The sequence below is a fragment of the Candidatus Spechtbacteria bacterium genome (genome assembly GCA_016188605.1).
GTDB lineage: Bacteria > Patescibacteriota > Minisyncoccia > Spechtbacterales > JACPHP01 > JACPHP01.
In genome coordinates this window covers 1-56643 of the sequence record JACPHP010000016.1, presented here as the reverse complement: position 1 = coordinate 56643, position 56643 = coordinate 1, and the positions used below count along the sequence as shown (strand labels likewise).

65 protein-coding genes and 2 tRNA genes (1 of these 67 only partly in view) are annotated in these 56643 nt (G+C 44.6%); 11 read left to right on the top strand and 56 right to left on the bottom strand.

What is annotated here, in order from left to right; genetic code table 11:
* The 30 genes from HYV65_03720 to HYV65_03575 form a co-directional block, all read right to left on the bottom strand.
* A protein-coding gene (locus tag HYV65_03720; protein ID MBI2463311.1) for an O-acetylhomoserine aminocarboxypropyltransferase/cysteine synthase crosses the window boundary here: on the bottom strand, positions 1-170 show its start. The gene continues 1051 nt to the left of window position 1, outside the view; 170 of the gene's 1221 nt are visible here — the first part of the coding sequence; it begins with the start codon at positions 168-170; its stop codon lies off the left edge, out of view.
* A 105-nt stretch (positions 171-275) separates the two neighbouring features.
* Positions 276-1550 carry a preprotein translocase subunit SecY gene (gene secY / locus HYV65_03715; GenBank protein MBI2463310.1) on the bottom strand — a complete coding sequence of 425 codons (1275 nt, stop codon included), beginning with the start codon at positions 1548-1550 and terminating at the stop codon, positions 276-278.
* Between the two features lie 124 nt (positions 1551-1674).
* Positions 1675-2118, bottom strand: a complete 444-nt coding sequence (locus tag HYV65_03710) for an uL15 family ribosomal protein (protein ID MBI2463309.1) — start codon at positions 2116-2118, stop codon at positions 1675-1677.
* A 92-nt stretch (positions 2119-2210) separates the two neighbouring features.
* Positions 2211-2825, bottom strand: a complete 615-nt coding sequence (rpsE, locus tag HYV65_03705) for a 30S ribosomal protein S5 (protein MBI2463308.1) — start codon at positions 2823-2825, stop codon at positions 2211-2213.
* A 62-nt stretch (positions 2826-2887) separates the two neighbouring features.
* Positions 2888-3280, bottom strand: coding sequence for a 30S ribosomal protein S8 (gene rpsH / locus HYV65_03700; GenBank protein ID MBI2463307.1), 393 nt, complete (start codon positions 3278-3280; stop codon positions 2888-2890).
* Between the two features lie 118 nt (positions 3281-3398).
* A complete protein-coding gene (locus HYV65_03695) occupies positions 3399-3764 on the bottom strand; it encodes a 50S ribosomal protein L18 (GenBank protein ID MBI2463306.1) in 366 nt (121 codons plus the stop codon).
* 28 nt (positions 3765-3792) lie between these two features.
* Complete coding sequence (rplF, locus tag HYV65_03690; GenBank protein ID MBI2463305.1) at positions 3793-4335, bottom strand: 50S ribosomal protein L6; 543 nt, start codon at positions 4333-4335, stop codon at positions 3793-3795.
* Positions 4336-4462: 127 nt separating this feature from the next.
* Positions 4463-4876, bottom strand: coding sequence for a 50S ribosomal protein L16 (gene rplP, locus HYV65_03685; GenBank protein ID MBI2463304.1), 414 nt, complete (start codon positions 4874-4876; stop codon positions 4463-4465).
* A gap of 122 nt (positions 4877-4998) precedes the next feature.
* Positions 4999-5724, bottom strand: coding sequence for a 30S ribosomal protein S3 (gene rpsC / locus HYV65_03680; GenBank protein MBI2463303.1), 726 nt, complete (start codon positions 5722-5724; stop codon positions 4999-5001).
* Positions 5725-5842: 118 nt separating this feature from the next.
* Positions 5843-6193, bottom strand: coding sequence for a 50S ribosomal protein L22 (gene rplV, locus HYV65_03675; GenBank protein MBI2463302.1), 351 nt, complete (start codon positions 6191-6193; stop codon positions 5843-5845).
* 108 nt (positions 6194-6301) lie between these two features.
* Positions 6302-6610 carry a 30S ribosomal protein S19 gene (gene rpsS, locus HYV65_03670; protein ID MBI2463301.1) on the bottom strand — a complete coding sequence of 103 codons (309 nt, stop codon included), beginning with the start codon at positions 6608-6610 and terminating at the stop codon, positions 6302-6304.
* A gap of 128 nt (positions 6611-6738) precedes the next feature.
* The gene (gene rplB / locus HYV65_03665) at positions 6739-7572 is read right to left on the bottom strand and encodes a 50S ribosomal protein L2 (GenBank protein ID MBI2463300.1); all 834 of its coding nucleotides are present in this window, start codon (positions 7570-7572) and stop codon (positions 6739-6741) included.
* The gene (gene rpsQ, locus HYV65_03660; protein MBI2463299.1) at positions 7563-7865 is read right to left on the bottom strand and encodes a 30S ribosomal protein S17; all 303 of its coding nucleotides are present in this window, start codon (positions 7863-7865) and stop codon (positions 7563-7565) included. The genes rplB and rpsQ overlap by 10 nt, the downstream gene beginning before the upstream one ends.
* 125 nt (positions 7866-7990) lie before the next feature.
* Complete coding sequence (rpmC, locus tag HYV65_03655) at positions 7991-8185, bottom strand: 50S ribosomal protein L29 (GenBank protein ID MBI2463298.1); 195 nt, start codon at positions 8183-8185, stop codon at positions 7991-7993.
* A gap of 65 nt (positions 8186-8250) precedes the next feature.
* On the bottom strand, positions 8251-8436 hold the full coding sequence (locus HYV65_03650; protein ID MBI2463297.1) for a type Z 30S ribosomal protein S14: 186 nt from the start codon (positions 8434-8436) through the stop codon (positions 8251-8253).
* 155 nt (positions 8437-8591) lie between these two features.
* The gene (gene rplE, locus HYV65_03645) at positions 8592-9167 is read right to left on the bottom strand and encodes a 50S ribosomal protein L5 (protein ID MBI2463296.1); all 576 of its coding nucleotides are present in this window, start codon (positions 9165-9167) and stop codon (positions 8592-8594) included.
* Complete coding sequence (gene rplX, locus HYV65_03640; protein ID MBI2463295.1) at positions 9164-9469, bottom strand: 50S ribosomal protein L24; 306 nt, start codon at positions 9467-9469, stop codon at positions 9164-9166. The genes rplE and rplX overlap by 4 nt, the downstream gene beginning before the upstream one ends.
* An 88-nt stretch (positions 9470-9557) precedes the next feature.
* Positions 9558-9923, bottom strand: coding sequence for a 50S ribosomal protein L14 (rplN, locus tag HYV65_03635; GenBank protein MBI2463294.1), 366 nt, complete (start codon positions 9921-9923; stop codon positions 9558-9560).
* A 128-nt stretch (positions 9924-10051) separates the two neighbouring features.
* The gene (locus HYV65_03630; GenBank protein ID MBI2463293.1) at positions 10052-10540 is read right to left on the bottom strand and encodes a 50S ribosomal protein L23; all 489 of its coding nucleotides are present in this window, start codon (positions 10538-10540) and stop codon (positions 10052-10054) included.
* Positions 10485-11177 (bottom strand): 50S ribosomal protein L4, encoded by a 693-nt coding sequence (gene rplD / locus HYV65_03625; protein ID MBI2463292.1) that lies wholly within the window; start codon positions 11175-11177, stop codon positions 10485-10487. The genes HYV65_03630 and rplD overlap by 56 nt, the downstream gene beginning before the upstream one ends.
* Before the next feature lie 101 nt (positions 11178-11278).
* Positions 11279-11890 carry a 50S ribosomal protein L3 gene (rplC, locus tag HYV65_03620; protein ID MBI2463291.1) on the bottom strand — a complete coding sequence of 204 codons (612 nt, stop codon included), beginning with the start codon at positions 11888-11890 and terminating at the stop codon, positions 11279-11281.
* A 158-nt stretch (positions 11891-12048) separates the two neighbouring features.
* Positions 12049-12447 carry a 30S ribosomal protein S10 gene (gene rpsJ, locus HYV65_03615; protein MBI2463290.1) on the bottom strand — a complete coding sequence of 133 codons (399 nt, stop codon included), beginning with the start codon at positions 12445-12447 and terminating at the stop codon, positions 12049-12051.
* A 43-nt stretch (positions 12448-12490) separates the two neighbouring features.
* Positions 12491-13684, bottom strand: coding sequence for an elongation factor Tu (gene tuf / locus HYV65_03610; GenBank protein MBI2463289.1), 1194 nt, complete (start codon positions 13682-13684; stop codon positions 12491-12493).
* 411 nt (positions 13685-14095) lie between these two features.
* Positions 14096-14431: a hypothetical protein gene (locus HYV65_03605; protein ID MBI2463288.1), complete on the bottom strand. Its 336-nt coding sequence runs from the start codon at positions 14429-14431 to the stop codon at positions 14096-14098.
* An 84-nt stretch (positions 14432-14515) separates the two neighbouring features.
* Complete coding sequence (fusA, locus tag HYV65_03600; protein MBI2463287.1) at positions 14516-16624, bottom strand: elongation factor G; 2109 nt, start codon at positions 16622-16624, stop codon at positions 14516-14518.
* A 138-nt stretch (positions 16625-16762) separates the two neighbouring features.
* The gene (gene rpsG, locus HYV65_03595) at positions 16763-17227 is read right to left on the bottom strand and encodes a 30S ribosomal protein S7 (protein MBI2463286.1); all 465 of its coding nucleotides are present in this window, start codon (positions 17225-17227) and stop codon (positions 16763-16765) included.
* A gap of 122 nt (positions 17228-17349) precedes the next feature.
* Positions 17350-17778: a 30S ribosomal protein S12 gene (gene rpsL, locus HYV65_03590; protein ID MBI2463285.1), complete on the bottom strand. Its 429-nt coding sequence runs from the start codon at positions 17776-17778 to the stop codon at positions 17350-17352.
* A 40-nt stretch (positions 17779-17818) separates the two neighbouring features.
* Positions 17819-18469 (bottom strand): site-2 protease family protein, encoded by a 651-nt coding sequence (locus HYV65_03585; GenBank protein ID MBI2463284.1) that lies wholly within the window; start codon positions 18467-18469, stop codon positions 17819-17821.
* A 1-nt stretch (position 18470) separates the two neighbouring features.
* Positions 18471-18755 carry a helix-turn-helix transcriptional regulator gene (locus tag HYV65_03580; protein MBI2463283.1) on the bottom strand — a complete coding sequence of 95 codons (285 nt, stop codon included), beginning with the start codon at positions 18753-18755 and terminating at the stop codon, positions 18471-18473.
* Positions 18756-18777: 22 nt separating this feature from the next.
* The gene (locus HYV65_03575; protein MBI2463282.1) at positions 18778-19092 is read right to left on the bottom strand and encodes a type II toxin-antitoxin system RelE/ParE family toxin; all 315 of its coding nucleotides are present in this window, start codon (positions 19090-19092) and stop codon (positions 18778-18780) included.
* Positions 19093-19474: 382 nt separating this feature from the next.
* On the opposite strand from HYV65_03575, the gene HYV65_03570 reads away from it, so the two are divergent.
* Together HYV65_03570 and HYV65_03565 are read left to right on the top strand one after the other, a co-directional pair.
* Positions 19475-19666: a hypothetical protein gene (locus HYV65_03570; protein MBI2463281.1), complete on the top strand. Its 192-nt coding sequence runs from the start codon at positions 19475-19477 to the stop codon at positions 19664-19666.
* 464 nt (positions 19667-20130) lie between these two features.
* Positions 20131-20201, top strand: a tRNA-Pro gene (locus tag HYV65_03565).
* A 56-nt stretch (positions 20202-20257) separates the two neighbouring features.
* On the opposite strand, the gene HYV65_03560 is transcribed toward HYV65_03565, so the two are convergent.
* Genes HYV65_03560 through HYV65_03550 form a run of 3 tightly spaced genes read right to left on the bottom strand, consistent with a single transcriptional unit; the run spans position 20258 to position 21693 of the window.
* Positions 20258-20707: a hypothetical protein gene (locus HYV65_03560; protein MBI2463280.1), complete on the bottom strand. Its 450-nt coding sequence runs from the start codon at positions 20705-20707 to the stop codon at positions 20258-20260.
* A 25-nt stretch (positions 20708-20732) separates the two neighbouring features.
* Complete coding sequence (locus HYV65_03555) at positions 20733-21188, bottom strand: hypothetical protein (GenBank protein MBI2463279.1); 456 nt, start codon at positions 21186-21188, stop codon at positions 20733-20735.
* A gap of 1 nt (position 21189) precedes the next feature.
* A complete protein-coding gene (locus HYV65_03550) occupies positions 21190-21693 on the bottom strand; it encodes a hypothetical protein (protein ID MBI2463278.1) in 504 nt (167 codons plus the stop codon).
* A gap of 244 nt (positions 21694-21937) precedes the next feature.
* Here HYV65_03550 and HYV65_03545 point away from each other — a divergent pair, with 244 nt between their 5' ends.
* The gene (locus tag HYV65_03545; protein MBI2463277.1) at positions 21938-22183 is read left to right on the top strand and encodes a hypothetical protein; all 246 of its coding nucleotides are present in this window, start codon (positions 21938-21940) and stop codon (positions 22181-22183) included.
* An 80-nt stretch (positions 22184-22263) separates the two neighbouring features.
* Here the strand turns inward: HYV65_03545 and HYV65_03540 are convergent, their stop codons facing one another.
* The 14 genes from HYV65_03540 to lepB form a co-directional block, all read right to left on the bottom strand.
* On the bottom strand, positions 22264-22971 hold the full coding sequence (locus tag HYV65_03540; protein ID MBI2463276.1) for a UMP kinase: 708 nt from the start codon (positions 22969-22971) through the stop codon (positions 22264-22266).
* A gap of 275 nt (positions 22972-23246) precedes the next feature.
* Positions 23247-23708, bottom strand: coding sequence for a hypothetical protein (locus tag HYV65_03535; GenBank protein MBI2463275.1), 462 nt, complete (start codon positions 23706-23708; stop codon positions 23247-23249).
* Positions 23709-23925: 217 nt separating this feature from the next.
* Positions 23926-24522 (bottom strand): nucleoside-diphosphate kinase, encoded by a 597-nt coding sequence (locus HYV65_03530; GenBank protein MBI2463274.1) that lies wholly within the window; start codon positions 24520-24522, stop codon positions 23926-23928.
* A gap of 139 nt (positions 24523-24661) precedes the next feature.
* Positions 24662-25507 carry an MBL fold metallo-hydrolase gene (locus HYV65_03525; protein MBI2463273.1) on the bottom strand — a complete coding sequence of 282 codons (846 nt, stop codon included), beginning with the start codon at positions 25505-25507 and terminating at the stop codon, positions 24662-24664.
* Positions 25508-25551: 44 nt separating this feature from the next.
* A complete protein-coding gene (locus tag HYV65_03520) occupies positions 25552-26946 on the bottom strand; it encodes a ComEC/Rec2 family competence protein (protein ID MBI2463272.1) in 1395 nt (464 codons plus the stop codon).
* 705 nt (positions 26947-27651) lie between these two features.
* Positions 27652-30447, bottom strand: coding sequence for a LysM peptidoglycan-binding domain-containing protein (locus HYV65_03515; GenBank protein MBI2463271.1), 2796 nt, complete (start codon positions 30445-30447; stop codon positions 27652-27654).
* A gap of 207 nt (positions 30448-30654) precedes the next feature.
* Positions 30655-31863, bottom strand: coding sequence for a cell division protein FtsZ (gene ftsZ, locus HYV65_03510; protein ID MBI2463270.1), 1209 nt, complete (start codon positions 31861-31863; stop codon positions 30655-30657).
* A 148-nt stretch (positions 31864-32011) separates the two neighbouring features.
* On the bottom strand, positions 32012-33277 hold the full coding sequence (gene ftsA, locus HYV65_03505; protein MBI2463269.1) for a cell division protein FtsA: 1266 nt from the start codon (positions 33275-33277) through the stop codon (positions 32012-32014).
* Positions 33278-33464: 187 nt separating this feature from the next.
* Complete coding sequence (ybeY, locus tag HYV65_03500; protein ID MBI2463268.1) at positions 33465-33968, bottom strand: rRNA maturation RNase YbeY; 504 nt, start codon at positions 33966-33968, stop codon at positions 33465-33467.
* Between the two features lies 1 nt (position 33969).
* Entirely contained in the window at positions 33970-34428 is a 459-nt protein-coding gene (locus HYV65_03495; GenBank protein MBI2463267.1) for a GatB/YqeY domain-containing protein, read from the bottom strand.
* A 16-nt stretch (positions 34429-34444) separates the two neighbouring features.
* A complete protein-coding gene (gene rpsU / locus HYV65_03490) occupies positions 34445-34705 on the bottom strand; it encodes a 30S ribosomal protein S21 (protein ID MBI2463266.1) in 261 nt (86 codons plus the stop codon).
* Positions 34706-34845: 140 nt separating this feature from the next.
* Complete coding sequence (locus tag HYV65_03485) at positions 34846-35178, bottom strand: histidine triad nucleotide-binding protein (GenBank protein ID MBI2463265.1); 333 nt, start codon at positions 35176-35178, stop codon at positions 34846-34848.
* Positions 35179-35260: 82 nt separating this feature from the next.
* Positions 35261-36547 carry a histidine--tRNA ligase gene (locus HYV65_03480; GenBank protein ID MBI2463264.1) on the bottom strand — a complete coding sequence of 429 codons (1287 nt, stop codon included), beginning with the start codon at positions 36545-36547 and terminating at the stop codon, positions 35261-35263.
* A 23-nt stretch (positions 36548-36570) separates the two neighbouring features.
* The gene (gene lepB, locus HYV65_03475; GenBank protein ID MBI2463263.1) at positions 36571-37140 is read right to left on the bottom strand and encodes a signal peptidase I; all 570 of its coding nucleotides are present in this window, start codon (positions 37138-37140) and stop codon (positions 36571-36573) included.
* Between the two features lie 125 nt (positions 37141-37265).
* On the opposite strand from lepB, the gene HYV65_03470 reads away from it, so the two are divergent.
* The 6 genes from HYV65_03470 (at position 37266) to HYV65_03445 (ending at position 46910) form a co-directional block, all read left to right on the top strand.
* Positions 37266-38327 (top strand): LCP family protein, encoded by a 1062-nt coding sequence (locus tag HYV65_03470; protein ID MBI2463262.1) that lies wholly within the window; start codon positions 37266-37268, stop codon positions 38325-38327.
* A 39-nt stretch (positions 38328-38366) separates the two neighbouring features.
* Positions 38367-38960 carry an aminoacyl-tRNA hydrolase gene (locus tag HYV65_03465; GenBank protein MBI2463261.1) on the top strand — a complete coding sequence of 198 codons (594 nt, stop codon included), beginning with the start codon at positions 38367-38369 and terminating at the stop codon, positions 38958-38960.
* A 161-nt stretch (positions 38961-39121) separates the two neighbouring features.
* Positions 39122-41086 (top strand): DEAD/DEAH box helicase, encoded by a 1965-nt coding sequence (locus tag HYV65_03460; protein ID MBI2463260.1) that lies wholly within the window; start codon positions 39122-39124, stop codon positions 41084-41086.
* A 116-nt stretch (positions 41087-41202) separates the two neighbouring features.
* Entirely contained in the window at positions 41203-42099 is an 897-nt protein-coding gene (gene dprA, locus HYV65_03455) for a DNA-protecting protein DprA (GenBank protein ID MBI2463259.1), read from the top strand.
* A complete protein-coding gene (gene topA, locus HYV65_03450) occupies positions 42087-44291 on the top strand; it encodes a type I DNA topoisomerase (protein ID MBI2463258.1) in 2205 nt (734 codons plus the stop codon). Before dprA ends, topA begins: the two co-directional genes overlap by 13 nt.
* A 447-nt stretch (positions 44292-44738) precedes the next feature.
* Entirely contained in the window at positions 44739-46910 is a 2172-nt protein-coding gene (locus HYV65_03445; GenBank protein ID MBI2463257.1) for a bifunctional (p)ppGpp synthetase/guanosine-3',5'-bis(diphosphate) 3'-pyrophosphohydrolase, read from the top strand.
* A 59-nt stretch (positions 46911-46969) separates the two neighbouring features.
* Here HYV65_03445 and HYV65_03440 read toward each other — a convergent pair whose 3' ends face one another.
* Both HYV65_03440 and HYV65_03435 read right to left on the bottom strand, forming a co-directional pair.
* The gene (locus HYV65_03440; GenBank protein ID MBI2463256.1) at positions 46970-47848 is read right to left on the bottom strand and encodes a ParB/RepB/Spo0J family partition protein; all 879 of its coding nucleotides are present in this window, start codon (positions 47846-47848) and stop codon (positions 46970-46972) included.
* A 151-nt stretch (positions 47849-47999) separates the two neighbouring features.
* Positions 48000-48785, bottom strand: coding sequence for a ParA family protein (locus HYV65_03435; GenBank protein MBI2463255.1), 786 nt, complete (start codon positions 48783-48785; stop codon positions 48000-48002).
* Between the two features lie 377 nt (positions 48786-49162).
* Here HYV65_03435 and HYV65_03430 point away from each other — a divergent pair.
* Positions 49163-49248: transfer RNA gene (locus tag HYV65_03430), tRNA-Leu, on the top strand.
* Positions 49249-49349: 101 nt separating this feature from the next.
* On the opposite strand, the gene HYV65_03425 is transcribed toward HYV65_03430, so the two are convergent.
* Genes HYV65_03425 through HYV65_03415 form a run of 3 tightly spaced genes read right to left on the bottom strand, consistent with a single transcriptional unit; the run spans position 49350 to position 51675 of the window.
* Positions 49350-49970 carry a threonylcarbamoyl-AMP synthase gene (locus HYV65_03425; GenBank protein ID MBI2463254.1) on the bottom strand — a complete coding sequence of 207 codons (621 nt, stop codon included), beginning with the start codon at positions 49968-49970 and terminating at the stop codon, positions 49350-49352.
* Positions 49943-50668 carry a hypothetical protein gene (locus HYV65_03420; GenBank protein MBI2463253.1) on the bottom strand — a complete coding sequence of 242 codons (726 nt, stop codon included), beginning with the start codon at positions 50666-50668 and terminating at the stop codon, positions 49943-49945. Before HYV65_03420 ends, HYV65_03425 begins: the two co-directional genes overlap by 28 nt.
* On the bottom strand, positions 50656-51675 hold the full coding sequence (locus HYV65_03415; GenBank protein MBI2463252.1) for a YvcK family protein: 1020 nt from the start codon (positions 51673-51675) through the stop codon (positions 50656-50658). Before HYV65_03415 ends, HYV65_03420 begins: the two co-directional genes overlap by 13 nt.
* A 79-nt stretch (positions 51676-51754) precedes the next feature.
* Here HYV65_03415 and HYV65_03410 point away from each other — a divergent pair, with 79 nt between their 5' ends.
* Complete coding sequence (locus tag HYV65_03410) at positions 51755-52537, top strand: hypothetical protein (GenBank protein ID MBI2463251.1); 783 nt, start codon at positions 51755-51757, stop codon at positions 52535-52537.
* Positions 52538-52552: 15 nt separating this feature from the next.
* Here the strand turns inward: HYV65_03410 and HYV65_03405 are convergent, their stop codons facing one another.
* From HYV65_03405 to HYV65_03390, 4 genes are all read right to left on the bottom strand, one after another.
* Positions 52553-53203 carry an HAD family hydrolase gene (locus HYV65_03405; protein MBI2463250.1) on the bottom strand — a complete coding sequence of 217 codons (651 nt, stop codon included), beginning with the start codon at positions 53201-53203 and terminating at the stop codon, positions 52553-52555.
* 163 nt (positions 53204-53366) lie between these two features.
* Positions 53367-53687, bottom strand: coding sequence for a hypothetical protein (locus tag HYV65_03400; protein MBI2463249.1), 321 nt, complete (start codon positions 53685-53687; stop codon positions 53367-53369).
* 55 nt (positions 53688-53742) lie between these two features.
* Positions 53743-55575 carry a glutamine--fructose-6-phosphate transaminase (isomerizing) gene (gene glmS / locus HYV65_03395; GenBank protein ID MBI2463248.1) on the bottom strand — a complete coding sequence of 611 codons (1833 nt, stop codon included), beginning with the start codon at positions 55573-55575 and terminating at the stop codon, positions 53743-53745.
* 402 nt (positions 55576-55977) lie between these two features.
* Positions 55978-56643: hypothetical protein (locus HYV65_03390; GenBank protein MBI2463247.1), on the bottom strand; the 666-nt coding region annotated here is incomplete at its 5' end.

The following is a 56643-nucleotide window of genomic DNA, read 5'->3' as shown; positions in this document are numbered from 1 at the left end:
ACATCGTTGGCAAATTTAGTGCTTTCAAACTCATGCGCCACGCCCAAATACAAAGGCGGTACTAAAGAAGCGTCCCAGACGCCCGCCTTGTAGCCGCTGTGAAGGGCTTTGGTGGCAAAAGAGTATTTTTTCTTGCTTCTTAATTTTGGAACAAATTTTTTTACCGGCATGAAACAATAAGAAATTATATCCGCATAATATCATATCTTCTTATAAAATAAAGCTTTTGTAAAATTAAAATAACCCCGCCATGGCGGGGTTATTTTAATTTTACCTTAAAATTCTTCATATTGGCGCATCGCCAATTGGCCGCGAATCTGCCGCACTGTTTCAAGCACTACGGAAACAACAATCAGTACGGCTGTACCGCCAACAAGAAATCGAAAGGCCTGAATATTAACTGCGCCTTGAATTATTGAAGGAAAAACAGCAATCGTCCCTAAAAATAACGCGCCAACGAAAAGAGTGCGATTCAAAATGTAGGAAAGATACTCCGAAGTTGGATTCCCTGGACGAATGCCCGGAATGAAGCCCCCTTGCTTCTGAAGATTTGTCGCAATATTGTGCGGCTCAAAAGTTACAGCGGTATAAAAATAAGTAAATAGCACCACTAAAATAAAATATATTAGATTATATTCCCAGCTTCCTTGCGAGAATTTTGTTATATATTCAGAAATTCTAATCACCAAATGATTCGTAGAGGCCGCCGCAAAACTAGCTATCATGGTTGGAAGCAGTAAGATGGAAAGCGCAAAAATGATAGGAATAACACCTGCCGGATTCAAATTAATCGGTAAAAAAGTAGAAACGCCGCCGTACATCTTATTTCCACGAACTCGTTTAGCATAGGTCACGGGAATATTCCTTCGCGCCTCATTAACTACCACAACACTTGCCACAATAATTACAGAAAGCGCGGCGAAAATGATATATCCGGGAATATCTTCTTGCGTGCCTGATGCAATAAGTTGCTGAATAGAACTAGGCGCGTCAGCAATAATACCGGCAAAAATTAATAGCGAGATGCCATTACCAATTCCTTTTTCAGAAATAAGTTCGCCAATCCACATAAGCAACAATGATCCGGCGGTGACAGTAAGCAAAGCCGCTGCTAAAGCAAGCGGTTTTAATGGATCTATGAGCCCCTGACGCGTAAAAAGAGTAATAAGACCATACCCCTGCAATAATGACAGCGGTACGGTAAGCATGCGCGAATATTGATTGAATTTTTGCCTGCCCATCTCGCCCTCCTCTTGATACATCTCTTTGAGGCGAGGAAATATCATTGTAAAAAGCTGCAAAATAATCGTTGCGGTAATGTACGGACCAAGACCGAGCATCATAAGCGAGAGGTTGCTAAGCGCTCCGCCTGAAAATAGATTAAGAAGACCGAAGAATTGATTGCCCGCAAAGAAGGCGGCGAGGCGCTCGGGATTAATGCCCGGAATAGGAATGTTAGCAAACACGCGAAACAGGGCTAAAGCGCCGAGAACGAAAAATATCTTATTGCGAAGTTCGGATGTATAGAATAGTTGACGTAGAACGGACATAGGTTTCAATCTCAAAACTTAAAGCTCAAAATGCAAAGTTGTGGTATCCCGCCTCTGGCGGGATTTATATAGTGCCGCTTCGCGGCACACCATAATTTTGAGATTTGAGATTTGCATTTTGAGTTTAGTTTTTAACGCTTCCTCCTGCACTCACAATCTGCTTACGTGCTGATGCTGAAAGGGAACATCCTTCCACATTCACTCCTTTAGAAATTGTACCTTTAGAGAGAATCTTTACAAGTGACAAGCGGCCGTTAAGCTTAACGGCAACCTTGTGCTCAACCAGTGTCTTTGGCGATACAACATCTCCTTTTTCAAAATATTTATCAAGCGCCTGGAGGGAAACCACCTCTACATTATTTTTTTTGAATGCAAAAGTTGGGCCGTTTGAGCCGCGGAGCTTCGGAACGCGCTTAAAAAATTCACGGAATTCCGGGCGTATCTTTGCGCCCGCGCGCGCTTTTTGCCCTTTCATGCCACGACCAGAATAAGTACCGCGCTTTCCGCCGCGTCCCACGCGTCGAGATTTTCTCTGAGTCTTCGGTTTTTGTAATTCGTGCATCTGCATAACTTTGAATACAGAATACAGAATCAAGAATACGGGGAGTTGCGGTTAGTTTTTCCTGCATTCTGTATTCTAGATTCTGTATTCTAGATATTTTATTTTACTAGTTGAACCTCATCCTCACTCACGACCGTTTCGTTTGAGATTACTTCGTTTTGCGTAACCTTTCCTCGCTTCATCATCTTAATTGATTGCAATGCTTTAATGGTTGCAAGCGCGTTATTTAATTTATTACTCGTGCGTCCTAAAATTTTTGCTGAAATATCACGATATCCTGCCAGGTCGCACACTGCGCGCACAGCGCCTCCAGCAATAATTCCACGCCCGCCGAATGCCGGTGCCAAAAATACTCGGGCGCTAGTCTGCTTGCCGATGACTTCATAAGGAACAGTCTTATTTTTTGTCATTGGGACAATAATCAAAGCGCGCTTAGCATTACGCACGGCTTTTTCAACTGCCGCGGAAACGTCAGTTCCCTTTGCAACCCCCACCCCGACACGACCATTGCGATCACCAATAACTACTGTCGCGCGGAAACTAAATCGTCGTCCGCCTTTCGTGACACGAGCAACGCGAGCAAGCTGTAAAAGTTTTTGCTCAAATTCTTGTGACGCAAAACGCGATCCCTCTCTTTGAGTTTGCGGACCTCGTTCTCTCCTTTGCTGTATCCCACCCCTTCGCTCGCCCCCCCTTCCTCCTCCAGGCCCCATACGACGATGGTCTTGTGAATTTCTTGATTGTGATAATTGTGGTGTTGGCATAATGTACCTTTTTACCAAACTTTACAAAAAAACTCTCCGCCAAGCCCTTTCTCGCGGGCGCGCTTATCCGTCATGAGACCTTTGGACGTTGATATAACCGCGCAACCATAGCCATGCTTAACCGGCTTAACTTCCGCCGCCTTAACATACATACGGCGCCCAGGCTTACTGATTCGCGCAACTCCATTAACTGCCGACGCACCCCCTTCATAGCGCAAATTAATAACAAGATATTTTCGCACGCCGTCTTTCTTGCGATCCACTCCTGCCAAAAAACCTTCTTCCAATAGCAAATCGGCGAGTTGCCCTTTTACTTTGGAATACGGAATCTTCACCACCTCGTGGTGGAGTATAGAAGCGTTCTTTATTCGATTAAGCATGTCTGCTATTGGATCGGAATGCATAAAATATAAATTCAAAATTTAAAGTCAAAAGTTAAAAGTGTCGGTATCCCCTTTGGGGATGTATATATTGCCGCGAAGCGACATACTATAATTTTTAACTTGTGACTTTTAACTTTAGTTAGAATATCAACCCTCCTTTCCTTGCGCCATCGGCAAGCGCTTTTATACGACCGTGATATCTATATCCTCCGCGATCAAATTTCACTTTTTTAATACCCGCATTCTTGGCAAGTTCAGCGATTTGCTCTCCTACTCGCTCCGCGCGGCCAACCTTACCTTCTTTCTTTTTATCATTCAACTTACGATCTGTTGCAAAAGCCAATACCATACCCTTCTCATCATCAATAATTTGCGCGTATATTGATGTATTTGAACGAAATACGCAAAGCCGCGGGTGCTGTTTGGTCCCCTGCATCGTACTGCGAATTCGCTTGTGACGACGATTTCTTAATATTCTTTTTTTTGTAGAGACGCGACTTTCCATAAATCTTTGTTCAAATAATTAAAATCAATTACGCAGCCGCTTTCTTACCAGCCTTGCGACGAACGCGTTCGCCCTCATAACGAATACCCTTTCCTTTATATGGTTCTGGCTTTCGATACACGCGGATATTTGCCGCAACCTGCCCAACTAGATATTTATCGTTCCCCGAAACAGTAAGTGTGTTTTTATCAACATTGAATTGTATTCCTTCTGGAGCAGAAATGCGAACCGGATGAGAGAATCCCAAACTCAACACTAAATCTTTCCCCTGTATTTCTGCCCGGTAGCCAACACCTTCAATAAACATTTTCTTACTAAACCCTTCACTTACTCCTTTCGCGGCATTTTCAATTAAGCGTTTTGTAAGCCCCCATAAAGATACGCTTTTTTTATTTAGTTCATTGCTAGAAAGCCCAACAATATATACGCCATTCTCATTTCTTACTTCAACCTCATTGGTTAGTATTATGGAAAGCGCGCCCCGCGGCCCGCTTATATTCAAAACACGGTCGTTTTGTTCGATCGTGACATTTTTTGGTAACGTAATATGTTGTTTGCCAATTCGTGACATAATTAAATAAGTGTAAAATTTAAAGTCAAAAGTTAAAAGTGTCGGTATCCCCTTTGGGGATGTATATATTGCCGCGAAGCGACATACTATAATTTTTAACTTGTGACTTTTAACTTTTAACTAACTTTTACTCTCTAGTAATCATCCGTGTCCGCACCGACAGCTTGAATCCTGCAAGCCGCATTGTTTCTTTTGCGACATCGGGAGTTATTCCATCAATCTCAAACAAAATGCGTCCCGGACCAACGTCCGCCACATAATGCTCTACCGAACCCTTTCCTCCGCCCATCGGAACCTCCACTCCTTTCTTAGTTATTGGCCGATCTGGGAAAATACGGATCCACACTTTTCCTCCTTTTTTCATCGCGCGTGTAAACACGCGGCGCACAGCTTCAATCTGACGGCTCGTAACACGCCCATGGCCTTCCTTGACTTGCAGACCGTAAGAACCAAAACTAAGCGTCGTGCCACGCGAATCTATCGCCGTACGATGATGGCCCTTTGTCCATTTACGATGTTTTACCTTCTTTGGGACTAACATATTTCAATCTCAAAACTTAAATCTCAAAATGCAAAACTTTGGTATCCCCTTTGGGGAATGTATATAGTGCCGCTCCGCGGCACACCATAATTTTGAGATTTAAGATTTGCATTTTGAATTTATTATTTCTCCAGCTTATCTCCTCGATAAATCCACACTGTCACGCCAATAACACCGTACGTAGTATACGCAATGGTGTGAGCATAATCTATATCAGCGCGGAGCTTTTGTAAAGGGAGACGGCCAGCTCTAACCAACTCTCTGCGCGCCATTTCAGAACCATCAAGACGACCCTTAACCATAATCTTCGCGCCTTGTACGGCTTTATTCATCATCACGCGATCCAATGTTCGCTTAATTACACGTCGGAAAGGCATGCGTTTTTCTAGCTGCTCTGCGATACCTTGACCAACAAGGGCCGCGTAAAGTTCGGGTTGTCGTACTTCGCGAATCTCAACGCGAACTTCGGGTAGACGCTTCGGCTGCTCTACTTCTTTTTTGTCTTCGCGATGATGTGTAGATTTATTTATACCTTTTTCCGGCTTATTAACCAAGCGAGTGGCGCGTATCATCTTCACTATTGATGCGCGTAAATCATCCGCGCCAGCGCCCCCGCGACCAATAATAAGCCCTGGGCGAGCCGTATGTATAATAACAGAAAGTTTGTTTCCAGACCGTTCAAATTCAATCTTATCTATGCTGGCACTGCGCAATTGTTTCACTAATTTCTCACGAATGTATATTTCTTCTTGCAAATTATCTTGATATCCGCGCGCGCTAAACCAACGTGACTTCCATTCCGTTAAAATACCGAGTCTAAATGATGTGGGGTGAACTTTGTGTGCCATAAGTTTACTGCGAGTGTAAAATTTAAAGTCAAAAGTTAAAAGTGTCGGTATCCCCTTTGGGGATGTATATATTGCCGCGAAGAGGCATACTATAATTTTTAACTTGTGACTTTTAACTTTATTTAGTTTCCTTTTCAGCCAATTCAATTTTCACATGGCTGGTTATCTTTTTAATCAATGCCGCGCGGCCTCGCGATTGCGGATGATAACGCTTGTATGCCGGACCCTGTTCAACAACAATACTTCGCACATACAGGGGTGCGGGATTTTTTACATCTTTTTCCGATCCCCTTGCGTTTGCCTGGGCAGACTTCAAAAGCTTCAAAATATCGTGGGCCGCGCGTTTACGTGAAAAACGTAACTGCTCTTCCGCTCGATCAACACGCATGCCACGAATAACATCAGCAACAAGCCGCACCTTGCGAGGCGCGATGTGCATATAAGAAAGTTTTGCTGTTGCTGTTGGCATAAATCCAATTAATTGACTACCGTCAACCGCTGACCGCTAACTGCCCATTACTCGTCTGATGGCTGTGAGCTGTAGTCGGTAAGCGGTCGTCGGTAGACATTTTTAATATTATTTTTTGGCTACTGGCTGTGCCACTCCTTTACCCTCAATCTCTTTCTGCATTTTTCCTCCGTGACGCGCAAACTTTCGTGTTGGGGAAAATTCACCTAACTTATGTCCGACCATGTCTTCTGTAACATACACTGGAATATGATCTTTGCCATTATGCACTCCAAAAGTCAATCCAATCATCTCAGGAGTAATAGTTGAGGAGCGCGACCACGTCTTGATTACGGTTTTATCGCCAACTCTAAGCTTGCCGATTTTTTTCATCAGCTTCTCATTTACGTATGCTCCTTTTTTCAGTGATCGTGACATAATTAAAAAAATACAAAGTGTAAAGTCAAAAGTTAAAAGTGTCGGTATCCCCTTTGGGGATGTATATATTGCCGCGAAGCGGCATACTATAATTTTTAACTTGTGACTTTTAACTTTTAACTTTAGTTCTATTTCTTCCTTCTTCGTTGAACAATAAGCCTGTTAGAATATCGCCGTCTGTCTCGCGTCTTCACGCCAAGCGCGGGCTTGCCCCACGGTGTCTTTGGATGAGGCATGCCAATCGGCGCTCTGCCCTCACCTCCTCCGTGCGGATGATCAACCGGGTTCATTGCTGTACCACGAACAGTCGGACGAATTCCCTTGTGGCGATTACGACCTGCTTTTCCTATTACTTCTTCGCTATGCGAAGCGTTGGACGCCACGCCAACTGTTGCCAAACAGTCATTTTGAATTATACGCACTTCAGATGAAGGCATTATAATATGCGTTGATGCCCCTTCCTGTGCCGCAACTTTGCCATACGCTCCCGCAGAACGCGCAAGCATACCTCCACGATTATGTCCCAACTCAATGTTGTGCACAAACGTTCCAATGGTGATATGTTTAAGTGGCATACGATTGCCGTTTATAAGCGCGATCTTCTTTTCTGATGACATTATTTCATCACCCGGCTTTGTGTCTTGCGTGGCAAGCACATATCTTTTTTCGCCGTCTTTGTATTGAACAAATGCGATGCGCGCGCTTCTATTGGGGTCATATTCCAAATGCAAAACTGTCGCGGAAATATCAAATTTATCTTGCTTGAAATCAACGAGACGATATAAACGCTTTGCGCCACTACCTTTATGGCGCACTGTTATCTTTCCTCTGCTGCGACCAACAAAACGATGATGCGCAACAACAAGCCGTTTTTTTCTTTTCGGCTTGATTAGGTCGGAAAAGTCTGAAACGACCATCCCGCGTTGTCCTGGTGACGTTGGTTTGCGGTATTTCATAATGATGCAATCTCTTCATTAACTTCTCCGATCTCCTCTGCTATTTCTTTAACATCTGACAGAAGCTCTTGGACTTTCCATTTCTTATCTTTAGATATTGGCCGCACCTCAACAATAGAAACACGCTGGCCTACTTTATATATATTCCCATCATCGTGCGCCTTATAGCGTTTGCTCAGCTTCATGAACTTTTTGTATTTAGGATGCTGCTTCAACATTCGCACTTCCACGACAACAGTCTTATCCATTGAGTTGGACACCACGGTTCCTTCAAATTTTTTGGGGAATGTTGCTGTCATATGATAGAATTTGCCAGAGCGAAGCGATGTTGCAAATTCATCACTCAGTATACAGTTACAACTGTATACTGAGCTTCAAATTATTTTACTTTTTAAGTATTAGAATATACATTTTACAATCTAAATTATTTCTTTAGAGTAGCTTGGCGCAGAAGAGTAAATAATCGCGCGATATCCTTGCGCGCGCGCTGCATCTCGTTAACGTTCTTCACTCGTCCTCCTTGCACGCGAAATCGCAAATCAAGATAATGCGCCTGATTTTCTCTCAAAAGCGATTCTAGTTCGGGTATTGATTTTTGTCTCGTTTCACGAATATCCATAAATTTAATTTTTCTGCGTATTTCTGCGTTAAGTCCGCGTTGTCCGCGAGTGCCGTTTTGTGGCACTACCAAGAAGCTTTTTTAACACCCGGGAGCTCTCCTCTATTTGCAAGCTCTCTGAAACAAATTCTGCACAATCTAAAATCTCTCATATATGAATTTTTTCTTCCGCAACGGAAACATCGTCGAACAAGCCGAGTTGAAAATTTTGGCGTCCTTTGCGCTTTGTTGATGAGGGCTTTTCTAGCCATAGAAAAAGTTTTACAGAAAATTACATTTAAGTCAACCCCGTTAGAGATAAATGTGGAAAATAGGTTTAGGATAAAAATTTAAATGGATTCTATAAAGTACTTTATTTTGTTTTATGCCTGCATCTCTAACGGGGTCAACCCCACCCTAATAAAGATTAATTATCTTTTTCTTTTTGGAATGGAATGCCTAACTTTTCAAATAAAAGGAAGGCTTCATCGCGTGTCTTTGCCGTAGAAACAAATGTTACCTCAAGACCAAAATGGCTAGTAAGTTCTGCGAGTTCTGGAAAAATAATACTTTCTTTGATGCCGATTGTAAGGTTGCCGTATGGATCAACGGTCGATCGACGAATGCCGCGGAAATCGCGCGTTCTGGGCAAAGCGACGTGCGCCAATCTCCCCAAGAACTCCTCGGCGCGAGATCTGCGTAGTGTTACCTTGACACCGCTAATCATTCCCGCGCGAAGTTTAAATCCTGCAATTGATTTTTTTGAGCGCACTATAATCGGCTTCTGCCCGCTAATTAACGCAAGCGCTTTAACAATATCTTTTATCGCATCCTCGTTTTTAACTCCGGCTTGGCTGCGTTGATTAAGCATTCTTCCGACGCCGACATTAATCACCGCGCGATCCAGACGAGGAATGCTCTGAATATTTTTGTATCCGAAAGCTTCCTTTAATACAGGAATAACGACATCTTTATACTGTTTTTGGAATGAATAATTTATCATAGTTTTTCACTGCAAGATGAGCATATCCGGACTTTTTCTTTCCCGTGTCCTTGGTACTGTACGCGCGCCGCCCGATTACACTTGCCGCATACAATTTTTACATTGGATACAGAAAATGGCACGGGCATAGAAATAATTTGCCCTTTTTCTCTCTGTGAACGTCGGCGGCGATGTCGCTTGTGGATATTAACGCCCTCAACCATAATCTTTTCAACAGAAGGAAAAGCGCGAAGTATCTTCGCTTTTTTGCCACGATCCTTTCCTTTCGTGATTACGACTATGTCTCCCTTTTTTAGTTTCATAGGTTAAATGAATACTGAATAGTGAATCACGAATCATGAATACCTACACCTGCATGATTCACTATTCATGATTCACTATTCATAGTTGTTATATCAATTCCGGCGCCAGCGATGCTATCTTATCAAAACCACGCTCCTTTAATTCCCTTGGAATAGGACCGAATATACGGCCTCCCTTAGGCTCTTTTCCGTCTAGGATAACTGCCGCATTCTCGTCAAAACGAATATACGAACCATCCTTGCGGCGGAATGGGGTGCGCTGACGCACAATAACAGCCTTTACCACTTCGTGCAACTTCACGATTCGGCGCGGCTCCGCGACTTTTACTGCGGCAACGATAATATCGCCTATCTGCGCGTAGCGGCGTCGAGTACCTCCCAGTACCTTAAAACACTGGATTTCTTTAGCTCCGGTATTATCTGCTACATTAAGTTTTGTTTCTGCCTGAATCATAAATTTAACTTTTTATCTCAAATCTCAAATGGCAAATCTCAAAACTGAATCTAAAATCTCAAAACTTCTTACGTAGATTTAAGATTTGAGTTGTAGATTTGAGGTTTGAGATTTAAGATTTTAGTTTTTTAATTTGGTACTACTTCAATCGTTTCGCCCTGCTTCAATGTCACGATTGCCTTCGGATAGCGCGTGCGCGTCGCAGTGTATCGTCCTCTTCTCACCCTCTTTTCGGGAAGAGTTATAATATGCACGTTACGCACATGGACTTTATAAATCGCCTTGATAGCATTTGCAACTTGCGTGGAATTTGCTGTGGGGAAAATACGAAATACATACTTACCCATCGGCTGCATATTCGTAGTCTTTTCAGTAATGTATGCGGAATGAATAATATGTTGGAACCCTGCGGTTAACGTGTTCTTTACGCCAACAACTTCTTCCCCCAATTTTAGGGGCTTTTTTATCTCTTCTTTATTTTCAGCGACTTCCGTCTGCTGCGCAGTTTGCTTCTTGGGCTGCCTTGCCTTTGAGGATTTTGTCCTTTCGGATTGTACCCCCTTAGACTGCTTCCTTTGCTGCTCCTGCTTTTGGTTGAACCAATCTAGTATTGCCATATCGCGTAATGAATAAATCAAGCGCCGACTTTGAAAATATCACATGCGCGTGATTAAATACATCAATAATATTTATATTCTCAATGCGGAGCGGGGTAACCCCTGCAATGTTTCGAAACATTCGGCGAAATTCTTTGTCGTCCATCGATCCCCAAATTAACACCTTTCCTAATTTCTTATCCGCGCCTCGTACAGACTTAATCGCTTGCAAAAAAGCTACCCCTTTCTTTGTTTTTACCTCCGGAGTTGTAAAACTTTCTACAATAAAAATGTTGTTTTCCATCATCTTTGATGATAATGCGCCGAATAAAGCCTTTTGCTTCATCTTGGTATTAATCTTCTGCGCAAAAACTTTTTCCTTGCTTGGGCCGAACGTAACACCTCCACCAACCCATAATGGAGATCGTCTTGATCCATGACGAGCGCGGCCTGTGCCTTTTTGCTTCCATGGCTTGCGACCGCCGCCACGTACTTCGCTACGATCTTTCGTATGAGCATAAGGCTTGCGCAAATTTGCTAGCGCCGCGTTTACTGCTTGGTGAAGCAAATCAGAGCTTGCGCTCACACCAAAAATCGCATCTGGTACTTCTACCGTCCCTTTTTCTTTTCCTTCAATTGTGTATAAGGGAAGTTTCATAAGTTAATCAATTTGACTACCGTCAACCGCTGACCGCTAACTGTCAAACGAATAACGAAACGGTTGTCGGTAAGCGGTTGTCGGTTGACAATATTTATATTTTAGTTAGATCGAATCTCAACTAACGATCCTGCCACACCAGCCACTGGCCCATCCAGCATAAGGATATTGTTTTTAGCGTCAACTTTTACAATCTTCATGCGACGCGTCATCTGATCTCCGCCCATGCGACCGGCCATTTTTCTGCCTTTTAGCACGTGCTGAGGAAATCCCGATCCTATTGCGCCTGGAGCGCGTTCTGTATTCTTAGTTCCATGTGTGTGAAAATGCCCCGCAAATCCCCAACGCTTCACTACGCCCTGGAAACCTTTTCCTTTAGAAACTCCCGTAACACTCACCTCTTCTTTTTCTGCAAATGAAGAAACATCTATCACGTCACCACGCTTGACAGTCGGCTCTTGGTTTTCCGACAAGCGAAGCTCGCGGAGCCAGCGGAAAAATTCCAATCCTTTCAAGTGGCCCTTCATCGCCGGTGAGAGTTTTTTCTTGGTGCCGAATCCAACTTGCATTGCATTGTAGCCATCCTTATCCTTGGTCTTTGTTTGGGTAACTTTGCATGGACCACAAGAAATAAGCGTCACGGGAATGACACGTCCTTGCTCTGTGAATATCTGGCTCATGCCGAGTTTTGTACCCAAAATTATTTTACTCATGGCTAGAATTTATTTTTATAAAAAATCGGGGCTAGCCCCGATTTTTTATAAAACGGCTAACGCAAATCTTATCGCGCTTATCACAATGAAAATAATCGCACTAAACGATTGTGTACCATTTAGTTTGTTTAAATACTAATAAATTCAACCTAACTTTTTTACATCTTTATCTCAATATCCACACCCGCCGGCAAGTTCAGATCCATCAAAGAATCAATAACTTGCGGAGAAGGGTTGATAATGTCAAGCAATCGTTTATGAATCCTCATTTCAAACTGCTCTCTGGCGTCCTTATGGATAAAAGTGGAACGATTAACCGTGTACTTGTGGAATTCCGTAGGAAGAGGTATAGGACCCCGCATCTCTGCGCCATAGCGCATTGCGGTATCAACAATCTGGCGCACGCTTGAGTCAATGACTTTATGATCATACGCTTTTATTTTGATGCGCAATCGCTGGTGAGCCTCTTCTGTTTTCACGCTTTCGCGTCCGCCTTCGTGGACCGCTCGTACCACAGTTTGCGTTTTTTTTTGTCCTTTTGTTGTTTGTGCGCTCATTGCAGAAAAATTAATATAATTACAAAAAAATGTAATTTAACACTTAGGCGGAAATCTTTGTTACGGCACCCGCGCCGACTGTGCGGCCTCCCTCACGAATAGCAAATCGCTGTTGTTCCTCCATGCCTATAGGAGAAACCAATTTAACATTCAACGACACGGTATCGCCAGGCATAACCATTTCGGTGCCTTCAGGTAAGGTTACATCGCCGGTAACATCAGTTGTGCGGAAATAAAATTGCGGCTTGTATCCAGTGAAAAACGGAGTGTGGCGGCCACCTTCTTCTTTTGAGAGAATATATACTTGTGCTGTGAATTCCGTATGCGGTGTGATTGTGCCGGTTGCGGCAATAACCTGCCCGCGTTCTACGTCTTCTTTCTTCAAACCGCGCAAAAGCAAACCAACATTATCGCCAGCTAGACCCTCATCGAGTTGTTTGTTGAACATTTCAATACCAGTGACAACTGTCTTTGACGTTGGGCGAATGCCGACGATTTCAACTTCCTGATTGATGTTGATTTTACCGCGCTCAATTTTACCAGTAACAACAGTACCGCGGCCTTCAATGGAAAAAATGTCTTCAACTGGCATTAGAAACGGCTTTTCCGTTTCGCGTACAGGCAGTGGGAAGTATTCGTCCATTGTAGTGAGCAATTCGCCGATTGGCAACGCCGCCGCGTCATCTGCGGATGCCGCGCTCAAAGCATTGAGCGCTGAACCCTTGATGATAGGAGTTTTTTCGCCATCATATTCGTATTTATTCAAAAGCTCACGAATTTCTGTTTCTACAAGCTCTATAAGCTCTGGATCATCTACCTGGTCTACTTTGTTTAAGAATACGATGATATTTGGCACGCCTACCTGTCGAGCTAAAAGTATGTGCTCACGAGTCTGGGGCATTGGACCGTCTGCTGCTGATACCACCAAAATTGCGCCGTCCATCTGCGCGGCGCCGGTAATCATATTCTTAATGTAATCCGCGTGTCCTGGAGCGTCAATGTGCGCGTAATGACGATTAGATGTCTCGTACTCAACGTGAGCCAATGCAATCGTAATCCCACGAGCGCGCTCCTCCGGCGCGGAGTCAATTTCATTAATTCCTTTCTTGGATGCTGTCCATCCTTTAAGCTGCGCGTACTTCAAAATCGCGGCTGTTAGTGTAGTCTTGCCGTGGTCAACGTGACCGATTGTGCCTACGTTTATATGAGGTTTTGTGCGCTGATATTTTTCTGCCATATATTTTATTTATTAGTTAGTTTATTGCTTATAGGGCTTACGCGTTTGGCGATCTGCGTTGTTGCGGACTGCGCTTCCTTCCTCAACGTACTTTAGTACGTCTCGGTCGGCTGCTCGTCCGCGCCTAGCATCTCATCCAAACGCGTAAGCCCTAGCTTTTCGCGTCAGTGTCTACTGAGCAAAAAGGTAAGTTAAGGACACAAGATGTATTTTACTTATATTTATGATTACGTCAATAGATGCAATTTAAAGCTCAAATTTCAAAGTCCAAATGTCTCAGCCAAAGGCTGATCCCCGCCAGAGGCGGGCAGGCGTCTCAGGCGGAGAAAATTAGGGCATTTAGTCAAAGTTAACAATTTTGAATTTTTAGATTTTGACATTCTTTTGTCATTTGTAATTTGGACTTTGACATTAAATAGGCAGGTCTTCTATACTAATCCCCGATCTACGCCTGTCCTCTGGCTCTTTTTGAGGCACAATCGGAGGAGATATCAGTGACTCCGACTCGTGTGCCTCTTGAAGCGCATTGTTCACCTTTTGCAGCGCCTCGGTTGAGTCTGCCTGCGGTGCCTGCCCCGAATTAGATTGAGGGGAGTTTATTGAAGGGGTCGAATCCGCCTGCCGCCCCCTCTCTATCAAAGCCGTGTATTCTGCAATTGGCATTATCACGTACCGCGGCTCGTTATCCTCAACAACGACTATACGATCATGATTGCTATGTATAAACTTTTTGAGTGATTCCCACATATTTAATAAAGTTGACTACCGTCAACCGCTGACCGCTAACCGTCACGAGACGGTCGTCGGTAAGCTGTTGTCGGTAGACAGAATTTACTTCTTCCTCCCTTCCACAATCCCCATCGCGATATTATTCGGCACCTCCGCGTAGTGGCTAAACTCCATGCTGTAGCTTCCTCGACCTTGTGTCATTGACCTCAATTGTGTTGCGTAGCCAAACATTTCCGCAAGTGGCACGAGAGCGTGTACGGTCTTCAAGATTCCTCGCTCGCCCATTTCTTCAATTTGCGCGCGCTTAGAACTCAAATCGCCCGTAACATCCCCGAGGTGATCGTCCGGCGTAATAGTTTCAACTTTCATAATCGGCTCAAGGAGAACAATCTTTGCGCTGCGCGTTGCCTCTTGAAATGCGATAGAACCCGCAATCTTAAAGGCCGCTTCAGAAGAGTCAACGTCATGGTAAGATCCGTCATAAAGCGTAACCTTAACGTCAACCATGGGAAACCCTGCCAGCACGCCGCGATCCATCGCTTCCTTCACGCCCTTTCCAACCGCAGGAATATATTCTTGGGGAATAATACCTCCCTTAATAGCATTAATAAATTCGTAGCCTGCTCCCTGCTCCATCGGCTCCACGCGAAGCCACACATGGCCGTATTGTCCGCGACCGCCGGTTTGGCGAATATATTTTCCTTCTGCCTCTGCTGTATTTTTAATAGTTTCGCGATACGCAACTTGCGGCCTGCCGATATTTGCCTGCACGCCAAACTCGCGCATCATGCGATCAACGATAATCTCAAGGTGAAGCTCGCCCATGCCGGAGATAATAACCTCGGCAGTTTCTTCGTCGGTTCTGACTCGGAAGGTCGGGTCTTCCTCCGTGAGGCGATGAAGCGCGATACCCATCTTCTCTTGGTCGGCGCGAGTCTTCGGTTCAATGCGCACGGAAATAACTGGCTCTGGGAATACAATATTTTCAAGAAGAATCGGATGGTCGGGATCACAAAGCGTGTTACCGGTAGTTGTACCCTTCAGTCCAACTGCCGCCGCGATATCCCCCGCATATACCTCGTCCACCTCTTCTCGCTGATTTGCATGCATACGCACGATGCGACCAATGCGCTCCTTATTGCCGGTGCTGGCGTTCAACACATACGAACCCTTCATAAGCACTCCGGCGTAAACACGAAAGTACACCAACTGGCCCACAAAGGGGTCGTTTGCGATTTTGAAAGCAAGAGAAGTAAACGGATCGGTATCCGCTATATTCCGGCGAACTTCTTCTCCAGTCTTAGGGTCTTCCCCTTTAATCTCGTGGGTTTCTGTCGGATTTGGTAAATAGTAAACTACACCATCGAGCATGAGCTGTACGCCCTGATTTTTCAGCGCGCTTCCGCACAAAACAGGCACTAGATCATTTGCAATTGTTGCTTTGCGCAACACCGCGCGAAGCTCGTCCACGCTGATTTCACCTCCGTTTAGATATCGCTCCATCAAACTGTCGTCTTGTTCTACAATCCTTTCCATCATCACGGCGCGCATCGCATCTGCTTTTTCTTTTAAGTTCGCTGGGATTTCTTCATGAATTATGCGCTCGCCGTGCTCGCCCTCAAAACGGACGTGTTTTTGCGTCAGTAAGTCAATAACGCCATTAAAATTGCTTTCTTCACCTACTGGAATTTGGATTGCCACCGCGTTTGTGGTGAGACGATTTTTGATAGACTGAAGGCTGCGATCAAAACTAGCGCCCATGCGGTCAAGTTTATTTATAAAACAAATGCGTGGCACGCGGTATTTGTCCGCCTGTCGCCATACTGTTTCTGATTGTGGCTCAACGCCAGCAACCCCGTCAAACACCACCACGCCGCCGTCCAGCACGCGCATAGAGCGCTCTACTTCTACGGTAAAATCCACGTGCCCTGGAGTATCTATAATATTAAAACGATTTTCATGGCTTTTATCGTCGCGAGGAAACTCTGTCGGAATCCAAAAACAAGTCGTGGCCGCGGAAGTAATAGTAATGCCGCGCTCTCGCTCCTGCTCCATCCAGTCCATAATCGCGGCGCCCTCGTGCACCTCGCCTATTTTATGGGAAATACCAGTGTAAAATAAAATACGCTCGGTAACTGTAGTTTTACCCGCGTCAATGTGTGCGATAATGCCGATATTTCGTGTTTTTTCAAGAGTATAGAGACGAGGCATAAAAAAAATAATTCAAAGTCCAAATGTCAAATTACAAATAAAGTCCAAATGCCCTAATGTCAAAACTTTGGATTTTGGATTTTGACATTGATTTGGTCTTTATAATTTGGACTTTGGCATTGCTTTCTCAGGTTTCGCTTAAGCAAAATGTGAAAATGCGCGATTAGCTTGTGCCATGCGGTGGGTATCTTCTTTCTTCTTAATCGCGGCGCCTTCGTTACGCGCCGCAGCCATTAGTTCATCAGAAAGTTTCTTTGCCATCGGGGCGCCTTTCTTGGCCTGCGCGGCGTTAATAATCCACTTCATAGCGATAATAGAACGGCGTTCTCCGCGCACCTGCAAAGGCACTTGGTAGTTAGCGCCACCAACGCGGCGGGACTTGAGCTCCATCAAAGGAGCTGCGTTTTTCAACGCTTCGTCAAAAATCTCAATCGGATCTTTTTTTGTTTTTTCCGCAATAATATCAAACGCGCCGTACACCACGCGTCGGGCAACAGACTTCTTGCCTTCCACCATTATATAGTTTATAAACTTACCAATGGTGGGGTTGTTGAATTTTGGATCGGGTGAAGCAACGCGCTTTGCAATATTTGACTTACGCATATTTCAATCTCAAAAATTAAAATTCAAATCTCAAAATTACAGTGTAAAATGTAAAACTAACTAACGACGTAAATTTTTCATTTTTAATTGTCATTTTGAGGTTTGAGATTTGCATTTTAAATTTATTTTTTACCTTTAACTGCTGCGTTTTTCTTAGTTCCATACATAGATCGGCTGTTCTTTCGGCCTTCAACTCCTGAAGCGTCCAGCACTCCACGGACAATGTGATAACGCACACCCGGCAAGTCCTTCACGCGGCCGCCTCGAATCATAACAATTGAGTGTTCTTGTAGGTTGTGACCTTCGCCCGGGATGTAGGCTGTAACTTCCATGCCGTTAGTCAGGCGCACGCGCGCCACTTTACGCAAAGCGGAGTTCGGCTTCTTTGGAGTGACTGTTCTTACGCTCGTGCATACGCCCCTCTTAAATGGAGAAAAACTTAATGATGGACGATTTTTCAGTACATTAAAATTACGTCGGAGCGCCGGCGTTTTATTTTTCTTCTTAGGATTTTTACGAGATCGCTTTACAAGCTGATGTATTGTGGGCATAGAGCCAATTTATGCGAAATAGCGTTGATTGTCAACCCCGTTAGAAAAACAAATTTATTGGATGACCTGTGATTATCTGAAAAAGAAACGAGACAATCGGAAAAATTGCCGCTGAAAATCCTAGAACGATAAACATGACAACGAGTATAAGCCCGTAACGCTCCATGAATATTTTTGCCTGCCAAGGCAATCCCGGAATTGCGAATAATAGCTTGGAGCCATCCAGCGGCGGAATTGGCATAAGGTTAAAAACCCCAAGAACAAGATTGAGGTACACAATAACGCTAAATACAACACTTACAGCATCAAGTGGAGTTCCTTGCCCCAGGGATGATAATGGTAGAAAACGCAACGCGATGCCAAACACTATTGCAATGGCAAAGTTAGCCGCAGGGCCCGCTAGCCCCACCATCGCAGGCCCCCACTGCTGATTTGAAAGATTGTAAGGATTATATGGCACCGGCTTTGCCCAGCCAAACAACATCAAGGGCGCGCCAAGTTGTGCCGATATTACCAACATCAAAGGCACTATTATAGAACCTATTGGGTCAATGTGCACGATAGGGTTTAATGTCAACCGCCCCATCATGCGAGCCGTAGGGTCGCCAAGAGCGTTAGCCGCGAGGCCGTGCGAAACTTCGTGCACAACAACAGAAAAAATGAGAATGACGAGAAAGAGAATGATTTCCATATTAAATTGAAATACGCAATTTTCCGCCCAGAGCTTTAGATACTTTTTCTAAAAAAGCTACAGACGGATTAGCGCTACCGCCCTCAAGCCTGGAAATTGCAGATTGCTTAGTGCCAATTTTATTTGCCAACTGTTTCTGGCTCATTCCTTTCTCTAATCGCCTTCTAATAACCTGTTCAATAATACTAAACTCTAAATCCATGGCATCGTATGCCTTTTTGAATTTAGGATCTTTAAGGGCTTTGGCTAAAGATTTATCAAATGATACAGGTTGAAATTTTTCCATATAGTTTTGTATAACATATATGTTATAAGGTCGTCAACGCAGAAATTCTGCCCTGCGCAATACTAATCTCTTTTTTAGGAGTTTTCTGAGATTTTTTTATGAAAACATGTAATATAACCGCCTTTTGCTTATAAAAGCAATACAACAACCTAACTTCTTGGCGAGCATGTACGCGTAACTCATATAGATTGGTTGAGATTTGTCTGGAGTATGGCATCCGCAACTTATCGCCGAATGTTCTAAGTAGCTTTATTTGCCTGTAAGATTTAGCAGAAGAATCTGTATTTATAGATGATAAAAATTCTTCTATGCTTGAATTAAAGAAAGTTACATCCATAATTTAAAATGTTCAAGCACCAATTTTTAATTTACAACGTAGAGTTGCGTGGCAACCACGTTGCTCTACGCAATGAATTTTCAATTTTACAATGACTCATCGTGTGTTTTCAGCCGGAGCAAGAAATACAAAAAAATGTATTTCTACGTTTAACAAAAATTACAACAAAATGTAATTTTACGCTAAGGCTGATCCCCGCCAGAGGCGGGCAGGCGTCTCAGGCGGAGAAAATTAGAGCCTTAGGTCATTGATTGCGTAAAGCAACGTGGTTGCCACGCAACTATACGTTGAAAATTGTAAATTGATCATTGAAAATTCAGTCCGTCTTGCACAAAACGTAAAATTGACATATAGTACCCCTATTATAGATAAATCTTGAACTATGGCAAAAACATGCACGGTGTGCGGAAAAGGATCACACCTTGAAGGAAAACGAAAACTCCTGCGTGGTCATTATAACTTTACGGCCAAGAAAAGGAAGTATCCCAATCTGCAATGGATAAAACTTTCCACAGGGAAGCGTGTTAAGGCATGCACGCAGTGCATGAAAAAAACAGCGCTAGTAGCGAAATAACTAGTATTTAGTACGAGACGAAAAGCGTGTATAGAGCGGGCTGTGCCCGCCGTAGCTCCGTTTGGCGGAGCGAAGGCGGGGCGTAGTATATCTGCGGATATAAATGGTTCACTCGGTCGAAATGAAATTGTCTTCAAGAAAATAAAATGATTATTTTCTCTCTGCCATTTTCATTTCTTCCTCGTTGCCATTTATAGTGGCAGTACGCGAGGCTGGGGGTCACCAAGCGAATACTTGGAGCTTGGTGACGGGTTCAAAAGAACCCGGGGTAGTCATGACAGCGTCAATTTTTTGATTGAGGACTAAAGCAAACTGCTTTGCTTTAGTCGGGAATTTTAGGAAAGCCTCTCGCAAGGCGAGGCGCTTTCCGTTAAAAAATTCCCAGCGCACCTTGGCTATAGCGAGAAATATACTGTTGCTGGCATGACGGTACATTGGAGTTATTTCTTTTTAATGTCGGAATGCGGGGTGTAGTATAGTGGTAGTACGCGACCATGGGGTGGTTGTAGTCCGAGTTCGATTCTCGGCACCCCGACAGCAAAGTAAAAAGTCCGGCCACGACCGGACTTTTTACTTTGCTGTTTTTATTTATCACTTCCCCGCCAAAAATGTTTCGTACGTGTTTAGTCCAAAAATAAGCGCTGTGCCGACAAGCGAAAACCAAAACAATTTCCAAAGCATTCTTACAATTTTCTCGTCGGTTGCCTGCAGTGAGCTTGCTTGCCCTGCCTGCCCCGAATAAAATTGCGGGGAGTTTATCGAAGGGGTCGAACCAGTCGAAGTAGTCGAGGGGGCCGAATCTGCCTGCGGGCGCATTTTCATAACTACCATGTTTATAGCAAGACTAACAAAGAAAAATCCTGTTGCAAGAACGCTCTTTCCTATCCAGTGATGCGAGAATATTTTAGCGAGCCATGATTGCACTGAGGGCCATAAATACGAGGCAACTATAACAAAAGTCGTAAACACGACCGCGCCTACCGCGCTAACAAGCACCGCGTAAAGCTGGTTTGATTTAGGATTTAAGTTTGTGTTGTTCATTGTTCGCTGTTCATTGCTATTTGCGTTACCTAACTGCGCCGGAAATAATCATCCCGATAACTGCAATGGCTGTACCTAGCACCATCACAAGACCAGTAACATAAGTTAGCGCGCGTTTCAGCGCAGGGTTGGTTTCAAGTCTTTCTCCCGCAAACCAAATCGTTGCAAACACGCTTAACGCAAGAAACGGCAAAAAAAGGAATATGTGTTCTTTAGTTTCCATACCCACGGTATGCGCCCAGCTATACTGGCCGGCTTTAATAACTGGTTTAACGAACTGCCCGTAGTAATGAAGATAATAATCTCCCCCCGCCAGCCACGACAAAACAAAAAGAATAAACCCCGCGAAAGTTACTTTGCGCAGAGATGACACTGGCGGTTTTTGTTTTAAAACCCACAGCCACGCAACGTAAAAACACGCTATTGCCAGCAATCCATACAACACATGGTCAATCAACGCGAATTTAAAGAATAATGACATATTATGGCAACTTAACGCCTAAAAATTCTCTTACGAAGCTCATCGCCACCGCCACCGCGCCTATCGCAATAATATACATCCCCATAATAGTAAAATACGAAGTTCCAATGCCACTTCCCCACGCGCCAATAATAAGCGCTCCGTACCACGATGTGAGTGAAATGGCGCTGCCAAGCCAAAGCGGCATTTTTCTTGCCTGCATCATCACGGCGTTAGCCAAGAGTATGCCGACAATAGTCAATTTAGCCAAAAAATGCGCTTGGTATATAAGTTCAGATTGGCCGGTAAGCCGATAATACAACAAGAATCCAAAACCGGATAAGACGAGCAGGAGAAGCCCTGCTCGCAGAATGCGATAGGTCGTTTTTAAAAAATCTCCCTCGACCGCATCAATCTGACCGTCTCGCATTGCGCGCAAATGAAAAATCTCGGCAAATGTTTCGCCGCCCACGCCGAGCACAACGCCAATGATATGCCCCACGACAAGAATTGCGTACCAGTCCATATAAATCAAAAATTAAAAGTCAAATCGCTTATAATTATATCAGTTTAATAGTTATGCACAACACTAATCAATACATCATCCCTCGCTCCGCTAAGCGGAGCTTCGGCGTGATGGGCGCTATTATGGCTTGTACAAGCCATAATAGCGCCCGAAGTTATCCACAGTTGACCCTACGACTGCACGAGGAGATAATAACCAATGTCGTTGTTCTTTTTTTAGTAGCCTCGAAAGGGAGGAAAAAGAAATGGATTTCCTGTTCTCTGCTCTCTCTGCTCCTCTTGCTCTCGTTGGGGTAGCTCTTGCTCTGGCTTTCGGCCTAGCGATGCTGCCTCGTGTTATGAACGCTCTGCTTGATGTGTTCGGCTACGACGGCGGACACTTCGAGTATCCTCCTGTAGTTGCCTGGTTCGGCAACTTCTACGTCATGACTCCTGGTCTCGTCGGCCTGGGCATGGTTCTCGCTTATCTCGGCCATGCCTGGAACGGTTAACCTAATTTCAAAGGCCCCATCATAATGATGGGGCCTCTTCTATTCTCTACATATTTGATTTCACGACCGCCGTATATATCCTACGAGTGCACTATCGTCCCTTTAAATTTCTTCCCCAGAATAATATTTCTCAAATTCGCTAAATCCGTTCCTCGCGCCACAACCATATCCATATTTTTTTCTTGCGCGTAGCGGCTGGCGACTGGGTCCACGGGCGCTTTCATGCCTGGCATCCATTTATCACCAACTAAAGTACGGTAATGAGCCCATGTAATATCTGGGAATGGTTTGGCATCTTTATGGATTGTAATATCGGCGTCATACACGTAAGGAATCTTAGTCGCGATAATCATTTTGGATGCGCGAAAACGGTCAGCAAGGCGCGCGGCGACATAGTCGGTCGACCATCCCGGTCTCCAACCAGCCGCAATGAAAAGCGCGTATTTGTCCAAATCACTTTTTGTAATTGGCTTCAGTGGGTTATCGATTACCGCGGGATACGCTTCGCCGACAAATATGGTGCGCAGCAAATGTCCATTCAAACGAGTAGAGTGAATGCCAATCCAATCTTTGTCTTCGTCGCTGACTGCCACAACCTGCGAAGCCGCCTGCTGATAGTTGCGCGCTGTTGTCCCTCCGCCCGCGACAATTATAAAACGATACTCCCCAAATAATGGGAGTATCATGTCTCGGAAACGTTTAAGAAATTGTGACTGTATTTTTTGCGAAACGATAATAGACCCTCCGAGGGCTATGACGATTGTTTCTTTTTTTGTTTGTCTTGGCATTCTGATTATAAAGAGATTATTTTCCTATAAACAAGGCTACGCCATGAAGACGAAGCCTTGTCAGAGGATGTTCTATATCAGAATTCGGTTGATTCTAAGTTTGGCGCTCGCAATCCGACGCCACAGCGCCGGAAAATATAAAGCTCCCTCTTTAAAAAACAGTTTGAGCCGAATTCAAATTAAGAACAGTGCCTCTGGAACGAGTATAGCATGGCGCAGAAAAAAGAAAAGCGCCCCGCTACAGTCTTCTACAGACTAGTACGGGGCGCCTGTTGCTATGAGACGCTATTATGCAACCTTGCCCTTGCTTCAGGAAGCCTATTTTGAAGAGAATCTATAATCGAACGACGCTGTTCCTTTTCCCAGACCGCCCTGTGGTCAGCATCATGTTCTTTTTGGATCCGCAACAACAATTTAATAATTTCAATCACCGGCTCTGTCGCACTAACAAATTTCCCCAATTCTACTCCTCTATTGCCTAGACTCTCCTGGTTAGCTGAATCTTTTGACATAATATGAGGCACCAGTTGAACTGCAAGATCTGTTATAGGATATCGCAATCCTTCAAGCTCCTGTTCTGACAAAGTCAGCAGAAGCTGTCGAATCATTTGAACAGCAAATGCAAATAACAAGTGAGGGGGACCCTGTAGTTCGCCTGAATCCCTCATGCCAGAAACCGAAAACGTAAGACCACCGACGGGAAGATGTACCTTCACCGTCTTGATATCGTGTACCACAACCACAATACGCCTCCTTCTAAAATAACTGTGCGCATAGTACAATCCATGATATTTTTTGTCAACAAAACATATCTGCTCACTAACCCACATATAATGCACGTAATTACGAGTAGTTTATCCGCAATGACTAGGTTTTTTTAGGTTCGGTGAGCAGTTACAACGAAACTGCCCTTGCGGTTACAAAGACAGTTTTGTTTTGCAAAACTCACAAGCCTTAAAACATAATATCTTCCTCTGCTCTCTTATAGTCGTGAATTTCTTCTGCGGTAAACCAATGCTCAAGTTCGTGCGCCGCTTCAGATGGGTCGCCTGACGCGTGCACCACGTTATGAATTGCGCGTTTTGCAAAGTTTGCCATGGTTGGCGAATCCACGGAATAATCGCCGCGAATCGTTCCCATTTCCGCTTGCGATGGAATAGTTTTGCCTACAATTTTACGCACCATATCAACAGCATGTATTCCTTTTATTAACATTGCGACAACAGGGCCTGACGTGAGAAAATCCACATTCCATTCTGCCACCATTTTGCCTATTTCCAATGGATCTGCTGTGCCTATTTCTTGAATTGAATCCTTCCCATATTGATTGTAATTGGAAAGAGTTTTTTCTCCCATTCCACGCATCCATTCGTCAGTGTTAGGATAATGATTCCGCGCGTGCTCACGAGACACGGCAATCATTTTAAGCGCAATAATTTTTAACCCTCGCATTTCAATACGCTTTACAACCTCACCGACCAAGCCACGCTTTACTCCATCTGGCTTAACCAATAATACTGTTGTTTCTTCGGCTGGATGTTTTTGTTCCATATTTAGAAGTAAAGGATTTTTGCGTTTGAGTGCATTTCTAGGCGCGGACGAGTACCGGAGTAAAACGTATATAGAAATACGTTGTCGAGGAACGGAGGCCGCAACAACGAAATGCGCCGAACGCGAAAGTCCTTAAATTTTAAAAGCTATTACCTTGACTTACAAGTGTTATATCACCATTTTTGTCAGTTCGTAAAGTCTTTATGCTGGATAACCGCCGAAGCACCTCGGCGGTCGGATGTCCATATCTGTTATTAACTCCCGCTGAAATTACCGCAATTTTAGGTGAAACTTTTTGCAAAAAGTCCTCGCTTGTCGAACCGCTACTGCCGTGATGCCCAACTTTCAACACATCACTTGCAAGATCTACTCCAAATACAGAGAGAACGTGCTCACCACGAGCTTCCATATCCCCAGTTAACATAAATGAATCGTCTTTATAAGTCAGTTTCATCACGAGCGACATATCGTTGGATGCGCTAAAAATATTTTCCGCTCCCTCCGGCGGCCACAACACGCGCAACGAAACTTCACTATCAAGATTTATACGCTCGTGCCAACGCGCAAAAAGAATTGGAATATTGCGCGCTTTAGCAGTATTAAGTATCTCTTGAAAAACAGGTATGTCTTTTCCCGCGTACGGCATGATTATTCCGCGCACATCATATTCTTTCAACACCGCTAGTGTTCCACCGATATGATCTTTATCCGGGTGCGTAAGGACAATGAGATCAATGGTACGCGCGTAAAATGGCATATGCCGCGCGATGCCCTCACTGACCGATGCTCCGTCTGGTCCAGTGTCAACAAGCATAGTACGGCCCGAGGGAGTAACAATCAGCGCCGAATCGCCCTGCCCAATGTCCAAAAAAGATATAGATAGCGAACGCGACTGTGCTTCTTGGTATAGCAGGATAGTAAATAACGCCGCCACCCCAACGCAGACCCCCATTGCTGACCGATAATTAAAAATCGCATTAAGCATACATGTGATATTAACTAGGGAAGCCGGGACTCCCTAGTAACTTGTTAATCAAAATAAAAATATGTTGATGACGCGCGCAGTGGATGATATCCTTTGCGCGATGCGACAAAAATTACAAAACCTACAAAAAAGTATCCTACAACAAAAAAGAATAAAGATTTTGCTGGCAGTGAGATGGTCGCAAGCGGCAACGATCCTGCAAACGATGCAACGCCGTACAATAAAGATACTATGAGCCAAACCGGCCACGAAACAATCATCCCCAAAAACGCGTGAACTGAACCTAGAATAATCATAAAAAATACGAGAATTAAAATTATCGGCAATAAAGGAACGGCGATAATGTTAAGCGCGAGGCCTATCACAGAAAAAAGACCGAAATGATAAATACTAATAGGCATTGTAAAAAGTGTTGCGGCAAGCGACATCGCAATAATGCCTCGCGCGCCCTGCCATAGATATGCAAGCCAATTTGGTTTTTTGGTATACGAATCAATGTCTCTCACCCTCCTCTCAAAGAGCCGCCGCAGTTCATCGTTAACAAAAGGCGCCAGAATAATGATTCCTGCCATTGCGGCAAACGAAAGCTGGAAACCGACGTCCCCCGCAAGTAAAAACGGATTCCATACCAGCATTGTAACTGCCGCGTAAAGCAACAAACGCAAAGATGAAACGGGCCTGCCAAAAAGCTGAGCGACGTACAGCATACTTCCCATTACTCCCGCGCGCACTACGGAAGAACTAAAACCTGCTAAAAATATAAAGGCAAAAATAACTGCGAGGGAAGCAATGATCCCGGTTTGCCTGCGCATGCCGCAAAGCAAAAAGAATACAAGCAACGCTTCCATTATCATAACAATATTCATTCCAGAAATGGCGACTATATGAAGAATGCCAGCGCGCGCGAATAATTGGTTGATTGCAGACGACATATTTGTTCCTATTGCCATCGCAGAAACAACTTCGCCCACAGACCCGTGAAGAAAATACATTATAGTGTTTTGCGCGTACTCGCGCAGTTGCGCGAGAATAATAAAAAGATTTTGCGAACTCCCTTTTGTTATGTTTACAAGCGACGCGCCATACATCACCGCGTTAATGTTTTTCCCGCGCAAATAACTTGCATAATCAGACGGCTGCACGCTGTCAGCATTCTGAATCTTCCCCTTAACGACAATGCGGTCGCCGAAATGCACCATTGTGGCCAGCGGTAAAAATATCAATACCTTATCACCGCTCGAAAGATTCAAAGTAACGCGCGTGCTTCCCGATTTAGTTATCGGAAAATCTACAACATCACCCTGAATCTCCGCGCTTCCAGTCTTTAGCGTGTAAGCGCCCAATTCTCCAAAAAAAGAAATATACGCGAGTACAACAAGTAAGCCGATACAGGCAAACAAAATTATGCGAGAGAATAATTGGTGATTTAAAAAATGCATAGCATTCATAACTAATATTTAATATAGTATATAGTATTTCTGCAACTGCTGGTTTAATTTAATTATCTCTATTTCTAAAACACTAAATACCAGTTTTCATTGTAGCAAAGCATAACGCGTGTAAATAAACATCGTCCCGCCAAGGCGGGACGATGTTTATTTACTAAAAGAACTCACAACATTATTATCTGCGCGCTCGTCGTCGTGCCACTCGCTTTTTTGCAGGCGCTCGCTTTGCTACCCTGCGCTTTGTTGCAGTCTTTTTTGCTGCTCGTCGTGTTGCCATATTTTTGTATGTAAATTAAACTTTTTTCGCTAGAGGCGGCAAACGCCTCGGATGGAAAATACAGAGTGTATGAAATCAACCGTCCCCTCGCTCATGCTAAGCATTGAATTATATTTTTATAATCCATACATTTTTGCATCGCGAGTCGAAGGGAACTTCATACAAAATAATTTTTACTCAATGTACATTTATATTATATAACATAATGCAAATCATAAACATGTGGATAACTACAAAAATAAAATTATTAATTTTATTTTAGTTATCCACGCAAATAAAAAACAAATCCGCGTAACGTGGATTTGTTTTTTATTTGCGCAACTTTATTTCAATTTCCACCAATCTCCGAAGTCTCCTTGAAGCCTAGCTTCCACGCGCTCGTGGAAGCTAGGCTTCTTCTCAAGGACTTCTTCTCAAGCTCACTCGCATCCTATCTTCAGCCTCCATCCAATCCATATAATATCATAATTCTTTTTAAGCGAGCGATGTGACGAGACGTTTTGTTTTGCTAGTGTTTTGTATTCAAGACCGCTGCCGAGAAAGCGAGCTGCTAATGACCAGAGAGAATCACCTACCTTAACAATATAGGATTGGCAAGTATTAATTGAAACAGATGGCGCGCTCGGCACCTCCTTCTCCGCAGTTTCCTCTGTCTGCACAGACGGGACTTCTGTTTGCGTTGGAACAGTCTGCGCCGGCGGAGACTCGATCGGTGTAGTTGATGGGGCTACGCTCGGAGTCTCCACGGGTGACTCTGGTTTAATAACAGCCAAGGTCGTAGTTGCCGATACTTCCTTTGACCAAGCGCCGGTAACACAGTCATTAGCTGAAGCAATGACAAAGTAATAGGTGGTGTTGGGGGTAAGAGAAGAAACGATATATGTGCCTACTCCTTTAGCGCCTATGTTGAATAATCCTTGAGAGTAAGAATTTGGCGATGTGCCGTATTGCAGGTAGTAATTAGAGATGGGGTCACTGCCATCTTGGATGGTAAGAAGGATGGAGGTGGTTGATTGAGCCTCTGCTTTGGTAATTTGAGGTAGAATAGAGCCTGGCTGAATGTTGGAACATGAACTTAGGGATGATGAAGAAGTAGAGCCAAAGAGGGCGAAGGTAGAAAAGCTTGTGGTGGTGCAGGTGACTGTTTTAGCCAAACTGTTTACGGTACAGCCGGTTAGCTCGTTCCAATTTACTCCGTCATATCTGTGTATCTTGAGGGTATGCTGGGAGATAGTAGGAGGAATGTCAGCGTCGGTGTATGTCATTGTAATTGTAATAGGGTTATTGAAGGTTGTAACAGAGGTTCCCACGCCGCTTAGCGCTTTAAGGTCGTATGTGTATGTGCTGATGCCGCTGTAACCTGATGGAGCCGTTACTGCTCTAAAGACAGTTGTGGCATCTATCTTCTTTACTTGGATATTAGCGTCTGTGCCTGTGAATGCCGCGGGGATGGCCAGTGATATGCCTGTGTTGTTTGATGTTAGAGCTACCGTGCCTCCTGCGGCTGTGGTGATTGCTGAAGCTGTTTCTGCGGTGACTGGAGCAGAGGCGGTGCAGCCCGTGGTGGTGAAGGTGTTGTCACTGCTTACATCTTCCGTGGCTGTGGCGTCTGTGGCTCTTGTTCTGTAATGATAGGTGGTGCATGCTACGAGGCTGGATAGTGAGACTGTGTGGCTCATTACTCTGGGCGAGGTGTCTGTTTCTGATGTTGTTGAACCATATTGGTCTGTGAGTCCGTAGTCTGCTTTGGTGGAGGTGAGGCTGTTGGTGTTGTAGGTTATTGACGAGGATGTGGTGGAAGGAGTGCTAGCGATTGCGGAGGTGGCTACAGTGGAGGGGAAGATGAGGATGCGGTTGTTGCCGCTATCTGGCACTATCAGGTTACCATTATAATATACTGGTTTACTTGGACTATTGGTGTTAAAAGCTGTAATTGAACCCGTATAAGTACCATTAGCGAGTCCATTACTGGTATCCATACTAGTCTGACCGATTACTATGTCCGCAGCTGCATAATTACTAGTTGGCATAGAATTAAATACCATTATCCTATGATTATGATGATCTGAAATAAATAATCTCTGTCCATCAGAATAAGCTCCAGATGGCCACCTTGTCGATTTTGAGGAAACAACATTAGTTCCTGAAAAAATATTATTGGTGGCAGTTGTAAAATCAGGCTGGCCGATTACAACATCAGCAGAAGTGTAATTAACAGTAGAAATTGAATTCCAGATAAGAACACGTGCGTTAATTTTATCCATTAAGAATAATTTTCCGTTGTTAATATCTATACTACATGTATAAGCACATTGAAAATCCTTTGCTGAAGCTGTATTACTTAATGCCGTTGTAAAAATACTATTACCCAAAACCACATCTGCGGCCTGCTGATTTACTGTAGGCAAGCTGTTCCATATAAGAATTCTATTATTAGTCGGATCTAGCGCGGCTAATTTTGTACCATCTGAAGCTACGTCCCATATAGAACCGAAAGTACTAGCGCTTAGTCCGCCATTATTTGCAGTATTACTTGTGAAATTGGGTTGGCCCAAAACCAAATCGGCGGGTGTTGAACTATTCGGAACTGAATTCCAAATTAGAATTCTATTATTAGAAGAATCCGCTATAAATAACCTACCGCCAACATATATAACTGACTGGGGACCATTAAGAGTACTTGCGGAGATACCGCCATTATTTGCAGTATTACTTGTGAAATTGGGTTGGCCCAAAACCAAATCGGCGGGTGTTGAACTATTCGGAACTGAATTCCAAATTAGAATTCTATTATTAGAAGAATCCGCAACAACCATTTTTCCATCGGCTATCTCTACAGCACTAGGGGAATTTAATGAGTTTGCAGAAACCCCTCCATTATTAACCGTACTGCTAGTAAAATCAGGCTGCCCAAGCACTATTGATGCGCTCATGCCAGTTTTGTAAGCATCTACGCCTGTAGTAAAATTAACCGCTCTTCTCGTAGAACTTACTGTGCTCACCGTGGTACTGGCAGGAGCTTTCTTTATTGTATATACCTGTATATTGTTTGTTCCTGCCGCTTTTCCAGGCCCAAGGTTAATAAATAAGCTTACGATCACAACAGAAGATATAACAGCGGCCAGAGTGCTTGCTGAAAACAGACGAGCTTTTCTGTGAAGCTCTTTGTGTTCAAGTAAAGTTTTGTTGTCGTCTATTATGACTATGTTTTTCATAGAGAAGATGCTTTAGTTAATTTAAGTGTAGGGCTTTGTAGAGGTTTAACCTCTACAAAGCTCCTTAAACCCTAGTACTTTTCATTTTATTCTTATAAGCCCCCCCCCCCCCCCGCAAGAGCAAGGGGTGTGAATAATGGAAGCTTTTATCCACGCAAATAAAAAACTGGCATACATACCGCATGCCAGTTTTTTATTTGCGCAACTTTATTTTAACTTCTTTCTAATAAACGCGGGGATATCCCAATCTTCTTCTTCCTCGGTTGCGACGGGAATATTTGTTTCTAGTGGTCGAACTTTATTTGCGTTATTATTTTCATTTTCTTCCACATACTCCTTTTCACTGCTAACTGTTATGGAAACTGGAGATTCGTGACGATGGTCAGCGACTCTTTTTTGTATGTCAGGAATTCCTCGCTCCCGTCGTGACGTTTCTTCTTTACGGCTACCAATATTATCATTATCGCTAAATCCCGTTGCTATCACCGTAACTTTAAGCTCACCCTTTTTTAGTCGTTCATCAAGCACAGCTCCAAAAATAACTTTTGCTTCCGGATTAATTGAGTCTGTGATTACTTTTGCCGCGTCATTAATTTCAGACATTGCAAGATCATCGCCCCCGCTTACACAAAATAGAACCCCGCGCGCGCCATCAATAGAAATATCTAAAAGCGGGGAGTTAATGGCGCTTCGCGCCGCTTCCATTGCCCGTTCTTCACCGGAAGCATGTCCAATGCCCATCAATGCCGGCCCCGCGTCTTGCATAATTGCCTTGATATCTGCAAAATCTACGTTAACAATACCGGGTTGCACAACAAGATCGGAAATCCCTTGCACGCCTTGGCGCAACACATCGTCAACAATTGCAAACGCATTTAGAAGAGTTGTTTTACGGTCGATAATCTGCAAGAGTCTGTCGTTTTGAATTGTGATCAACGTATCAACGCGCTCGCGCAAACTTGCAAGACCTTCTTCCGCGAGTCGCGCGCGCTGCATACCTTCAAATGCAAATGGTTTGGTGATTACCGCTACAGTCAACGCGCCGCTTTGCTTTGCAGCCTCTGCAACAATGGGTGCGGCACCCGTACACGTACCTCCGCCAAGACCTCCCGCAACAAACACCATGTCAGAGCCGCGCAGTGCTTCCTGAAGCTCATCGCGATTCTCTTCCGCTGCTTGCCGTCCGATTTCAGGATTCATACCCGCGCCAAGTCCGCGCGTTAAATTCTTGCCGATATGAATCTTCTGCGGCGCGTTAGAATTATGTAAATCCTGCGCATCGGTATTGATTGCGACAAACTCCACTCCCTCAACACGCAGCGCCATCATGCGCGCGAGCGCGTGACATCCGGATCCACCGACACCAACAACCTTAATGCGTGCGAATGTTTGTATATCTGGTTTGACTTGCGGCATAGAATTTAAAATATTTATGTAATACTCTACATTAGCAATTCGTAGTAATAAATGTCAACCCCGTTAGAGATAAACTTGGAAAATTGGCTAAAGATAAAAATTTAAATAGATTCTATATCGAATCGAGTATTAGCCTCCTCCTAGCCCCTTATGGCAAAAATGCCCGAAACCATTTTCGCATTTTACCCACACTTCCATTTAATGATGAAAATTGAGGCCTTTGTATTCCGCCGTTTTCATCTTCAAGCTCAAGTCCCCAAAATACAAGCCCCAGAGCTGTGGCAAACGCCGGATCATCAACAGAATCAACAATGCCCTCAACTTCGCGCGGGAAACCAATTTGCACCGGTAAGCGCATACGCTCCTTGGCAAGGTCGATAATCAATGGAACCTTGGCGCCACCGCCTACAAGCACTACGCCTCCGGGCAAGAATGCTTCTTTGCCAATCTTGCGAAGTTCTTTGTTGGAAAAGTCAAACAACTCACCAAGACGAGCCTCTACTATCTCTGCGACATCTCGTCGCATAATCGTTCCCTCTTCTTGAGGATCAATTTTATTTAAATCAATCGTTTCTTTTTTTGATGCTTCTCGCACAAGAGCAAGCCCATATTCTTTCTTAACGCGCTCCGCAACATCAATTGATGTGCGCAAACCGATGGCAATATCGTTTGTTATATGCATGGACCCAATAGGAAACACGGCCGTATGCACGATATCTCCTTCTTCAAATACCACTAGACTTGTCGTACCGCCCCCGATATCTATGCAGACCACGCCGAGTTCTTTTTGTCTCTTACTCAATACCGCCTTGCTTGATGCAAAAGAATTCAAAACCATACCCGCCACCTCCAGTCCGGCTTCTTGCGTGCAGCGTTTTAAAATTTTAATATATGGGCTTGATCCTCCAACAATAAGCGTGTTTACTTCGAGGCGCACGCCGTTCATTCCGACCGCGTCATGAAGCCCACCCTCGCCATCAACTATATATTCGCTAGGGAAAACATGCACTATTTCACGGTTTGAAGGAAGAGAAATTGCCTGCGCCGCAGCTAATACTCGCTCTACATCTTCATTTGAAATCTCTTGGTCAGCTCGGGATACCGCAACAACGCCCTTGCTGGGAATGCAAGAAATATGAGTTCCTCCTACGCCAACATATACGCGCTCGATAGCCACACCTGAAACACGCTGAGCCTCAGCAGCAGAATGACGAATGCTTTTTATTACCTCGTCAGCATCAACGACTGTACCTCTGCGCATACCTGCCGAAGGAGCAGCGCCCACGCCAATAATTTGCGGAATAACAACATCATGTCGCTTTTGCGCGACAATGGTGTATACCATACTCGTTCCTATATCTAAACCTGCAACTATATGATCGCGTGGCATAAGAGCAACTATTATTGTACTCATCTAAAATCTCAACATGTTATCGCAAAACTCAAATCGTAAATCTCAAATCTACATCTTAAATCGAAAATCTTCATCAAGAGGTTTTATGTAATTTCAAGATTTGAGTTTTAGTTTTGCGATTTGATTTTCCGCCAGAGGCGCCTGTTCGCCTCTGGCGGGGATCAGCCTATGGCTGAAAGTTTTGAGATTATGGCGTGTGTGCTGTCTTGTACCCCAATTTATGTAAAATAAAATCTTCTTGATTGTGCACCCACCTCGTTTCCTTTTCATTCTTCTCATGATGATGACCAAATACATGCATGGTGCCATGAATAAGCGCGTGAGCAAGTTCATCTTCAAAGCGCACTCCTCGTACCTTCGCCTGTTTTTTTATAAGAATTGGACACACAACAATCTCTCCGACGCGGTGCTCCGGATCATTTAATGAATCCTCGTATTCAAATGAAATTACGTCTGTTGCCGTGTCTTGATTACGAAATTTATTGTTAAGCGCTCGCGACTCTACCTTCCCTACAAAAAAAACAAAAATGCATCCGTCCCGATATTGCTTCTGCCATGCCTTAGTCGAAGACGTGGGCAATTCTCTTTGCACGCGCAGACCGGCCTCTTGAACAAGATTACAGACACCCCGAGTTGAAATACGCGCTCTTGTAAAATTTTCAACCTTACAATTAATCAAACTCTCGTCCATATTATAAAGAAAATTTTACGATTTCCTCCACGAGTATTCTCACTCGCGCACCATCCGCTTGCCCGCGAATTTGCTCCATAACTTTTTTCATAATAAGCCCTACATCTTTTACGCCCTGCGCTTCCATCATAACACGAGATATGACTTGTTTCACATCTTCATCGCTTAGTTGGGCTGGCCTATACATCTCCAATACCTTCAATTCTTTTTGTTCTTGATCTACAAGATCTTGCCTTCCTCCTTTTGCATATAGTTCAATTGCTTCTTGGCGTTTTTTTATTTCTTTCGCCACCAGCGCCACTACCTCGGCATCATCAAGGCCTAGCTCTCTCTTCATCAGCTCAATTTCCTTGCGCGTAATTTCCGCGCGCAGCATGCGCAAAACAGACTTTGCGACTTCGTCGCCAGCCTTCATCGCTGTAACCAGATCACTATTGATGCGAGTTTGAAGATTTCCCATGAACCCTGCTATTTTATTATCTCTTTCCTCCTTTCTTTACATTTTTCTTGGCCCTGCCGAGCTTCACTAATTTTTGATACTCCGCGCGGCGTTGGTTGCGCTCAAGAGCCGAGCTTAAACGACGATTCTTGCTTGTAGGTTTTATGTAAAATTGATGCTTGCGCACCGATTTTATCACACCTGATTTTTGCACATGCGTAGTAAAACGTCGCAAAAGCGCGCCCATTGCCTCGCGTTCTTTTCGCTCAACGATAATGTTTGATAATTTCTGTGTCATAAAAAACTAATTTTCAATTTTCAAAATTCAATTTTCAATGAATAACTAATGAACTAATTTTCAAACACTAACTAGTAAATCGAATCATTGAAAATTGTAAATTGAAAATTAAATTGTGATATCCTATTTTAATTTGAAATTTATTTGTCCTCCTTCCATCCGCCAAGTAAGTGCAAATGCAAATGCGGAATTATCTGCCCTCCGTCCTTGCCAACATTCACTCTTAGCTGATAACCGCTACCTATCCCCCGCTCCCTAGCCATTTTCTTTGCAAGCAATACCATTTCTCCCACTAATTCTTTATCGCTTTCCTCAAGCTCATTTACCGAATCTATATGCTTCTTTGGAATAATTAGTAAATGCACTGGCGCGCTTGGACGAATGTCGCGTATTACTACCATTTTGTCATTCTCGTGCAAGATCTCTGCTTCTTTTTTCTTGCCAGCAATGGCACAAAAAATACAATTTTTCATAATCTTTTAGTAAGTAATGGGTCGCGCGCCCAAGGCGCGCGTGTTCTACAAACTACTTACCGCCCACTACTAACCTTTACTTTTAACCTGCAAATCTTTTTTTCAAATACGATACAATTTGTTCAAGCGGCACTGTTTCCTGTATGCCGTTTTCCATTTCGCGCACGATTACAGTTCCGTCGATCGCCTCTTTCTGCCCAAGAATAAGCGCAAACTCCGCGCCAACTTTATCGGCAATCCTTAACTGAGATTTAATTGACGCGCGACCGAGTGATTCCTGCACGGGAATTCCCGACAAACGAAATCGCTCCATCAATCCCAAGCTTTTTTTCTTAGCCAAATCACCAAGCTGAACCAAAAATACACGTATCCGCGCCTCTTTCCCAAAAGTAGCTTTCTTCTCCTCTAATATATTCATAATGCGCTCCATGCCCATCGCCATGCCAACTGCTGGCGTATCCTTTCCTCCAAGTAATCTTACCAAACCATCATAACGACCGCCCCCAGCAAGCGCAACTGGCGTTTGCTCTGTTGAGGTAGATACATCGCCCGCGAAGATTTCAAATACGGTTTTAGTATAGTAGTCCAGGCCGCGTACAAGATAATGGTTGACTATATATGAAAACCCGGTGGCGTCCATATATTCCAAGACTAACTTGAAATGATTATGGCACTCTTCGCAAAGATAATCAAGTATTGGCGGAACTTGCGTTCGCACGCGCTGGCACTTCTCATCTTTACAATCAAGTATGCGCAAAACATTTGTTTTATAGCGCGCGCGGCAATCCGCGCACACCTGCCGCAATTTACTGCGATAAAAATCTTTTAAAGCTTTTTTGTAGTGCGGACGGCACTGGTTGCATCCTATACTATTTATGTGGATTATGAATGGACCAACATGCAGGGATTGCAACGCAACTGCGCAAAATTGAATAATTTGCACATCCAGCACTGGATCCTGCTCACCGATTGTTTCCAAGTCAAACTGGTGAAATTGTCTATACCTGCCTGATTGCGGACGTTCTCTGCGAAACACCGGGCCCGAAGCATAGAGCTTCATTGGCGATGCTAGGTTGGGCATTCCATGCTCCAGATAGGCACGTATAATTCCCGGAGTCATTTCTGGACGCAATGTCAGTGAGTCGCCTCCCGCTGTTTTTAGTGTATACATTTGCTTTTGCACTATTTCGCTGCTCTCACCGGTTCCTTTTATGTAAAGTTCCGAATCTTCCATTATGGACGTGTCGATTCTCTGGAAACCATAAAATTGCGCTATGGAGCTAAGCGTGTCGTTTATTTTTTGCCAAACATTTTGCTGTTCCGGCAAAATGTCATGCATCCCCGATGGAATTTGAAAATTATTCTTCATATTCTTTATACTTATAAACTCGGTTACAATGCGGGTTCAGAGTACTGCACCTCATTAACTGAGCCGAACTCTTCTATTGGCCATGGCCGAGCCCACGCGCGGCCGATAACTGCGTTTAATGGCAGTGGCCCCCAATGGCGCGAATCATACGAAGCGGCACGATTATCACCCATAACAAATAGCTTATTATCATCAATGCGAGCGGTTAACTCACCGAATGTTTGCAGATCGCCCAAATATGGTTCACTAAGCTTCCAGGGTTGCGCGTCGCTTTGGCGTTGGATATAAACAGAACCGTCATGTATTTGCAAGGTTTCACCAGGAAGGCCAATTACTCGCTTTATATAAAACTGCGAAGGGTCTCCTGGGAAACGGAATACAACCGTATCCCCCCTCCTTGGTTCATAAAAACGATATGAGAGTTCGTCAATAATAAGGTAGTCGCCGTCCAGAAAGGATGGCTCCATGCTTGCCCCGCGTACAAAAAACGGCTGGGTAACAAAGTACCTAATCGGCAAAATAATAAGAAGGGAGATCACTACGATGCGCAGCGCCTCCCCCACAAATGCCCGAAACTCTTTTAAATCAAACATGTACTATTTTTGGTCTGCAATTTTATGCTAAACAACGCTATTTTAGCATAGAAATACGACTTTGCAAATGGCGGCTGTAAAAGACCATTTTCGCCCGGCCTGCCCTTTGCTATGATACTTGTATAATGAGTGCTAATCAAAACAACCGTGGCGGTGTAAAATTTATTTTCCTAGTCGGCTTTTTGAGTGCCGTAGTTTTAGGCGCTGTGACAAAAGACGCGATTATGTCTTTTGTTAACACAACCAATGGACAAAAATTACAGCAAATAATTACCGAAGCAAAAGACGCGGTTCCCGTCGCCTCGCTTCCTCTTACTCCGGAGGTAAAATTGCAAGGCGAAGAAACAGGCCGCGTAAATGTGCTCATCCTTGGCATTGGCGGCGAAGATCATCCTGGCTCGCTCCTGACAGATACTATCATGCTCGCCTCTTTTGATACCGTGAATATAAAGGCAGATATCTTCTCTATTCCACGCGACCTTGCTGTTTCAGTACCCGGTCGCGGAACTATTACAAAAATAAATGCGCTTTACGAGTTTAGCGGCAGCGCTGTATTCCCAAATCCTGGTGGCGTGGATCTTATCCAGCAGAAAGTGCAAGAAATTACAGGCATTAAAGCTCAGTACTATTTTATCGCCGACTTTGACGCGCTAACACAAGTAATTGATGATGTCGGTGGCATCTCTATTCCACAAGAAGATTCTTTAAAAGATAAAACTTTCCCTACGGATGACCGCGGATTTGAAACTTTCGCCGTACAACGCGGATGGCGTTACCTCAACGGGCAAGATGCGCTAAAATATGTTCGCACGCGCCACACTGGCAATGGTGACTTTGACCGCATGCGCCGCCAACATACCGTGCTCCTTGCGCTCAAACAAAAAATACAAGGGCTCAATTCTGTAAAGGATCTGCCAACAATTATAAAAATCTATCAGCACGCGCAAAGCCATATTGCGTCAAACGCGTCTATCGGGGAGATTCAGCGTGTATGGAATATTACAAAAGGATTCTCGCAAGGCAACGTAGAATTTCATGTAATAAGCTCTGAGCCAGATAATCTGCTTGTTTCAAAAATTGCAAACTGGGACGGCCAGCAAGCATATACTTTACAGCCCAAAGCAGGCCTGGAAGATTATTCACAGATACAACAATTCATCCAACAAATACTTTCGCCGACAACGTAATCGCTCGCTAGGGGTAGTCATTTAATAATTATCAACACTATGACGGAATCAACAAATAAAATTATAATCCTCGGCCTTGGCAATATTGGCAAAGAATACGAGGGCTCTCCGCACAACGCCGGCTTTATGGTTGTTGACGCTGTGGCAAAAAAGTTAAACGCGCAATTCCGCCCCGCTAGAGGTGGTACCTCTAACGGGGCAAGCGTATCATATGAGAATTATGCTATTACTCTGGTAAAGCCCACTACCTTCATGAACAAATCTGGCACTGCGCTTCACGAATTATTAAAAAATCTTGAACTGCCGCATGAAAATATTTGGGTGATACACGACGATGTTGACCTTGTGCTTGGTACTATAAAGATTGTACAAAACCGCGGCGCCGGCGGACACAAAGGTGTTGCTTCTATTATAGATACACTTGGCGCAAATAATTTCACGCGCTTTCGTGTCGGCATCCGCCCCGCGCGCATGCCTGCAAGCAGATCAATGGATATTATGAACGCGTTTGTCGTTAAGCCATTCGGTGGAAAAGAAAAAGAAGAGTTTGCGGACGCAATCGCGCGCTGCACCGAGGCTATTTTTGTCGCGCTTGATAAAGGAATTGCGCGGGCGATGAATGAGTTTAATTAAAATTTAGCAATCACAATACAAAGAACGCCGTGGATTTACCCAGAATGCTCTTTATATTCAACTATCTTGACCAAACGATCTAAAAAACCTACCGTGTTCTCATCACTTCGTCAAGCCAAAAACTAAATAGCTATTATCTCGTCGCCCTCACCCCCCACTCTTTGGAAAAGGGCGTTTTGTGGTTTGAGGAAAACTGGCACCATATTCTTTCATCTCGCACGGAACGTTCTTGGTGGAACTACCAGCTATTCGAAATATACCCGAACCAAAAAATTTCCCTCTCGGAATTTTTACGCAAACTAGACGATCTTGGCTATCGCAAAGAGCAATCGGTACATAACCCTGGCGACTTTGCGGCGCGCGGCGGAATTGTTGATGTATTTGCGCTCACGATGCGCACGGCGCTGCGCATTGAGTTCCAAGGAAATACCATCGACACAATTTCGCCGATATTCTCAATCAAAAACGAGGAGCTTGAAAAACCGTTAAAAAAATTAATTGAAAAACGCGCGTCTCCCCTGCCGCAGATGCCGCTTGTTGAGGGAATGTTTGTAGTACACGAAGATCACGGAATAGCTCGGTTCGCGGGAATTGAGGGTCTGACCCTCCAAGGAGGGTCAGACCCTCCTTTTGCCAATCATAGAAACGATACTGCGCTTAAACGTGAAGGGCAATATCTTATTCTAGAGTATGCCGCTGGCGACAAAATTCTCGTCCCTGTTGAAGTTGCGCGTAAAGTAACACCCTACATCGGCTTTGGTACGCCGACTATTCATCGTCTTGGCGGCAACCTGTGGGAAAAGACAAAACAGAAGGCCCGCGATGATATTATTAAAACCGCGCAAGAACTAGCGCAAATATACGCCAAACGCGAGCTTGCGACACGAGAGCCATACAGCGCGGAGCGCGCTATGGAAGAAGATTTTGCTTCGCAATTCCCGCACGAAGAAACGCGAGATCAAACAGTCGCGATCCAGGAAGTATTTTTGGATATGGAAAAAGAATATCCTATGGATCGCTTAATTTGCGGCGATGTGGGGTTTGGCAAAACCGAGATTGCTTTGCGCGCCATAGCCCGCGCGGTATTTTCCGGCCGCCAGACGGCGCTCATTGCGCCAACGACTGTGCTCGCGTGGCAGCACTTTCGCACCTTACAAGAACGCATTGCCGCATTTCCTATTCGCGTGGCTATGCTTTCTCGAATAACATCAAAACAAGAACAAAAAGAAATTCTTGAGGGCCTGGCCAGTGGCGCTATTGATATTGTTATCGGCACGCATCGCCTACTGAGCAAAGATGTTCGCTTCAAAAACTTGGGATTGCTTGTGGTTGATGAGGAGCAAAGATTTGGCGTGCGCCACAAAGAGCACATGAAAAAAATGCGCGCGCATATTGATATTCTTTCGCTGTCGGCAACGCCAATTCCCCGCACGCTTTCATTCACGCTTTCCGGCCTGCGCGATGTCAGCATCATTCAAACTTCTCCGCCAAATCGCATGCCAATAAAAACTATTGCGGCGCCGTGGGATAAAAAGATAATGCAAAAAGCTATTGAAGAAGAGCTGGCACGCAACGGACAGATTTACTTTCTGCACAACAAAGTGCAAACAATTTACAAAGTCGCGCAGGATGTCCGCGAGCTCTTTCCAGATGCCAGAGTTGAAGTGAGCCATGCCAAGCTTCCCGACCACCAGCTCATCGCCACTATGGACGAATTCCGTAAGGGCAAAATTGATATACTTGTTGCAACTACCATTATTGAAAATGGCCTTGATATTTCTAACGTCAACACGCTAATAGTTGATGATGTCACGCGGCTCGGCCTAGCGCAGGCGCACCAAATTCGCGGTAGGATCGGTCGCGGCGACGTACAGGCCTACGCGTATTTGCTTTACCCCGAAAAATCTCTGGACGACGCGGCCAAAGAACGCGTGGAGACTTTGGAAACATTGCAATTCTTAGGCGCCGGTTATCAAATAGCATTAAAAGACCTTGAGATGCGCGGCGCCGGCAACCTGCTTGGCCGCGACCAGAGCGGCACGCTCAATAAAATCGGCTTAAACCTTTATTGCCAAATGCTGCAGGACGCGATTGAGAAAATAAGAACAGAAATACAGATGCCATAATTACAGCCAAGAGGACTGCGTTATGAATAACTTGCCCTCTTGGGTAATTATGGCATCTGTATTCTTTTTTATGCACACGTGCCTTTTTCTTCTGGCTACGATATACTGCAAAGCAAATGACACAACAAGAAAAATTTCCAGTTTCTCAAATCACAAATAGCGACGAAACCTATCCTGCGTTACTAAAAGAAATTCACGACCCGCCGTCACCGCTATATATAAGAGGTGATATTACAACAACGCAAACAATTCCATTTGTTGCAATTGTTGGCACGCGCAAATGCACTTCTTACGGAAAACAAGTTACAATGAATCTTGTGCGTGATTTGACACGCGCCGGCGTTGGCATTGCAAGCGGCATGGCGCTTGGCATAGACACGGTGGCGCATCAAACAGCGCTTGAAGAAAATGGCAAAACCATTGCCGTGCTTGGCTCTGGCATAGATGATGCTTCTATATATCCCCGCGCCAATATGCGGCTTGCAAAAAACATTCTTGAAAATGGCGGCGCAATAGTAAGCGAATACGAGCCAGCCAGCCCGACTTATCCATCTAATTTTCCAGCACGCAATCGCATCATCGCTGGCCTCGCCCGTATGACAGTTGTTATAGAAGCGCCATACGAGAGCGGCGCTCTGATTACAGCGCGCTTTGCGCTTGAACAAAACCGCGACGTAGGAGCTGTGCCGGGTCCGCTGTACACCAAACAATCGGAAGGAACAAATGATTTTATTGCAAAAGGAGCTGTGTGCGTGCGCTCTGCTAGCGATATTCTACAAGCCCTTGGTATAGAAAATGCGCATGCGGGCACGAAACAACAGCCAATCTTCTCTTCACCCGAAGAAGAAAGAGTATATAAGACACTGCAAGACACTGGCACGCCTCTCTCTATTGACAAGATTATAGAATTAACTACATTATTACCTTCGCAAGTCGTTTCTTGCATTAACTCATTAAAACTTGCTAATAATGTTAAAGATGTGGGAGGTGAACGATATATATGCAACGCATAAAAAAAACAGCACAAACAACAAAAGAAACTCAACTAATTATAGTAGAGTCGCCAACTAAAGCTAAAACCATTAGCAAATTTTTACCCAGTGAATACACCGTGGAATCTTCGTATGGCCACGTGCGTGATTTGCCAACATCAACTCTGGGCGTGGATACCGAGCACGACTTTGCGCCAAAATATATTGTTCCGATGAAAGCAAAAAAGCGCGTTACGGAATTAAAGAAAAAAGCCGCTGCCGTAGATAGCGTCATACTAGCTACCGATGCCGACCGCGAAGGGGAAGCAATTTCCTGGCACTTGGCGGAGGTATTAAAGCTAAAAGATTACAAGCGCATCGTGTTCCATGAAATTACCAAAACCGCGATTGAACACGCGCTAGAAAGCCCGAGAAAAATTGACGACAATCTTGTCGACGCGCAGCAGGCGCGCCGTATTCTTGACCGTCTTGTCGGATACAAACTTTCGCCTTTCTTGTGGAAAAAAGTTATGCGTGGGCTGTCCGCCGGCCGCGTGCAATCAGTGGCCGTGCGCCTTGTTGTTGACCGTGAACGCGAAATTGAAAAATTCGTACCGCAAGAATACTGGTCGGTTGAAGCCTGGCTTCAACCGCGCGGAGTAAACGCGGAAAAGGACGCGGAATTACGCGAAACCTTTCTTGCCAGACTCTACGCCAAAGACGAAAAGCCTTTAGAAAAATTAGACGTACATAATAAAAAAGATGCGGATGAAATATTAAATTCTCTCAAATCCGCCGATTGGAGCGTGAAGGATATCGCGCGCAAAGAAACGAAACGAAATCCCATGCCGCCATTTACTACTAGCACCCTTCAGCAGGAAGCTGCGAGAAAATTAGGATTTTCTGCAAAGCGCACCATGATGCTCGCGCAAAATTTGTATGAGCGCGGATATATCACATATCACCGCACAGACTCGCTGAATATCACGGATTCCGCTCTTTCTGGCGCGCGAGATTTTATTGAAACAAAATACGGCAAACAATTCTGGGCTGGCGCGCCGCGTTTATTTAAAACAAAATCAAAAGGCGCGCAGGAAGCGCACGAGGCAATTCGCCCCGCCTTCGCTGAAGCTATGGCGGGCAAGCCTGCTTATTCCGACCGCGAACCGGGAGCAATAAAGATGGAGGATGCTCAACGAAAACTTTACGCGCTTATTTGGCAAAGATTCATCGCAAGCCAGATGGCGCAAGCAGTGTTTGATTCAACCGCGGCGACAATTGCTACCGGCACACCTTACACCTTCCGCGCCAATGGCTCCATTATGAAATTTGAAGGATTCTTGCGCGTCTATCCTGTAAAAGTAGAGGAAAACGAGTTGCCTGATCTAAAGAAAGATCAGCCGCTTATCTTGGATAAACTTGCTGACGACCAGCATTTCACAGAACCGCCCGCGCGATATAGCGAGGCAAGCTTAGTGAAAGCGCTTGAAGAATTTGGCATCGGCCGCCCTTCCACTTACGCGCCAACGCTTTCTACGATTCAAGAAAGAAACTACATCACTAAAAACGAACAGAAACGTTTTCAGCCAACAGAAATTGGTATCACGGTTACGGACCTGCTCGTGGAGCACTTCCCGCAAATTGTAGATATTCAATTTACTGCCAATGTTGAGCAGCAGCTTGACGAAGTTGCAACGGGTGAAAAAAATTGGGTAAAAATTTTGCATACATTTTATGATCCATTTAAAAAACTTCTTGAAGAAAAATACGAAGAAGTAAAAAAAGCTACGCCGCCAGTGGAAGAAACAGACAAAATCTGCCCGCAGTGTGGAAAGAATCTTGTTATCCGCAACGGACGTTTCGGACGCTTTTACGCGTGCTCCGGTTTCCCGGATTGCAAATATACCGCGCCGCTTGAGCAGGCATCATCTTCATTCCCACAAGTTAAATGCCCAAAATGCTTGGCTGATCAAGCAAGGCGAGACAACCCGGGATTTGTAAAAGAAATACGCACCAAGCGCGGAAAAATATTCTACGGCTGCAGCAGGTACCCTGAATGTGATTTTGCAGTGTGGGATAAGCCGCAAATCGAAGGAGGGGGTGATACTTCGACTACGCTCAGTACAGGCAACGCAAAAGTAGTCCTCTGCCCGAAATGCGGTAATGCGCTAGTTGAAACTAAAAAAGGTATTAAGTGCTCTAGCAGGGAATGTGATTATAAAGAAGAGAATTAGGAAATTCCGCCACGCAGTCGCGTGGCGGAATTTTTGTCTGCCGCTATTCAGCGACCTGCGTAGCTGGAACCTCAAGCCAATGACATGTGTCGGGATACTTTTCACGAAGATACGGCAACCACGACTTGGCCGCAGGGGAAAGTGCCCGAAAAAAAATCGAGAAAAAGAATGCCGCAAGGGTTGTGGTAATCCTCGACCTATCCCTGGACATGAGGTCGCGGGTTGCGACTTATTCGACAATACACTAACCCACCATACCGCCGTCTAAAGCCCAACTCATCGCAAGGGGCACAGCGTAACAGCTATGCCCCTTTTCCATTTCAGTTGAATTTCACTTAACATACACGGCCGTGTATGTTAAGTGAAATTCAACTGGTTTAGCGCATGCCATTTGGCAATACAAGATTATTTTACACCCACAATTTTTCATGATATAATTTATCTCCGATGACCCTTACGCAAGAACAACAAACAACGGATATTGAAAAAACGCTCAAACGAATTTTATCTTGTTTTAAGAAACAAAAAGATAGAATGCTTATTGAACGCGCTTTTGTGATGGCAAGAAATGCCCACGAGGGGCAATTCCGAAAATCCGGCGAGCCCTACGTTGTGCATCCGCTTGATGCCGCTCTCACTCTTGCCCTGATGCACCTTGACCCATCTACCGTTGCCGCGGCTATGCTGCACGACGTTGTTGAAGACACCAATATCACAGAAAAAGAACTTGAAAAGGAATTCGGCGAAGAAATAAGCTTCTTGGTGAATGGCGTAACAAAATTGGGAAAATTAAAGTATCGCGGGGCTGAACGACACGCAGAAAACTTGCGCAAAATGCTTCTTGCAATGGCAGAAGATATTCGTGTTGTGCTGATTAAGTTTGCTGACCGCTTGCACAACATGAAAACACTTTCGGCGCTGCCAGAAGCAAAACGCCGCCGCATCGCGCTTGAAACAATGGAAATCTACGCGCCGATTGCCATGCGTCTTGGTGTCGCGGAAATTGCCAAACAGCTTGAGGACTTGGCATTTCCCCATCTCTATCCCGACGAATACAAGTTTATTGATGAAGAAGTAAAAAAACGCTATCCCGCGCGCGGACAGTATCTTGATCGCGTAAAACCTATGCTTCTGCGCGAATTAAAAAAAGAAAAAATCGTGCCACTGGAGGTTCATGCGCGCGCAAAGCACATGTACAGCTTGTGGCGAAAATTACAAAAATACGATTACAATTGGGACGCGATTCACGACCTAGTTGCCGCGCGCATCATCGTAAAATCGATTGAGGAATGTTACGCCGCGCTCGGCGTAATACATAAACTATGGAAGCCATTGCCCGGCCGCATTAAGGATTACATTGCCCTACCAAAAGGAAACGGCTACCAAAGCTTGCATACCACGGTTTTTTGCGTGGACGGTGTTACGACGGAGTTTCAGATTCGCACGCCGGAAATGCACGAACACGCGGAAAATGGTATCGCCGCGCACTGGGCATACAACGAAAAAGGGAAACCAAATAAGGGCGCGAAAGCAAACGACCCAAAGCTCTCTTGGGTGCGCCAAATCAGTGATTGGCAAAAAGAAATCGCGGAGTCAGAGGAACTAATGGAAAATCTCAAAATAGATATTTTCAAAGACAGAATCTTTGTATTTTCTCCGCGAGGCGATGTGTTTGATTTGCCAGAAGGAGCAACTCCGGTTGACTTTGCCTATGCCATTCACTCCACTCTCGGAGATGAGTGCGGCGGCGCGCAGGTAAATGGCAAAATGGTTCCACTAAACTACGAACTCCAGAGCGGCGATGTGATAGAGATTATTCGCGCCAAAGGACGCGAGCCTTCTCGCGCATGGCTAGAGTTTGTTAAAACAAACCAGGCGCGTTCGCATATTCGCACGTGGCTAAAGAAAAAAAATCGCGATGAAAATCTTTTGCGTGGACTTGAAATAATAAACCGTGAGCTTGAGCTATACAAACAATTATCTTGGGACAAGCTGCCTAAAGAGAAAAAGGAGGAATTACTCTCTCATCTTGCGAGTAAAACGCTTGATGATATTCTTATAGGCGTTGGCTTAGGCGAGATTTCCTTGCAAAGAGTCATCCGTTATCTGGTTGATGAGAAAGATGTTTTTACTGATAAAATTCAGCCCGTAACTTTAGAGAAAAAAAACAAAGGCAACGATTCTTTCCCTATTCGTATCTCTGGCCAGAAAGGCATGAAAGGACGCGTCGCGCAATGTTGCACGCCAATCGCCGGTGAACCTATAATCGCGTATATCACGGTACGATCTGGCGCAAGCATTCACAAAAAAAATTGTCATAGCGTCCGCACTGTTAAGGAGGACGGCAGGTTACTCCCTGCTTACTGGGATAAGGCCTCGCAAGCAAAAGCTGCCTTAGTTTCTCTTGTAGTTTTTTGTTACGACAGGGTAGGACTGATGCAGGATATCAGCACTGTTGCTGCTAACCAAAATATCAACATTGCCACGCTGAGCGTGCGTACGGAAAATGATGTTGCCGCAATATCGCTAACGATAGAGGTGCGTTCGTTGGAGGAATTACGAGGATTCATCAGTAAAATTAAAGCAATTCGCGACGTGCGCGAGGTCAAACGGGCGTAAAACAAACTGCGCGGCTAATAGCCGCGCAGTTTGTTTTACGCCCGTAGATTTACAAATACTTATCTGGTTTTCGTCCAACGTTTCATCCAAACCACCATTTCATCCCGCGAAGTAAATTCTAAAGCTAAATGAGCTTTGTTTTTGTCCGCTCGCGCAACTACTTTTTTGGCGTTAAATAACAACTTTTTTAGCCTTTCCGTAAGTTCTGTCAATTCCGGATCTTGATATGCGCGCAGAATTGCTTTGGCTGATGGTTTGTTGATAATTTCATGCGCGCGATCTTCAGCATCATTCGCTGACATGCCCTTTTCGCATATTTCATTAAAAAACTTTATCTGCTCCTCCGATGTTTTCAAAGAAAGTATTGGCTGCGTGTAATTCGCAGTGATCGTGCCGTCACGAACCGCGTCCTGAATAATTTGCGGCAGGCGCAATATGCGCAACGTATTAGTAATCCTTGGCCTACTCTTCCCCACCTTAGCTGCAATATCAAATTGTGAAAGCCCAAACTCCTCCTGCAAACGCTTGTACGCTAAAGCTTCTTCGATTGGATTTAGATCGTAGCGCTGCAAATTTTCAATCAAAGAAATTTCCAATTTTTCATTTGGAGTTGCGTTACGAATAACAACAGGCACTTGCGGCAGATGCGCCAATTTTGCCGCGCGTAACCTGCGCTCGCCGGCAATAAGCTCATAACGCACCTTTCTGCCATAAGGCACGTCTTCCTCAATCTTGTTTACAATTAACGGCTGGAGAATACCGTATTTGCGAATTGAATCTGCGAGCGAATTTAATTCCTCTAGATCAAACTCCTTGCGAGGCTGATATTGATTGGGAGAAATATTTTCTGTTTCTATTAAAAAAACGCTTTGCTTTGATTTTCCGTCTTGAAATTCTGTTTGTTTACGAGGAGGTATAAGTGACTCTAGTCCGCGCATATGCCATAATTCTCAGCGAGGCAAATCTTGCATGGCAAGATGCCGCCGAGATGTTAGAATTATGAGCACTTAGTATATATTTTCAACGCGGCTTCGTTTAAAATATATACTAAGTGACAATATAATTTAGCTTATAAGATTAATATAAGGATTAAATAATTATCCGCGGCGCTCCGGATGAAACCTTAATCACCTCATCTGCAAACTGTTGATACGCTCGCGCGCCCTGCGAGTCCGGATCAAATTGAAAAATTGTTTTACCATACCCGGGAGCTTCCGCTAAACTAACATTGCGCGGAATAACTGCGTCAAAAACATATCCGGGGAAATTTCTACGCAACTCTTTGGTAATGTAACGCGCAAGACGATTACGTTTGTCATACATTGTAAGCAACGCGCCCATAACTTTTACGTCTCTTTGTAAATTATCTCGTATTAAATCAACTGTTTCAAGAATCTGCCCTAGCCCTTCCATCGCATAATATTCACATTGCACTGGAATTATTACCTCGTCGGCGGCTACCAGCCCATTTAACGTAAGGAGCCCAAGGCTCGGCGGGCAATCAATAAGAATAAAATCATAAACATTGCGCAAGCGAGAGACAATGTCATATAGGCGAAACTCTCTATTTTTTTGCGTTACTAGTTCAACAGACGCACCCGCAAGGTCCGGTGATGATGGAAATACGTGATATCCAAAAATACCCGTTTCGCGGACAATGTCCTCGGGGAGAACTCCACCAACAAGACTATGATAAAGGTTTGGGCTGATACGATGCGGCTGAAGCGAGAGCGCGGATGTCGCATTAGCTTGCGGATCAAGATCAATAAGAAGCGTGCGCTTGCCCTTGGCGGCAAGATACACGCCAAGATTAACCGCGGTAGTGGTTTTTCCCGTTCCTCCTTTCTGGTTGCAAAGGGTTATAACTTTTCCCATGAATTATATTCAAAAAGTGTTTTTACTATATCATAATGTGGATTCGTTGACAAAATGATATTTTTTTCATATCTTATATATAAGATCATAAGGTATACGGAGGGATTCGATGGGAAGAAATTGGTTCGATTGCCAATGTTCAAACCCTACGTGCAAGCATAACTTCCAGACTCTTATTGGAACACCTATGAGATGTCCTATCTGCAAAGAATACGTAAAGATAGAGACTATCAAACCAACTATTGAAAGGTAAAGAGACCTAGGACTTTCAGTTCCAATCGCCAAGGTAGCAGACGTATCATGGGCGAAACTAGATTGTTTCGCCTTTACTTCACTTATTATAATTCTAGCTGGCAGATTTATCCCGTACAAATGATGCCGGGGTGGTGGAATGGCAGACACGCGAGACTCAAAATCTCGTCTTCGCAAGAAGGTGAGGGTTCAACTCCCTCCTCCGGCACCAAGACTAAAACGACCTCGTGTCGTTTTTTTTGCAAGTTGAATTTCACTTAACATCAACGGCCGTTGATGTTAAGTGAAATTCAACTTTTATTATTATGTTTTTTAATTTCCTAAAATCATCTTTAGTTGTCCTGCCGTTACCGGCCCTACTCGCAAAATCTTTGGACTATGTCCTGTTAAATCCACAACGGTTGAGGGCGGTGAAGATTTAAGCGTGCCAGCATCAATAACAAAATCGGGATAGCGAGCATGCTCGCGAAATTGCACGAGAATAGGATCAAGAGCAAGTGATGGCTGTTCGCCGGAAATATTGGCGGACGTACCCGAAATCGCCCCGCCAAATGCATGTATTAAATTAATACAAAATTGTGAAGCTGGAATGCGCAACCCAACTGTTTGCCCACCGGAAGCGACAAGCGAAGAAATTTTATTCTTCTTCCACAAAATAACAGTTACTGGCCCTGGCCAGAGCGACCCTAAAACCTTCTCTTGCTTTGCATCTATGAATGCGTATTCTTTTGCCATCGCGATACTATCCACAAGCACTGGCACGGGTTTATTCTCCGGCCTTTTTTTAAGCGCAAAAAGTCGACGCGCGGCGGCGTCGTTTTTAATATCTACGCCAAGCCCGTACAGCGTGTCGGTGGGGTAAATAATAACCCCGCCGTTTTGCAAAGCTTGTATTGCGCGCGAGATTACGTCTTCTTCGTTATCTTTTGCCAAAGAGAGTATATCCATGGGTAATTGCTATTTTTAATATCAATAATCCTTTGTGCCTGCTCTAGCGAGCTGACTTCATAATCAATTCCTGTAAAACAAATCTTGCCCTCACCTGCGCACGACCCGATATTACCTAGGCCAACACCATCTCGCGACATTAAAATTGTCACAACAAAAGGGTGTCGCATTTTTACACTTCGCAGAATATCTTTATTGTCGTCAATGAAAATCGCGGACGGCTTAGTGCCTTTGCCTAAGTAATTGTGCAGCTCCTGAGATTTATCTTTATGCGATGTAACCTTTACAGATGAAAGGTATTTAGCAATGCCGCAGCCGTTAATTTTTTCTGCTTGAATACGCTCGTCGCCGAACGACAGCACGTGCAGTTCGTGGCCAGCACCTTGTAGGGTCGCGAGAAACGAAATGGTGTCGGGATAAACAAATCTTTCGCTTGCTCTGCACAAAAGATTGATGTTGCTAAGCAGATACGCAGAGTCAATCTGGCTGTATTTTTTCCCTAGCAATTCAATTTGATATTCTGGCACCCATTTTTGTGAATGATGCTGTTTGCACATCGCGTACGTTGCATAAACATCTTCGGCGCTTATCCCATGACGGGCAAAAACACCCGCCAGCGCACCGCGAAAAGCGTCAGCATCAAACAAAGTTTTATCAAAATCAAGTATTATTACTGAAGACATTGCAAAATTGTACGTGCGATTGCCGCACCGTTGTGTCTTACGGATGTGCGCGTCAGCGGATCTGACGGATCTTGCTTCACTACGGTAAAATCCACAAAGTCTCCGGATATGAAGCGAAGCTTATTTTTCTCGACCCTTCCCGCTCGCCCCGTTATAGGCATCGCCTCTAATGGGGCATGAACCGCTTCACCCATTCCCTGCTTATTCCAAAACTTCCGCGGAATAAAACGAGAATTGCACAGCACGTAATCGAAAATATTTTCTTTAGTGTATTGTTCTACGACTTTTGCATAGTCCCCTGGCGTAAATCCATCTGTATGCCCCGACTGCGTCATCAGGTTTGCGACAAAAAATTTCTTAGCCGAAGAATTAATAAATGCTTCCTTAATTTGCGGTACCAAAAAATTAGGAATGATGCTGGAAAATAAATTGCCTGGACCTACTACAATTGCGTCGGCATTCATCAACGCGCTCACTGCGCGAGGATTAGCAGAGACATTGATTGGCAGAAGTGAAAGACTTTCCAGATCCGCGCGTATTATATCGGATGACGTTATGCTATCTTCGCCACGCAATCTCTTTCCATTTTTCAAAAAAGCTACTAGGCTTGTTGGCTTAATTGTAACCGGCACTATTTCGTGATCTTGCACGTCAAAAAGATTTAATGCCTCATCAAGCGCCGACTGAATATCGCCGTTTTTTTCGTGCAAAAGCGCTAGCAGCAGATTGCCTATATTATGCCCTTTCAGCTTGCCTGTAGCAAATCTCGCGTGAAAATATTTTTGCCATGTTTCATTGCCAATCAGCGCGCCGAGGCATTGCCGCGCGTCGCCAGGCGGCACCATGTTAAAATCCTTGCGCAGACGGCCGGAAGAGCCGCCGCTGTCCGCGGTTGTCACAAGCACTGAAACACGCGCCGGCAAGTCTTTAAGGCCAGTTAAAATACGCGAGGTGCCAGTTCCCCCGCCCACCAACGCGATACGAAATTGCGTCTTTTTTTCTTGCATAAGATAGTGTTTATGGTATAGCATAAGAAAAGATTATCGCAATAGCGATTAATGTTCTTTGCATCAATAGGAGGTCAAATTGAAAATTCCAACATACGCAGACTCGGTCAAACGACAAACAAAAATAATTACACTGATACAAGCGGGTGTTATAATAATTGACCCCGACCATATCTACATTGAAGACAAAGTGTCGGTAGGGAGTGGCACGATTATTTATCCGGGCGTAGTTATTGAAGGCGGGACAACCATTGGCCGCGAATGTGTAATTGGTCCCAATAACTATATCGCTGATTCTCGCATAGCAGATAACTGCGTGATTGGCACATTCTGCAGGATAGAATCCTCCGTGATAAATCCGCAATGCAAAATTGAGGACAACGCCCAAATAAAACGCTCTTTCCTTGGAATGCGCGTAAAGGCAAAACATTTTTGCTATATTGGCGACGCGCGCATTGGAGCGGAGTGTAATATCGGGGCAGGAGCGGTTTTTTGCAACTACGATGGCGTGCATAAAAACAAAACCGTTTTGGATAAGTCGGTGTTTGTAGGATCCGGCAGTATGCTTGTCGCTCCTCTGCATGTTGGTAAATACGCATATATTGCCGCCGGATCAATCGTAACAAAAGACGTGCCCGAAGCAACCCCGCAAACCAAAAATCGCGGCACGCTAGTTATTGCGCGCGGGCAAAGAGACCGAACGATATTAGAAGCGCTGGGAGTTATTGGAGATATTCTTCAAGAGCGCTCTGGGATCATGACGGTGTCTAATCTAGTTGAACAATTTGATACTCAAATTCATAAAGTCGGCTACGTCCGCGTGGACAAAGACGGCTGGCATATTGAAAAGCCCGGGACTTAGTCCCGGGCTTCTTTTTTATAGATCTATAAGGGCAATAATAATTGGATCTGCGAGAGTAGTCACTTCCTTGTGAGGATACTGTGCGTGTTGATTAGTATGACGCCCGTCAAAGCGCTTGATCCAAATAGTGCGCACGTCTGATTCAGAAAGCTCATCTTCTCTTACAGAATCAAGTTCGGATGCCTTGTCGTCAATCATAATAATCGGACCGCCGTATTTTCCAAAAAGTTCCCGTATTACATGGGACTTTTTGCGAGTTGGTGGAACAACGATAATATCCGTACAGGCAATTTGCGAGATTTCTATTTTTTTTCGCTGATAACTTTCCTCTCCGGAGGTTACTATGATAACAGGAATCCCGTGAGCAAGCCACGCGTTCACTTGCGAAGTGCTATCATCGTAACACGTCAAGTGTCCAAGAAGCCAATAGTCGAATTCTCTTTCAATGGCAATAGTATCGTCACACTTCAATAAACCAGCAACTTGGATAGCGTCAATCAAGGCGCAAATAGTAAACCCAACAAGCGCTGTTACTTTGCCATAAATCTCTCTGACTGCTTCGAGGGAAACGCCGCGGCTCGTAAAAATAGCAAAAAGACCAGAATAGCCCGGATCGTCCATGTGGGCAAGTGTGTTGTCAAAGTCAATCGCAATGCACCGCACCATTTTTTTGCCCTCCCTTACTCAAGTGTTTAAACTAGTATAAATGAATTCTATTCCTTGTCAATAAAATCGTAATGAAAATGCGTTAAATCCACAGAATAGGCGTACACCGCGACAAAGACGGCTGGCATATTGAAAAGCCCGGGACTTAGTCCCGGGCTTCTTTTTACCATCTTACTTGAACTTGAAAGAGTGGCGCGCATACAGCCTTCAATTCATTCTGCATATCAACGTCTCCTCTAACATCAATGCGCCGGGCTAGCGCTCTAACTTCTTCTAGCGAAAAAAGACCGTACGAATCTCCGCCCGCCACCTCTATACGATTTACTTCGCCCATCAGGGCAACGGCTATAGTACTGCTCAAGGCCTCTCCCTCGCCAACAACAGCGCTAAGAAGCCCGACAATACCTTCTATCATTTCTCGTCTTTCCCCCACCACATGGCGGATGACTTCCTTCTCTGCTCCAGATAGCTTGTTAACGCTCATCGCGCTCTCCTTTCTAATCTATAAAATTTCTACAGTAAAAGCATTAAAATGTCAACTATTCCACGGTCACACTCTTCGCCAAGTTCCTTGGCTTGTCTACGTCGCGGCCGTTAAGTACGCCAATATGATACGCCAAAAGCTGAAGCGGCAAGACACTTAGCAGAGGCGTGAGCATCTCCAAGGTTTTGGGAATATAAATAACGTCATCGGCAAGCGCGCTAATTTTTGTGTTGCCCATTGTTGTCACCGCGATGATTTTTCCTTTGCGCGCTTTTATCTCCTGTATATTTGAAAGCATTTTTTCATACACCGAATCTTCCGGCGCGATCGCGATGGTCGGGAATTTGTCGTCTATAAGCGCGATTGGGCCATGCTTCATTTCGCCCGATGCGTATCCCTCTGCGTGAATATATGAAATCTCTTTTAATTTCAAAGCTCCCTCAAGGGCAATTGGAAAATTATATTTTCTGCCAATGTAAAGCGCGTTTTGCGCGTTGCGGTATTTTGCCGCTATTTTTTTAATCGCCGCGTCCTGCTTTAAAATTTCCCTCATGTGTCCGGGAATAAGCGCGAGTTCGTTTGCGATGCGCTTTCCTATCACGACCGACATGCCGCGCTGGCGTCCCAAAAACAAAGTCAAAAGCGCTAGCACTGCAAGTTGCGATGTAAAGGCTTTTGTGGACGCAACTCCAATTTCCGGACCGGCGTGATTGTAAACGCCAGCGTCTGTCTCGCGGGCAATTGTGGAGCCGACGACATTAACGATACCGAGCGTCATCGCGCCTTTTTCTCTTGCCTCGCGCAGCGCCGCGAGCGTGTCAGCAGTTTCGCCAGATTGAGAGACCGCTAACACCGCGGTACGCGAATTAAGCAAAGGTTTGCGGTAACGAAACTCTGAAGCAAAATCAACTTCCGTGGGAATGCCGGCGTATTCCTCTAGCATATATTCGCCCACCGAAGCGGCGTACGACGCAGTCCCGCAGGCAATGATATGCACTTTTTCAATATCTCGAAGTTTTTCTTTTACAACTTCAAGGCCGCCTAGTTTTGCTTTTCCGTCTTGCGCGAGAATGCGCCCTCGCAAAGAATTCTCTATCGCATCCGGCTGCTCAAAAATTTCCTTGAGCATGAAATGCGGATACCCGCCTTTTTGCGCCGCTTCAAGATTCCACTCCAGTTGCTCTACCGCAGGATTGCGGGCTTCGTAATTTTTCGTTGTGATACTGAATGAATCAGGAGTAATTACTGCAATATCGCCGTCCTGCATATAAACCACATCTTTGGTATGCGCAAGAACCGCAGAAGCGTCCGAGGCAATGATATGCTCTCCCTTGCCAACGCCAATAAGCAGGGGGCTTGAAAGGCGCGCCGCAATTATTTTATCCGGCTCGCGCGAGCTTAAAACAGCAAGGCCGTAAGTTCCACGCACCATACCTAGCGCCTTGTGCACCGCCTTTTCCAAACTATTTTTATACAGAGATTCAATTAGATGCGCAAGCACCTCGGTGTCGGTGTCTGAATGAAAAACATGTCCTTCTTTTTGCAAATGCTCTTTAAGGGTTTGATAATTTTCAATAATACCGTTATGAGCGACTGAAATTGTTTTCGTGCAATCAAAATGAGGGTGAGCGTTTTTCACTGATGGCTCACCGTGCGTTGCCCAGCGCGTATGAAAAATAAACGGCATGCCTTCAAAAGGATGTTCGTAAAATTTCTTTTCAAGCTCGCTGATACGGCCAACCGCGCGCAACGAAACTATACGCTTTTTTTTAGCGTCATAAACAGCCATACCGGCGGAATCGTATCCGCGGTACTCCAAACGCTTCAGGGCCTCGAGCCCCAAACGAGGATCATTGTTTTTGCCTATGTAGCCGACGATTCCGCACATGCCATAATTGCCCGTTAAGGCAAGTTACTTTGTAACACAGCCTTAACGGCTGCAATTATGAGCATCCAGCGAAGCTGGATACCTTATTATTAACCTTGATAAACAAATTAATAAGCACAAACAAGAGCACTTAGCTTTTAATTTTTTACAAAAAATTAAAAGCTAAGATACCCTTGCCGTTTAGTATATATCCCCACTGTAGCAAATAGCTATAAAAATAAAAGAGGTTACCGCAATAATCTCAAACTAGCAAAAAGGAGGGTCAGACCCTCCTTTTTTTGATGTTAGACATCGGATGTCTAACACTCCTACATCAACAAAAAGTACCTGACCCTTTTATCCAAACGTGTATGCTAGGTCCTAGACTTCCTAGTCCTAGGATTAGCCTGATACGTACCTAAATTATTCTGTTCCTACTTGTTCAATAATTAACATTTGTAAAGTAAATTGATCGTCGTCACCTCCAGATCCGGGATTAACATCAATGCATTGGATAGAAAAACTGATATCTGCAGTGCTATCTACACCTGCAGTTCCATACGCAATTCTAGAACCACTTGCATCTCCGGTAAAACTTAGGTTGTTATATGCAATCTGGGAAGAAGTGCTGTCTCGATTATATAATAATCCAGAAACTTCAGTGACAGAATTGCCAAATGCTAGGGAATGGCTATTGGTAACAATATTAGTTCCTGCTATATCTATAAGGAAGTTGATCTGATCTGCAGTTCCTATGGCAACAGTACTAACTAAAGCTGTCCACCTTATCCCTTTGTTTGTAGACAAAAGATTTGCTGGAATTGTATACGTCCCTCCCGTCAAATTCGTATCCGTTGTCGCGCAAGTCGTCGCCGCCTGTGCCGCGCTCACCCGGTGAAGGATCGTCGTCCCTCCTCCCGCCGCCGCTTGGAACGTTGGAGCCGCTCCCGCGCCATTGGAGGTAAGAACTTGGGCGGCTGTTCCTGCGGCGACTGTTGTGGCAACGCCCGAAGCGTCCCAGGTGATAAGTTCACCGTCTGTGCCGTTTGCTAAAGCTGAAACAGGAATGCCCGTTACATTCGTCATCAC

What these genes read in the sequence shown, in the direction of transcription:
- secY (MBI2463310.1), bottom strand. Translation starts at nt 1,550, where the DNA reads ATGTCCGTTCTACGTCAACTATTCTATACATCCGAACTTCGCAATAAG.
- HYV65_03710 (MBI2463309.1), bottom strand. Translation starts at nt 2,118, where the DNA reads ATGCAGATGCACGAATTACAAAAACCGAAGACTCAGAGAAAATCTCGA.
- rpsE (MBI2463308.1), bottom strand. Translation starts at nt 2,825, where the DNA reads ATGGGGCCTGGAGGAGGAAGGGGGGGCGAGCGAAGGGGTGGGATACAG.
- rpsH (MBI2463307.1), bottom strand. Translation starts at nt 3,280, where the DNA reads ATGCATTCCGATCCAATAGCAGACATGCTTAATCGAATAAAGAACGCT.
- HYV65_03695 (MBI2463306.1), bottom strand. Translation starts at nt 3,764, where the DNA reads ATGGAAAGTCGCGTCTCTACAAAAAAAAGAATATTAAGAAATCGTCGT.
- rplF (MBI2463305.1), bottom strand. Translation starts at nt 4,335, where the DNA reads ATGTCACGAATTGGCAAACAACATATTACGTTACCAAAAAATGTCACG.
- rplP (MBI2463304.1), bottom strand. Translation starts at nt 4,876, where the DNA reads ATGTTAGTCCCAAAGAAGGTAAAACATCGTAAATGGACAAAGGGCCAT.
- rpsC (MBI2463303.1), bottom strand. Translation starts at nt 5,724, where the DNA reads ATGGCACACAAAGTTCACCCCACATCATTTAGACTCGGTATTTTAACG.
- rplV (MBI2463302.1), bottom strand. Translation starts at nt 6,193, where the DNA reads ATGCCAACAGCAACAGCAAAACTTTCTTATATGCACATCGCGCCTCGC.
- rpsS (MBI2463301.1), bottom strand. Translation starts at nt 6,610, where the DNA reads ATGTCACGATCACTGAAAAAAGGAGCATACGTAAATGAGAAGCTGATG.
- rpsQ (MBI2463299.1), bottom strand. Translation starts at nt 7,865, where the DNA reads ATGACAGCAACATTCCCCAAAAAATTTGAAGGAACCGTGGTGTCCAAC.
- rpmC (MBI2463298.1), bottom strand. Translation starts at nt 8,185, where the DNA reads ATGGATATTCGTGAAACGAGACAAAAATCAATACCCGAACTAGAATCG.
- HYV65_03650 (MBI2463297.1), bottom strand. Translation starts at nt 8,436, where the DNA reads ATGGCTAGAAAAGCCCTCATCAACAAAGCGCAAAGGACGCCAAAATTT.
- rplE (MBI2463296.1), bottom strand. Translation starts at nt 9,167, where the DNA reads ATGATAAATTATTCATTCCAAAAACAGTATAAAGATGTCGTTATTCCT.
- rplX (MBI2463295.1), bottom strand. Translation starts at nt 9,469, where the DNA reads ATGAAACTAAAAAAGGGAGACATAGTCGTAATCACGAAAGGAAAGGAT.
- rplN (MBI2463294.1), bottom strand. Translation starts at nt 9,923, where the DNA reads ATGATTCAGGCAGAAACAAAACTTAATGTAGCAGATAATACCGGAGCT.
- HYV65_03630 (MBI2463293.1), bottom strand. Translation starts at nt 10,540, where the DNA reads ATGGCAATACTAGATTGGTTCAACCAAAAGCAGGAGCAGCAAAGGAAG.
- rplD (MBI2463292.1), bottom strand. Translation starts at nt 11,177, where the DNA reads ATGAAACTTCCCTTATACACAATTGAAGGAAAAGAAAAAGGGACGGTA.
- rplC (MBI2463291.1), bottom strand. Translation starts at nt 11,890, where the DNA reads ATGAGTAAAATAATTTTGGGTACAAAACTCGGCATGAGCCAGATATTC.
- rpsJ (MBI2463290.1), bottom strand. Translation starts at nt 12,447, where the DNA reads ATGAGCGCACAAACAACAAAAGGACAAAAAAAAACGCAAACTGTGGTA.
- tuf (MBI2463289.1), bottom strand. Translation starts at nt 13,684, where the DNA reads ATGGCAGAAAAATATCAGCGCACAAAACCTCATATAAACGTAGGCACA.
- HYV65_03605 (MBI2463288.1), bottom strand. Translation starts at nt 14,431, where the DNA reads ATGTGGGAATCACTCAAAAAGTTTATACATAGCAATCATGATCGTATA.
- fusA (MBI2463287.1), bottom strand. Translation starts at nt 16,624, where the DNA reads ATGCCTCGTCTCTATACTCTTGAAAAAACACGAAATATCGGCATTATC.
- rpsG (MBI2463286.1), bottom strand. Translation starts at nt 17,227, where the DNA reads ATGCGTAAGTCAAATATTGCAAAGCGCGTTGCTTCACCCGATCCAAAA.
- rpsL (MBI2463285.1), bottom strand. Translation starts at nt 17,778, where the DNA reads ATGCCCACAATACATCAGCTTGTAAAGCGATCTCGTAAAAATCCTAAG.
- HYV65_03585 (MBI2463284.1), bottom strand. Translation starts at nt 18,469, where the DNA reads ATGGAAATCATTCTCTTTCTCGTCATTCTCATTTTTTCTGTTGTTGTG.
- HYV65_03580 (MBI2463283.1), bottom strand. Translation starts at nt 18,755, where the DNA reads ATGGAAAAATTTCAACCTGTATCATTTGATAAATCTTTAGCCAAAGCC.
- HYV65_03575 (MBI2463282.1), bottom strand. Translation starts at nt 19,092, where the DNA reads ATGGATGTAACTTTCTTTAATTCAAGCATAGAAGAATTTTTATCATCT.
- HYV65_03570 (MBI2463281.1), top strand. Translation starts at nt 19,475, where the DNA reads ATGGCAAAAACATGCACGGTGTGCGGAAAAGGATCACACCTTGAAGGA.
- HYV65_03560 (MBI2463280.1), bottom strand. Translation starts at nt 20,707, where the DNA reads ATGAACAACACAAACTTAAATCCTAAATCAAACCAGCTTTACGCGGTG.
- HYV65_03555 (MBI2463279.1), bottom strand. Translation starts at nt 21,188, where the DNA reads ATGTCATTATTCTTTAAATTCGCGTTGATTGACCATGTGTTGTATGGA.
- HYV65_03550 (MBI2463278.1), bottom strand. Translation starts at nt 21,693, where the DNA reads ATGGACTGGTACGCAATTCTTGTCGTGGGGCATATCATTGGCGTTGTG.
- HYV65_03545 (MBI2463277.1), top strand. Translation starts at nt 21,938, where the DNA reads ATGGATTTCCTGTTCTCTGCTCTCTCTGCTCCTCTTGCTCTCGTTGGG.
- HYV65_03540 (MBI2463276.1), bottom strand. Translation starts at nt 22,971, where the DNA reads ATGCCAAGACAAACAAAAAAAGAAACAATCGTCATAGCCCTCGGAGGG.
- HYV65_03530 (MBI2463274.1), bottom strand. Translation starts at nt 24,522, where the DNA reads ATGGAACAAAAACATCCAGCCGAAGAAACAACAGTATTATTGGTTAAG.
- HYV65_03525 (MBI2463273.1), bottom strand. Translation starts at nt 25,507, where the DNA reads ATGCTTAATGCGATTTTTAATTATCGGTCAGCAATGGGGGTCTGCGTT.
- HYV65_03520 (MBI2463272.1), bottom strand. Translation starts at nt 26,946, where the DNA reads ATGCATTTTTTAAATCACCAATTATTCTCTCGCATAATTTTGTTTGCC.
- HYV65_03515 (MBI2463271.1), bottom strand. Translation starts at nt 30,447, where the DNA reads ATGAAAAACATAGTCATAATAGACGACAACAAAACTTTACTTGAACAC.
- ftsZ (MBI2463270.1), bottom strand. Translation starts at nt 31,863, where the DNA reads ATGCCGCAAGTCAAACCAGATATACAAACATTCGCACGCATTAAGGTT.
- ftsA (MBI2463269.1), bottom strand. Translation starts at nt 33,277, where the DNA reads ATGAGTACAATAATAGTTGCTCTTATGCCACGCGATCATATAGTTGCA.
- ybeY (MBI2463268.1), bottom strand. Translation starts at nt 33,968, where the DNA reads ATGGACGAGAGTTTGATTAATTGTAAGGTTGAAAATTTTACAAGAGCG.
- HYV65_03495 (MBI2463267.1), bottom strand. Translation starts at nt 34,428, where the DNA reads ATGGGAAATCTTCAAACTCGCATCAATAGTGATCTGGTTACAGCGATG.
- rpsU (MBI2463266.1), bottom strand. Translation starts at nt 34,705, where the DNA reads ATGACACAGAAATTATCAAACATTATCGTTGAGCGAAAAGAACGCGAG.
- HYV65_03485 (MBI2463265.1), bottom strand. Translation starts at nt 35,178, where the DNA reads ATGAAAAATTGTATTTTTTGTGCCATTGCTGGCAAGAAAAAAGAAGCA.
- HYV65_03480 (MBI2463264.1), bottom strand. Translation starts at nt 36,547, where the DNA reads ATGAAGAATAATTTTCAAATTCCATCGGGGATGCATGACATTTTGCCG.
- lepB (MBI2463263.1), bottom strand. Translation starts at nt 37,140, where the DNA reads ATGTTTGATTTAAAAGAGTTTCGGGCATTTGTGGGGGAGGCGCTGCGC.
- HYV65_03470 (MBI2463262.1), top strand. Translation starts at nt 37,266, where the DNA reads ATGAGTGCTAATCAAAACAACCGTGGCGGTGTAAAATTTATTTTCCTA.
- HYV65_03465 (MBI2463261.1), top strand. Translation starts at nt 38,367, where the DNA reads ATGACGGAATCAACAAATAAAATTATAATCCTCGGCCTTGGCAATATT.
- dprA (MBI2463259.1), top strand. Translation starts at nt 41,203, where the DNA reads ATGACACAACAAGAAAAATTTCCAGTTTCTCAAATCACAAATAGCGAC.
- topA (MBI2463258.1), top strand. Translation starts at nt 42,087, where the DNA reads ATGCAACGCATAAAAAAAACAGCACAAACAACAAAAGAAACTCAACTA.
- HYV65_03445 (MBI2463257.1), top strand. Translation starts at nt 44,739, where the DNA reads ATGACCCTTACGCAAGAACAACAAACAACGGATATTGAAAAAACGCTC.
- HYV65_03440 (MBI2463256.1), bottom strand. Translation starts at nt 47,848, where the DNA reads ATGCGCGGACTAGAGTCACTTATACCTCCTCGTAAACAAACAGAATTT.
- HYV65_03435 (MBI2463255.1), bottom strand. Translation starts at nt 48,785, where the DNA reads ATGGGAAAAGTTATAACCCTTTGCAACCAGAAAGGAGGAACGGGAAAA.
- HYV65_03420 (MBI2463253.1), bottom strand. Translation starts at nt 50,668, where the DNA reads ATGTCTTCAGTAATAATACTTGATTTTGATAAAACTTTGTTTGATGCT.
- HYV65_03415 (MBI2463252.1), bottom strand. Translation starts at nt 51,675, where the DNA reads ATGCAAGAAAAAAAGACGCAATTTCGTATCGCGTTGGTGGGCGGGGGA.
- HYV65_03405 (MBI2463250.1), bottom strand. Translation starts at nt 53,203, where the DNA reads ATGGTGCGGTGCATTGCGATTGACTTTGACAACACACTTGCCCACATG.
- HYV65_03400 (MBI2463249.1), bottom strand. Translation starts at nt 53,687, where the DNA reads ATGAGCGTTAACAAGCTATCTGGAGCAGAGAAGGAAGTCATCCGCCAT.
- glmS (MBI2463248.1), bottom strand. Translation starts at nt 55,575, where the DNA reads ATGTGCGGAATCGTCGGCTACATAGGCAAAAACAATGATCCTCGTTTG.